Annotated in this window: 50 protein-coding genes and 1 pseudogene (2 of these 51 cut by a window edge); 23 read left to right on the top strand and 28 right to left on the bottom strand. The window is 64.9% G+C overall.

What is annotated here, in order from left to right; translation table 11 throughout:
* The 3 genes in view from ACFQGD_RS06445 to add are tightly spaced (at most 6 nt apart) and all read left to right on the top strand, a layout consistent with a single transcriptional unit that may run on beyond the window.
* On the top strand, positions 1–244 hold the end of the coding sequence (locus ACFQGD_RS06445; protein WP_345405763.1) for a TldD/PmbA family protein. 1,259 nt of this gene lie to the left of the window's left edge; 244 of the gene's 1,503 nt are visible here — the last part of the coding sequence; its start codon lies off the left edge, out of view; the stop codon is at positions 242–244.
* 6 nt (positions 245–250) lie between these two features.
* Positions 251–1,651: a metallopeptidase TldD-related protein gene (locus tag ACFQGD_RS06440; RefSeq protein ID WP_345405761.1), complete on the top strand. Its 1,401-nt coding sequence runs from the start codon at positions 251–253 to the stop codon at positions 1,649–1,651.
* The gene (gene add / locus ACFQGD_RS06435) at positions 1,651–2,730 is read left to right on the top strand and encodes an adenosine deaminase (protein ID WP_345405758.1); all 1,080 of its coding nucleotides are present in this window, start codon (positions 1,651–1,653) and stop codon (positions 2,728–2,730) included. The genes ACFQGD_RS06440 and add overlap by 1 nt, the downstream gene beginning before the upstream one ends.
* Here add and ACFQGD_RS06430 read toward each other — a convergent pair.
* The 5 genes from ACFQGD_RS06430 to ACFQGD_RS06410 are packed head-to-tail and all read right to left on the bottom strand — an operon-like array spanning position 2,673 to position 7,675.
* Positions 2,673–3,587 (bottom strand): homocysteine S-methyltransferase family protein, encoded by a 915-nt coding sequence (locus ACFQGD_RS06430; protein ID WP_345405755.1) that lies wholly within the window; start codon positions 3,585–3,587, stop codon positions 2,673–2,675. The genes add and ACFQGD_RS06430 overlap by 58 nt on opposite strands.
* On the bottom strand, positions 3,584–4,747 hold the full coding sequence (locus ACFQGD_RS06425; RefSeq protein WP_345405752.1) for a trans-sulfuration enzyme family protein: 1,164 nt from the start codon (positions 4,745–4,747) through the stop codon (positions 3,584–3,586). Before ACFQGD_RS06425 ends, ACFQGD_RS06430 begins: the two co-directional genes overlap by 4 nt.
* 4 nt (positions 4,748–4,751) lie before the next feature.
* Positions 4,752–5,612, bottom strand: a complete 861-nt coding sequence (locus tag ACFQGD_RS06420; RefSeq protein WP_345405749.1) for a class I SAM-dependent methyltransferase — start codon at positions 5,610–5,612, stop codon at positions 4,752–4,754.
* A 24-nt stretch (positions 5,613–5,636) separates the two neighbouring features.
* Positions 5,637–6,920 (bottom strand): aminotransferase class V-fold PLP-dependent enzyme, encoded by a 1,284-nt coding sequence (locus ACFQGD_RS06415; protein ID WP_345405746.1) that lies wholly within the window; start codon positions 6,918–6,920, stop codon positions 5,637–5,639.
* Positions 6,917–7,675 (bottom strand): crotonobetainyl-CoA--carnitine CoA-transferase, encoded by a 759-nt coding sequence (locus tag ACFQGD_RS06410; protein ID WP_345405743.1) that lies wholly within the window; start codon positions 7,673–7,675, stop codon positions 6,917–6,919. The genes ACFQGD_RS06415 and ACFQGD_RS06410 overlap by 4 nt, the downstream gene beginning before the upstream one ends.
* Positions 7,676–7,878: 203 nt before the next feature.
* Between ACFQGD_RS06410 and ACFQGD_RS06405 the strand changes: the two genes are divergently transcribed.
* The 4 genes from ACFQGD_RS06405 (at position 7,879) to ACFQGD_RS06390 (ending at position 13,365) form a co-directional block, all read left to right on the top strand.
* Positions 7,879–9,093 carry a DUF885 domain-containing protein gene (locus ACFQGD_RS06405; RefSeq protein ID WP_345405740.1) on the top strand — a complete coding sequence of 405 codons (1,215 nt, stop codon included), beginning with the start codon at positions 7,879–7,881 and terminating at the stop codon, positions 9,091–9,093.
* 299 nt (positions 9,094–9,392) lie between these two features.
* Entirely contained in the window at positions 9,393–11,135 is a 1,743-nt protein-coding gene (locus tag ACFQGD_RS06400; RefSeq protein ID WP_345405737.1) for a hypothetical protein, read from the top strand.
* The gene (locus ACFQGD_RS06395) at positions 11,136–12,353 is read left to right on the top strand and encodes a hypothetical protein (protein WP_345405734.1); all 1,218 of its coding nucleotides are present in this window, start codon (positions 11,136–11,138) and stop codon (positions 12,351–12,353) included.
* Between the two features lie 10 nt (positions 12,354–12,363).
* The gene (locus ACFQGD_RS06390) at positions 12,364–13,365 is read left to right on the top strand and encodes an aldo/keto reductase (protein ID WP_345405731.1); all 1,002 of its coding nucleotides are present in this window, start codon (positions 12,364–12,366) and stop codon (positions 13,363–13,365) included.
* Positions 13,366–13,381: 16 nt separating this feature from the next.
* Here the strand turns inward: ACFQGD_RS06390 and ACFQGD_RS06385 are convergent, their stop codons facing one another.
* The 3 genes from ACFQGD_RS06385 to ACFQGD_RS06375 are packed head-to-tail and all read right to left on the bottom strand — an operon-like array spanning position 13,382 to position 15,380.
* A complete protein-coding gene (locus ACFQGD_RS06385) occupies positions 13,382–14,233 on the bottom strand; it encodes a class I SAM-dependent methyltransferase (RefSeq protein ID WP_345405728.1) in 852 nt (283 codons plus the stop codon).
* Positions 14,233–14,514: a MoaD/ThiS family protein gene (locus ACFQGD_RS06380; RefSeq protein WP_345405725.1), complete on the bottom strand. Its 282-nt coding sequence runs from the start codon at positions 14,512–14,514 to the stop codon at positions 14,233–14,235. The genes ACFQGD_RS06385 and ACFQGD_RS06380 overlap by 1 nt, the downstream gene beginning before the upstream one ends.
* A gap of 2 nt (positions 14,515–14,516) precedes the next feature.
* On the bottom strand, positions 14,517–15,380 hold the full coding sequence (locus tag ACFQGD_RS06375; RefSeq protein WP_345405722.1) for a formylglycine-generating enzyme family protein: 864 nt from the start codon (positions 15,378–15,380) through the stop codon (positions 14,517–14,519).
* Positions 15,381–15,658: 278 nt separating this feature from the next.
* On the opposite strand from ACFQGD_RS06375, the gene ACFQGD_RS06370 reads away from it, so the two are divergent.
* Positions 15,659–16,372 (top strand): DUF899 family protein, encoded by a 714-nt coding sequence (locus tag ACFQGD_RS06370; RefSeq protein ID WP_345405719.1) that lies wholly within the window; start codon positions 15,659–15,661, stop codon positions 16,370–16,372.
* A gap of 35 nt (positions 16,373–16,407) precedes the next feature.
* Here ACFQGD_RS06370 and ACFQGD_RS06365 read toward each other — a convergent pair whose 3' ends face one another.
* Positions 16,408–18,036 (bottom strand): DHA2 family efflux MFS transporter permease subunit, encoded by a 1,629-nt coding sequence (locus tag ACFQGD_RS06365; RefSeq protein WP_345405716.1) that lies wholly within the window; start codon positions 18,034–18,036, stop codon positions 16,408–16,410.
* Between the two features lie 295 nt (positions 18,037–18,331).
* Here ACFQGD_RS06365 and ACFQGD_RS06360 point away from each other — a divergent pair, with 295 nt between their 5' ends.
* On the top strand, positions 18,332–18,874 hold the full coding sequence (locus ACFQGD_RS06360; RefSeq protein WP_345405713.1) for an EF-hand domain-containing protein: 543 nt from the start codon (positions 18,332–18,334) through the stop codon (positions 18,872–18,874).
* Between the two features lie 126 nt (positions 18,875–19,000).
* Here the strand turns inward: ACFQGD_RS06360 and ACFQGD_RS06355 are convergent, their stop codons facing one another.
* Both ACFQGD_RS06355 and ACFQGD_RS06350 read right to left on the bottom strand, forming a co-directional pair.
* On the bottom strand, positions 19,001–20,344 hold the full coding sequence (locus tag ACFQGD_RS06355; RefSeq protein ID WP_345405710.1) for a cytochrome P450: 1,344 nt from the start codon (positions 20,342–20,344) through the stop codon (positions 19,001–19,003).
* A gap of 31 nt (positions 20,345–20,375) precedes the next feature.
* A complete protein-coding gene (locus ACFQGD_RS06350; RefSeq protein WP_345405707.1) occupies positions 20,376–20,909 on the bottom strand; it encodes a pyridoxamine 5'-phosphate oxidase family protein in 534 nt (177 codons plus the stop codon).
* 247 nt (positions 20,910–21,156) lie between these two features.
* Here ACFQGD_RS06350 and ACFQGD_RS06345 point away from each other — a divergent pair, with 247 nt between their 5' ends.
* On the top strand, positions 21,157–22,287 hold the full coding sequence (locus tag ACFQGD_RS06345) for a nucleotide disphospho-sugar-binding domain-containing protein (protein ID WP_345405704.1): 1,131 nt from the start codon (positions 21,157–21,159) through the stop codon (positions 22,285–22,287).
* Between the two features lie 17 nt (positions 22,288–22,304).
* Here ACFQGD_RS06345 and ACFQGD_RS06340 read toward each other — a convergent pair whose 3' ends face one another.
* Positions 22,305–23,726, bottom strand: coding sequence for an NDP-hexose 2,3-dehydratase family protein (locus ACFQGD_RS06340; protein ID WP_345405701.1), 1,422 nt, complete (start codon positions 23,724–23,726; stop codon positions 22,305–22,307).
* Between the two features lie 85 nt (positions 23,727–23,811).
* Positions 23,812–25,536, bottom strand: coding sequence for an ABC transporter substrate-binding protein (locus ACFQGD_RS06335; protein WP_345405698.1), 1,725 nt, complete (start codon positions 25,534–25,536; stop codon positions 23,812–23,814).
* Positions 25,537–25,765: 229 nt separating this feature from the next.
* On the opposite strand from ACFQGD_RS06335, the gene ACFQGD_RS06330 reads away from it, so the two are divergent.
* The 6 genes and pseudogenes from ACFQGD_RS06330 (at position 25,766) to ACFQGD_RS06305 (ending at position 34,637) form a co-directional block, all read left to right on the top strand.
* Positions 25,766–27,475: an ABC transporter substrate-binding protein gene (locus ACFQGD_RS06330; protein ID WP_345405695.1), complete on the top strand. Its 1,710-nt coding sequence runs from the start codon at positions 25,766–25,768 to the stop codon at positions 27,473–27,475.
* Positions 27,476–27,642: 167 nt separating this feature from the next.
* Positions 27,643–30,155, top strand: a pseudogene (locus ACFQGD_RS06325) (ATP-dependent Clp protease ATP-binding subunit).
* Between the two features lie 239 nt (positions 30,156–30,394).
* Positions 30,395–31,597 carry a DUF6004 family protein gene (locus ACFQGD_RS06320; RefSeq protein WP_345399536.1) on the top strand — a complete coding sequence of 401 codons (1,203 nt, stop codon included), beginning with the start codon at positions 30,395–30,397 and terminating at the stop codon, positions 31,595–31,597.
* Positions 31,598–31,733: 136 nt separating this feature from the next.
* Positions 31,734–32,657, top strand: a complete 924-nt coding sequence (locus ACFQGD_RS06315; protein ID WP_345399533.1) for a 50S ribosomal protein L11 methyltransferase — start codon at positions 31,734–31,736, stop codon at positions 32,655–32,657.
* A 2-nt stretch (positions 32,658–32,659) separates the two neighbouring features.
* A complete protein-coding gene (locus tag ACFQGD_RS06310) occupies positions 32,660–33,298 on the top strand; it encodes a YncE family protein (RefSeq protein ID WP_345399530.1) in 639 nt (212 codons plus the stop codon).
* A 7-nt stretch (positions 33,299–33,305) separates the two neighbouring features.
* Positions 33,306–34,637 carry an ABC1 kinase family protein gene (locus ACFQGD_RS06305; RefSeq protein WP_345399527.1) on the top strand — a complete coding sequence of 444 codons (1,332 nt, stop codon included), beginning with the start codon at positions 33,306–33,308 and terminating at the stop codon, positions 34,635–34,637.
* A 28-nt stretch (positions 34,638–34,665) separates the two neighbouring features.
* On the opposite strand, the gene ACFQGD_RS06300 is transcribed toward ACFQGD_RS06305, so the two are convergent.
* The 3 genes from ACFQGD_RS06300 to ACFQGD_RS06290 are packed head-to-tail and all read right to left on the bottom strand — an operon-like array spanning position 34,666 to position 38,478.
* Positions 34,666–35,337, bottom strand: coding sequence for an NHL repeat-containing protein (locus ACFQGD_RS06300; protein WP_345399524.1), 672 nt, complete (start codon positions 35,335–35,337; stop codon positions 34,666–34,668).
* A gap of 52 nt (positions 35,338–35,389) precedes the next feature.
* A complete protein-coding gene (locus tag ACFQGD_RS06295; RefSeq protein WP_345399521.1) occupies positions 35,390–37,153 on the bottom strand; it encodes an ABC transporter substrate-binding protein in 1,764 nt (587 codons plus the stop codon).
* On the bottom strand, positions 37,150–38,478 hold the full coding sequence (locus ACFQGD_RS06290; protein ID WP_345399518.1) for an aminotransferase class V-fold PLP-dependent enzyme: 1,329 nt from the start codon (positions 38,476–38,478) through the stop codon (positions 37,150–37,152). The genes ACFQGD_RS06295 and ACFQGD_RS06290 overlap by 4 nt, the downstream gene beginning before the upstream one ends.
* Before the next feature lie 648 nt (positions 38,479–39,126).
* Between ACFQGD_RS06290 and ACFQGD_RS06285 the strand changes: the two genes are divergently transcribed.
* From ACFQGD_RS06285 to ACFQGD_RS06275, 3 genes are all read left to right on the top strand, one after another.
* Complete coding sequence (locus tag ACFQGD_RS06285; protein WP_345399515.1) at positions 39,127–39,777, top strand: winged helix-turn-helix transcriptional regulator; 651 nt, start codon at positions 39,127–39,129, stop codon at positions 39,775–39,777.
* A 96-nt stretch (positions 39,778–39,873) separates the two neighbouring features.
* Positions 39,874–40,377 (top strand): helix-turn-helix domain-containing protein, encoded by a 504-nt coding sequence (locus tag ACFQGD_RS06280; protein ID WP_390183701.1) that lies wholly within the window; start codon positions 39,874–39,876, stop codon positions 40,375–40,377.
* Between the two features lie 122 nt (positions 40,378–40,499).
* On the top strand, positions 40,500–41,123 hold the full coding sequence (locus ACFQGD_RS06275; protein ID WP_345399512.1) for a hypothetical protein: 624 nt from the start codon (positions 40,500–40,502) through the stop codon (positions 41,121–41,123).
* A 90-nt stretch (positions 41,124–41,213) separates the two neighbouring features.
* On the opposite strand, the gene ACFQGD_RS06270 is transcribed toward ACFQGD_RS06275, so the two are convergent.
* Together ACFQGD_RS06270 and ACFQGD_RS06265 are read right to left on the bottom strand one after the other, a co-directional pair.
* The gene (locus ACFQGD_RS06270) at positions 41,214–42,044 is read right to left on the bottom strand and encodes a helix-turn-helix transcriptional regulator (RefSeq protein WP_345399509.1); all 831 of its coding nucleotides are present in this window, start codon (positions 42,042–42,044) and stop codon (positions 41,214–41,216) included.
* Positions 42,045–42,073: 29 nt separating this feature from the next.
* Entirely contained in the window at positions 42,074–42,250 is a 177-nt protein-coding gene (locus ACFQGD_RS06265) for a hypothetical protein (RefSeq protein WP_345399539.1), read from the bottom strand.
* Positions 42,251–42,612: 362 nt separating this feature from the next.
* On the opposite strand from ACFQGD_RS06265, the gene ACFQGD_RS06260 reads away from it, so the two are divergent.
* Complete coding sequence (locus tag ACFQGD_RS06260) at positions 42,613–43,077, top strand: hypothetical protein (protein WP_345399506.1); 465 nt, start codon at positions 42,613–42,615, stop codon at positions 43,075–43,077.
* A gap of 129 nt (positions 43,078–43,206) precedes the next feature.
* Here ACFQGD_RS06260 and ACFQGD_RS06255 read toward each other — a convergent pair whose 3' ends face one another.
* The gene (locus tag ACFQGD_RS06255) at positions 43,207–44,655 is read right to left on the bottom strand and encodes a PucR family transcriptional regulator (protein WP_345399503.1); all 1,449 of its coding nucleotides are present in this window, start codon (positions 44,653–44,655) and stop codon (positions 43,207–43,209) included.
* Positions 44,656–44,731: 76 nt separating this feature from the next.
* Here ACFQGD_RS06255 and gabT point away from each other — a divergent pair, with 76 nt between their 5' ends.
* On the top strand, positions 44,732–46,057 hold the full coding sequence (gene gabT / locus ACFQGD_RS06250) for a 4-aminobutyrate--2-oxoglutarate transaminase (protein WP_345399500.1): 1,326 nt from the start codon (positions 44,732–44,734) through the stop codon (positions 46,055–46,057).
* Positions 46,054–47,481 carry an aldehyde dehydrogenase family protein gene (locus tag ACFQGD_RS06245; RefSeq protein ID WP_345399497.1) on the top strand — a complete coding sequence of 476 codons (1,428 nt, stop codon included), beginning with the start codon at positions 46,054–46,056 and terminating at the stop codon, positions 47,479–47,481. The genes gabT and ACFQGD_RS06245 overlap by 4 nt, the downstream gene beginning before the upstream one ends.
* A gap of 96 nt (positions 47,482–47,577) precedes the next feature.
* On the opposite strand, the gene ACFQGD_RS06240 is transcribed toward ACFQGD_RS06245, so the two are convergent.
* The 4 genes from ACFQGD_RS06240 to ACFQGD_RS06225 all read right to left on the bottom strand — a co-directional run bounded on the left by ACFQGD_RS06240 (position 47,578) and on the right by ACFQGD_RS06225 (position 52,122).
* Entirely contained in the window at positions 47,578–48,045 is a 468-nt protein-coding gene (locus tag ACFQGD_RS06240) for a hypothetical protein (protein WP_345399494.1), read from the bottom strand.
* The gene (locus tag ACFQGD_RS06235) at positions 48,042–48,632 is read right to left on the bottom strand and encodes an ArsR family transcriptional regulator (RefSeq protein WP_345399491.1); all 591 of its coding nucleotides are present in this window, start codon (positions 48,630–48,632) and stop codon (positions 48,042–48,044) included. Before ACFQGD_RS06235 ends, ACFQGD_RS06240 begins: the two co-directional genes overlap by 4 nt.
* Positions 48,633–49,038: 406 nt before the next feature.
* Complete coding sequence (locus ACFQGD_RS06230) at positions 49,039–49,677, bottom strand: hypothetical protein (protein WP_345399488.1); 639 nt, start codon at positions 49,675–49,677, stop codon at positions 49,039–49,041.
* Between the two features lie 465 nt (positions 49,678–50,142).
* Positions 50,143–52,122, bottom strand: a complete 1,980-nt coding sequence (locus tag ACFQGD_RS06225; RefSeq protein ID WP_345399485.1) for a PA domain-containing protein — start codon at positions 52,120–52,122, stop codon at positions 50,143–50,145.
* A gap of 258 nt (positions 52,123–52,380) precedes the next feature.
* Between ACFQGD_RS06225 and ACFQGD_RS06220 the strand changes: the two genes are divergently transcribed.
* The gene (locus tag ACFQGD_RS06220) at positions 52,381–53,871 is read left to right on the top strand and encodes a M81 family metallopeptidase (protein ID WP_345399482.1); all 1,491 of its coding nucleotides are present in this window, start codon (positions 52,381–52,383) and stop codon (positions 53,869–53,871) included.
* A gap of 109 nt (positions 53,872–53,980) precedes the next feature.
* On the opposite strand, the gene ACFQGD_RS06215 is transcribed toward ACFQGD_RS06220, so the two are convergent.
* The 5 genes from ACFQGD_RS06215 to ACFQGD_RS06195 form a co-directional block, all read right to left on the bottom strand.
* Positions 53,981–55,170, bottom strand: a protein-coding gene (locus ACFQGD_RS06215; protein WP_390221019.1) for an IS3 family transposase whose coding sequence is annotated in 2 segments (ribosomal slippage) — positions 53,981–54,918 and positions 54,918–55,170 — 1,191 coding nt in all. Because the reading frame shifts where the segments join, the coding sequence is not laid out codon by codon here.
* 62 nt (positions 55,171–55,232) lie between these two features.
* A complete protein-coding gene (locus ACFQGD_RS06210) occupies positions 55,233–55,607 on the bottom strand; it encodes an SDR family NAD(P)-dependent oxidoreductase (RefSeq protein WP_390221022.1) in 375 nt (124 codons plus the stop codon).
* Between the two features lie 100 nt (positions 55,608–55,707).
* Positions 55,708–56,897 (bottom strand): IS3 family transposase gene (locus tag ACFQGD_RS06205; protein WP_390221019.1). Its coding sequence is split into 2 segments (ribosomal slippage): positions 55,708–56,645 and positions 56,645–56,897, totalling 1,191 coding nucleotides; the frame shifts between segments, so codons are not numbered across the junction.
* Between the two features lie 62 nt (positions 56,898–56,959).
* Positions 56,960–57,409, bottom strand: a complete 450-nt coding sequence (locus tag ACFQGD_RS06200) for an SDR family NAD(P)-dependent oxidoreductase (RefSeq protein ID WP_390221021.1) — start codon at positions 57,407–57,409, stop codon at positions 56,960–56,962.
* On the bottom strand, positions 57,406–57,671 hold the 3' portion of the coding sequence (locus ACFQGD_RS06195; protein ID WP_390221020.1) for an SMP-30/gluconolactonase/LRE family protein. 529 nt of this gene lie beyond the right edge of the window; the window shows 266 of its 795 coding nt (coding positions 530–795); its start codon lies off the right edge, out of view; the stop codon is at positions 57,406–57,408. The genes ACFQGD_RS06200 and ACFQGD_RS06195 overlap by 4 nt, the downstream gene beginning before the upstream one ends.

Raw genomic sequence — 57,671 nt, 5'->3', positions numbered from 1 at the left:
GGACCGTTGCTACCGCATCCGTAACGGACGACTCACTCACCAGCTTCGCGATGTCGCGTACCAGTGGAACACCACCGACCTCTGGCGATCACTAGCCGCACTAGGGGGCGAACGAAGCTACCAGACGTTCGGCGCGGATCTCTGCGGCAAGGGACGCCCGGTGCAGATCGCCGCGGCGAGCCACGGCAGCCCTCCCGCGTTGTTTCGAAATGTTCCGATGCGCACCATCGACGGAACCAGGTAGCCCGCGATGGAGTCACAGCGAGCCGCGGCGATCGCGGCCGAGACGGCGGCGAGTGGTGAGGACGTCATCGCGATCGTCGACGACACGACGCACCACTATCTGCGCTGGTCCGCGAACGAGGTGACCGCGAACGGCGCCGCGAGCACGCGGACGCTGACGGTCATCGCGGTCAACTCGGTCGATGACGGCATCGGGAACGCGGCCATCACGCACCGGGGTCACCTCGACGAGAACACGGTCAGGAAGGTCGCGGACGCGGCACGTGCGGCGGCACTGCGCGCGGCTCCGGTCGCCTCGGCACCGTCCCTGCCAGGCGGTCACGGCACCGCCGGTAGGCCCGACATCGCGATGGAGGAGGCCCCGGCCGATGCTCCACCCGCGTACTGGAACGACCTCGCCGCCGACCTCGGCGCCGCGATGACGCGGGCGGATCGGCGGCAGCGGCTGCTGTACGGATATGCCGAGCGACAACGAAGGACAACCACCGTCAACGCGTCCACCGGACTCCATCTCACCAGCACGCAGGCGGTCGGGACCGTCGAGGCCGCCGCGTACGGCGCGGACGGGAAGGCATCGGCATGGCACGGCACGGCGATACCGGATTCCGGTGAGGCCGATGTGCCTGGAATTCACGACGAACTCGACCGCTGGCTCCACACGGCGAACCGGCGGGTCAGCCTGCCACCAGGTCGCTATGACGTGGTCCTGTCCCCAAGCTGCGTTGCCGACCTCATGGCGCGGCTTTACCGCGCCATGAGCGTCACTGAAGCGACAACGGGAGCGTCCCCGTTCGGGGACGGTGAAGGCGGCACCCGCATTGGCGAACGACTCACTCCCGCATCGCTCACGTTGCTCAGCGATCCGGCGGCACGAGGTCTTAGCTGTGACCCCTTCGTCATCACCCGCTCGCCGACACCGACGGCGTCCGTTTTCGACAACGGCTTGCCATTGCGGCGGACGCGGTGGATCAGCGACGGTGTGCTCTCCGCTCTTGTCGGCACACGGACAGCGGCCGAGTCCGCTGGCTGTCCCTTCACTCCGTGGATCGGCAACCTCGTGCTCACCGGAGCCGCCCCCGACCGCTCCCTTGACGAGATCGTCGCGGAGACGCGACGCGGGCTGCTCGTGACGTCACTGTGGTATCTCCGCGACGTGGACCCTCGGCGGCTCCTCATCACTGGACTCACCCGCGATGGTGTCTATCTCATCGAGGACGGTGAGATCGTCGCCGCGACGAATGACTTCCGTTTCAACGAAAGCCTGCTCGGCGTCCTGCGTCGGGTGACAGATGTCGGCACCACCGTGCCGACCCTGCCGCGTGAACCGGACAACGCGATGACCCGATTCGCGATGCCCCCGCTCGCGGTGCGTGACTTCACCATGTCCTCGGTGAGCGAGGCACCGTAGTGTCACCCAGCGACACCCGAGACCTTGCTGGCCTCATCGCGGCCTTACCCAAGACCGAGCTGCACCTGCACCTGGTCGGCGCCGCGAACACGGACGTGGTGAACGCACTCGCTCGGCGCCATCCCGGAACCGTCGTGCCCACCGATCCCGATGCGCTGCGGCGGCTTTGCCACGTGCCAGATTTCGACCGGTTCATCACCGTGTTCGGTGCGGTGACCCGCCTCATCACCACCCCGGCTGATGTGGTGATGCTCGTCGAGCGGCTGGCCGCCGACCTCACGGCGGGCAACGTCCGCTACGCGGAAGTCACCGTGACCCCGTTGAGTCATGTCAACGCGGGGATCGACCCCGACGCCCTCGCCGAGGCACTGACCGAGGGTAGGCGGCTCGCCGCCACCCGGCATGGCGTCGAACTCGCCTGGATCTTCGATATCTCGGGAGACGACGGCGTCGCAGCTGGCCACGCGACCGTGGACTGGGTGTTGGGCACCCAACCGGCCGGTACCGTCGCCCTCGGACTCGGTGGCCCTGAACGCGGCGTTCCGCGCGCGTGGTTCAAGGAACCATTCGCCAAGGCTCGTGCGAGCGGCCTGCGCAGCGTGCCACACGCTGGCGAGACAACGGACGCGGCTGAGGTCGCGGCCGCCATCGACGTACTCGGCGCGGATCGGATAGGTCACGGTATCCGTGCCGCCACCGATCCCGGGCTGCTCGAGCGGCTGGCGACCGAGAACATCACGCTGGAGGTGTGCCCAACGTCCAATGTGCGCACCGGCTCGGTCGACTCGCTCACGAACCACCCGCTACCCGAGCTGCGCGCCGCCGGAGTGCCGGTCGCGATCAGCACCGACGACCCAGGCATTTTCGGCACCACCCTTAACCACGAGCTCGAGGTGTGCGCCGATTGGTTCGGAATGAGCGGCGCCGAGCTCGCGGACATGGTGCGCACCGGCGTACGGGCCGCCTTCTGCTCCGAAACACGGCGTCACCAGTTGCTCCGCGAGATCGACGACATGCTCGGTCAGGACGACGCGACGGCCCGAGGCGCGGATCCGAACTCACCGACCGCCGCGATGTGATCCGGACCGCTACCACAGCAGCCACCAAGCAGACTCGCGCCATACTCGCCGTGCCATCGGCGCAGTGTCGCGGCGAAGTCGGCTGGTGAGACGGCGGCGGGGAACCCATCGCCGTCAGCCGCTCGTTCGGCGAGCCTGTCCTCGACGTTGGGATACGCGCCGAACCTGACGTCGCAGGAGTCGCTGAGCTCGGCGAGACAGGCCTCGGTCGTCTCCAGTGGCGCGCAGTTGACGAGTACCCCGTCGGCGCCGTCCCGCTCCACCGCGCGAGCCGCGTCGGCGAGAGGCTCCCCGGAGAGCAACCGAGCCCCGTCAGCACAGACGAAACTGACCCACGCTACGCCACCCGCGGCGAGTACCTGTTCCAGCGCGATCCGCGCCTCACGAATCGAGTTCATCGTTTCGATCAGCACGATGTCCACACCGGACCGCATTAGCTCCGTCGCGAGCCACTGGTGTTCCGCACGCAGTTCATCATCGTTCGGTACCAGGTCAGGCCGGTAACAGTCAGCGACAGGCGCCATCGAGCCTGCGATGACGGCGTCCGATCCCGCCGCCTGCCGCGCGGATTTCGCGACCCCTACTGCGGCGTGAACCATCCAGCCAAGCCCGGCGCCGTCAAGGCCGAGCGCGCGCAAAGAGCGCAGATTGCAGCGAAACGTGTTCGCGGTGAGTACCTGCGCGCCTCCCGCGAGAAAGCGCTGATGGATACCGCTGAGCACGGTCCTGTTCTTGTCGGTGAGCAACGCGCGCGTCGTCCACCAGGGACTTTCGACGGCGATCCCCGCGCGTTGCAACTCGGTCGCCGTCCCTCCGTCGATGCGGAGGACATCACCGTCACGTGCTGGCTCGGTCATGGTCGATCAGCTCCTTCCCTGGCGTGGCCACGCATGCCCGCACGCATCGCGGCGGACAGGTCATCAATGAGATCCGCGGGGTGTTCTATCCCGAGCGAAAGTCGAACCAGGTTGTCCGTGACACCGCGTCGCAGCAGATCGTCGCGGGGTATCGCACGGTGGCTCATGCTCGCGGGAAGCGCGAGCAGCGATCGCACCGCACCGAGGCTCACCGCGGCGCCGAACAACCTCGTACCGCCCAGCAGCGTTTCGGGGTCGCCGAGATACGCGAAACTCACCATCGCCCCGTGGCTCGACATCTGCCGTACGGCGACATCGTGCTGCGGATGGTCACTGTGCCCCGGGTAGTGCACCGCGCCCACGAACGGCGACTCTCCGAGTGACGCGGCGACGGACGCGGCGTTGGCACATTGCCTCGCGAACCGCAACGACAGCGTTTTCAGACCGCGATGCGTCAGATAGCAGTCGAGCGCTCCTGGCACGGCACCGGTAACAGACCGGTGCGCCAGCAACCGCTCGTGCAGTGCCGAGTCGCGATAGACGAGCGCGCCGCCGAGCACGTCGGAATGTCCCGCGATGAACTTCGTCGTGCTGTACAGGCTCACCTGGGCACCCAGCGCGAGCGGCTGCTGGGAGACCGGCGTCGCGAACGTGTTGTCCACGACGACGAGTGCGCCGACATCGCTGGCGCGCGCACTGATCGCGGCGATGTCGGCGATCCGCAACAGCGGGTTGGTCGGCGTCTCCACCCACACCATCGCCACATCGGGGGTGATCGCGGCGTCGCGCCGCTCCGGATCAGCCAGGTCCACGTAGTCGACTTCGATACCGAACCGACCCAGTGTTTGAAACAGCTCGTAAGTGCCGCCGTAGACGTCGTCCGACGACACGAGCTTGCTCCCCGGCGGCACCAGCGAGAGCACCGCGACGGCGGCGGCCTGTCCCGAGGAGAAGGTCAGCGCGAACGGTGCGTCCTCCAGTGCGGCGAGGCAAGACTCCAACGCTTCCCTCGTCGGGTTCTCCCCGCGCCCGTAGAACCGCGTCACCGGGTCTTGCGGCGACCGGTCGAACGTCGTGGCGACGTGGATCGGCGGCACGACATCACCGGTAACCGGCTGGGAGGACTGTCCCTCGTGCACCAACAGGGTGTCGAAACGCACCGGATCAGCTCGCGGCCTTGACGGCACGAACACACAGTGCCGTGCTCGGTAGTCGGATCGTCCCGTCGACGTCGCGGAACGGCAAGGTGGCATCGCCTACCGCGCGCCACGCCATCTCCTCGTCCTCGCCGAGCTGCTCCCGCAACAAGTCCCGCATCGGCGGCGGCGTGACCGCCTTGTTCAGCTCGATGTACTCCGCGGGGTCCGCGACGCTGAACGGCACGTCGAACTCGGTGACCGAGACGTCGACGAAGCCCGCGGTTTCGAGGTCGGCGGCGAGCGTGCCGGGATCGGAAAGGGAGAACGGTGTCGGCGCTTCTGGCGGCGGCGCTGGCATCTCCAGCCACCCGCTCAGCGCCTGGAACCCCAGTGACAGCATCGGCACCGTCTCAGCGGGTCCCCACGTCGATGCGGCGAGGACCCCACCTGGGCGCAACGCGCCCGCCAGCGAGCGCAACGCCGCGACCGTGTCGATCGCGAACATCAGTCCCCACCGGCACAGTGCCACGTCGAACTCACCGGTGGCGGCCGACTCGATATCGCCGACACGGAATTCGATGTTGTCGTACTCGGCAGCCCTGCGGCGAGCGATCGCGACCATGCCAGGCGCGAGGTCGAACCCGACGACCCTTCCCTCGGGGCCGACCACCCGCGCCGCCGTGAGCGCGGGCTCCCCGATGCCGGTCGCGGCGTCGAGCACCGTCATTCCCTCGCGAACCCCGCCCAGCTCGAGCAACTCCGCCGTCACCTCCCTCGCGCCGCGCTCGAAGGTCTCGCTGATGGCGAGCCAACCCTCGCTCGCACCATCCCAGTTGGCACGCTGCTGTTCCTTGTGCTGCACCGGGTCGAGCCGTGTCTGGGTCATGACCAGCCTTTCGTCGTCGCGGGGTCACAGGAAGCGGGTGTTGGGGTGCTCCGCGGTCCAGAACCCGGGGCGCACCGTGCGCAGCGCGGCGCGCACCCGCTCGATCTCGTCGACGGTGTTGTAGATGGCGAACGACAGCCGCACCGTGCCGACCATGTCCATGCTGTCGAGGAAGGTGCTAGCGCAATGCACGCCGCAGCGCACCGCGATGCCGTGCGCGTCGAGATGGGAGCCGACATCGTAGGGATGGATCCCATCGACGACGAGTGACACGATCCCGCATGGGTCCTTCCCCGGGTCGCCGACGACGCGAACCGCGTCGAGGTCATCAACCGCGTCAACGACCGCTCTGGTAAGCATCGCGTCGTGTGCGCGGACGCGGTCACGATCAAGGTCACGGAGAAAGTCAAAGGCCGCCGCGAGACCGATCGCGCCAGCCACGTTTGGTGTGCCCGCTTCCAACCTCGCTGGCACGCCGACGTACCGCACCGGTTCGGCGTGGCTGACGGCCTTCACCGTGCCACCGCCAACGTGATGCGGCGGGAGGTCTCCGAGCAGGTCCCACTTGCCATAGAGGACACCGATGCCCATCGGTCCGTACATCTTGTGCGCCGAGAAGGTGTAGAAGTCCACGCCGAGTGCCGTCACGTCAACCTCTCGATGCGCGACCGCTTGCGCACCATCGACTACGGTCACCACGCCGTACTCACGTGCCCGCGCGACCATGTCCGCCACCGGGTTGACCGTGCCGAGCACGTTGGACACATGGGCGATCGCGGCTATCCGCACGCGCTCGCCCATCGCGGCCGCGAAGTCAGCCTCGGCGACACGGCCATCAGCGCCGACAGGTACAACGACGAGCTCCGCGCCGGTCGTCTCACACAACCGCCGCCAGGGCAGCAGGTTGCTGTTGTGTTCCATACCGGTGATGACGACCTGGTCGCCAGGGCCAACCAACCGCCTCCCGATGGTCTCGGCGAGCAGGTTGGTCGCCGCGGTGCAGCTGGCCGCGAAGACGATCTCGTCAGCGCGCGCCGCGCCGATGGCCGCTCGAACGGTCTCGCGCGCGTCCTCATAACGGTCGGTCGCGGTGAGGCCGAGCGTGTGGTAGCCGCGCCCGACGTTGCTGTTCACCGTCGTGTAATAGGTCGTGATCGCGTCGAGTACGGCTTGCGGCTTCTGCGTGGTCGCCGCGTTGTCGAGGTATACGAGTGGGTCGCCATCACCTCGGTGAAGTATCGGGAACTGGTCCCTGATGGTCGTGGGAACGGGATCGTCCTGGAGCACCGGTTCGCGGGTGTGGGTCATGCTGACTCCTCTACGTCGAACATGCGGTGGAACGCGTCCAGATAGCGTCGTTCCAAGGCGATGATCTTCTGCTCGGGATACGGCCTCCTGTCGGGCGGCACGCGACCGTGACGGCTCGCGTACGGACCAAAGAAGAACCAGCAGATCTGACCAACGTGTTCCGCGAAGAGCACGGGATGCGCCTGTGGTGAGTACATCCGCATGTGGCAGTAGGCGGCCTTGAACTCACCGCGTGGGCCGAAGCCGTGACCGAACATCACGTGCCCGAAAATGTCATGGACGACCCGGAACACGTCGTTGTAGGTAAGGGGAACGCCACGCGCGGTGACACCGGCGGGCTCCCGCATCGGATGGTGACCGGTTACCGGCCCAGGCCCATGGCTGTCGCGCGTCAGTAACACCCGCAGCGTGCCTGAGCGCCGAACCTCGGTGTACAGCTGGCGAGAGTCGCGGTACGGCTGCCCATCTCCGTGCCACGGTTCGACGTGTATCCCGCTGTCGACGATGGCATCGTACTGGAGGCGGCTTTCCCGCTTCAGCACGTCATACCCGTTCCTGACGGTGTGCTCCGCGCTGAACGCCGGGGCACGCTCGAAGGCGGCGGCCACCTCCGTGGCGAAACCTGGGTCGAACCGGACCCGCAGCCCGGCGAGCCGGGCGATGGACAGGTCGTGGTCCAGTTCGGTGACAGCGTCGTCGAGATACCGCTGCGCGGTAGCGGCCAGCCAACGGGTCGTGATGCGCTGATGCTCCAAGTTCTCGCACTCCCACCCCTTCGCTATCGCTACATCTTATTGAAGCATACATCCTCGCGGGAACGCAGTCACTGATTCGCGAACAAGCCGGTTTCCTTGGCTATGTAAGGAGTTTTCGCAGGCTAAGACTCGGCGCCTTGCCCACCGCACCCGATTTCAGATAAGTTCATGGAGCTATAGTCGATCTTCCGGCGGGAGGGCATGTGACGGAGCAGGCGGTGCGGGATTACCTGCTGCTCGGGCTCCGCATCGGTGAACATGTGCCCGGGTTCGTCGACAGCTGGTTCGGTGATCCCGCGCTCGGCGAAACCGCGGCGACGCGGCCACGCACGCCACCCGAGCTGGTTCGGGACGCGACCGAACTACGCGAGCGGCTTGCCGATAGCGGACTCTCTCCCTCCCGCAGGCGCTACCTTGGAGCACAGGTGGTCGCGCTGGAGTGCACGGCAAGGCGGCTGGTGGGGGAGCCCATGCCGTTCACGACGGAGGCACGAGCCTACTTCGACGTCGACGTGAGCACTGGCGACGCGGACGAGTACCAGAGCGTGCACGACGAGATCCACGAGCTACTGCCTGGCACCGGCGATCTGCGTGCGAGACTGGCGGAATTCACGGCCCGCAACACCATCCCCGAACATCAGCTCCACCGAGCGGTGCGCGCCGTCTCCGACGCGCTACGCGAGCGCGTCAGCGAATTGGTACACCTACCTGACGGCGAGGGAGTGACCTACGAGCTGGTGCGGGACAAGCCATGGCACGCGTTCAACCTGTACCACGGCGGTTTCCGGTCGACCATCACGCTAAACGTCGATGCGGGCAAGAACCTCGCGGCACTCCCCTTGCTCGCCACGCACGAGGCGTATCCGGGACATCATGCCGAGCACTGCGTGAAGGAAGCCGAGCTGGTGACGCGGCGCGGCGAGGTGGAACACGTCATCTCACTCGTCAACACACCGCAATGCCTCGTGTCAGAGGGAATGGCCGAGGTCGCCCACCGCGCGCTGCTCGGCGACGGTTGGGGACGGTGGACGTCTACCGTGCTCGCCGAGTACGGCATCCACATCGAGGGCGAGATGATCGAGCGGCTACACCGGCTCTGGGCGAGGCTCCTGCCCGCACGGCAGGACGCCGCACTGCTACTGCACGACCACGGCTGGGATGCCGACGCGACCGCCGCGTATCTCGGCAGGTGGCTGCTGCTGCCCGATGACCGCGCGCACCACATGGTCCGGTTCCTGACCGACCCACTGTGGCGTGCGTACACCGTGAGCTATATCGAGGGCACGCGGCTCGTATCACGCTGGCTCGAGATAGATACCGCGGACCACGCCACCGTCAGGGACCGCTACCGGCGGTTGCTGCGCGAGCCGTTCGTGCCATCGTCCCTACGGGAGCAGCTGGCAGGCAGCGCCACCTGAACCACGCGGCGAACGCGGCGAGCGAATATTCGCAATACCTCGCCATCTTCGTAATGAATTTTCAATCAACATCCGCTGTTGGTGAACGCTCAGCATCCGGGCTTGTTGAAGATATTCGGTGTCATATCGAATAAAGCTGGACACCGTACCACCATCTCACCATGTGAATTGCGGCCGTTGACAGTTAATAAACATATAGTATGCTTCGTCGCCAGCGGCCGCCGCAGCGAAGTTCCCAACCACGACTAGAGGTCCCGGTGTATTAGCGCATCGAACCGACTGCGAACTAGGAGCTTGCCATGTCCCTCTCGGGGTCACCCAGAATTGTCAAGCGGCTGGCCGGCATAGCGGCTTCAGCGCTGCTGATCGGAACGACGAGTATCGCGAGCGCACTTCCGGCCGCTGGCGCCGGTGTGGAACGAATCCAGTCCGCTGTCACTGGATCTGACGGCAAGACCTACAGCATCACCAACCACATCACCCGGGACTGGCACGTCGGAGGAGACGGACGACGCCACGAGTGGCTGCTCGTCTGGACCGGTGATGAGGAGAGCGGCGCCGACGGCGCTCCTGACCCCGATTTCCTCGCCGTCGTGGACGCCACGCGGGGCCCCACCTACGGCAAGGTGGTCAACACCGTGACCATCGACTCGATCTTCGCCAACGAACCGCACCACATGCAGTACTCCTGGCATAAGGGCAACAAGGTGTACGCGGGTGGTCTGCTCAGTGACACCGTCTTCGTCTTCGATGTCAGCGAGCTTCCCAAGGTCACCTTGAGCGGCATCACATTGCCGCATGACACCCCATGCGGCACCGCGCCTGATGCCTTCGCCGTGCTCAACGACGGCACGGCGTACGGAACATGGATGGGTGGCCCCGACGTCGCGGGCCCATGCACGTACACCGACGGCCAGACTCGGGTCGGCAACGGACCGGCCGGTTCCCCTGGCGAGGTCGTCCGGCTGAGCGACGACGGCACCGTCCTCAGCGAGGCACCAGCCGCCAAGGCGGGCGGCGAGGATCCTCGGCATTGCCCGAACGAACCCGCCCTACCAGAACCCACTTGCGCCAACCCGCACGGTATCGCGGTCCGCGAGGACCTCGACCGGATGATCACGAGCGACTTCGTGGAGGTGCGCCATGTCGTGAGCGGTCAGGTACCTGACCCCAACATTCAGCGGAAGACGGTCCGGATCTTCGACATCAGCGACCGCGCACGGCCGAAGCTGCTGAATGTGAGCTACCTGCCGGACGGCCCGCGTCAGGACAACCCCTACACGCGCGAGGGCCTGCTCGCGATGGAGCCCGCCGTCACCCACCAGCCGCACCACAGGGGTGCCTTCGCGGCGACTGGCATGGGCGCGGTCTACTACACGCCGGACATCATGGTGGACGATCCAGAGTGGCGAGAGGTCTTCGACGATGCCACCGCGTTCAAGTCGATCTACCCGGAGAACACCCCGACCAGCGCCGCCGACGGCGGCAGCTGGCTCGCGCTGAGCCGCGACGACCGGTTCCTCTTCCACACCGTCATGTTCCCCGGCCAAGGCTCGCCCGAACCCAACACCCACGCCGGCATGATCTATACACTCGACGTTCAAGCGTTGCTCGCGTCCGGCGCGGACCCTCGCTGCCACATCGATCAGATCAGGGAGACGACAGAGGGCGGCGACGAGTCGGACTGCCCGAGCCTTGTCAACGCGGTGCCCATCATCGACAGGACGACCGGCGGACCGCACTGGGCGGCGCTAGACAACTTCCGCAAGGGCAAACACGGGTACTACCGCGAGTCGGACCGTGGCAGGCGGATCGTGTCGACGAACTTCTTCGTCTCGGCGACCCCGCTCAGCGGGAACAACCGGGTCTGCATGACCAACGTGAGCGGTTCGGGCAGGCTCAGCCCTGACACCTCGTTCCGCGACGAGCACACCGGGGAACGCTGCCTCAACTTCAACCGAACCCAGTGGCCGCACGGCGCTACGGGCGCGGCACTCCCGCACGGCGTGCTGTTCGCGGTCGCGGACAAAGACGTACGCTAAATGACCAGTGTGGCGCACGGCTTGGTCCCGTCGAGCACGGGAAATGGTGCCGTGCTCGCGGTCGCCATCGCGCTCGGCTGCGCCGTCGTCGCCCTGGGAGTGCTTGTGCCGCGCGGCCGAGCTCGGCGTCACCGGCGCTCTCCCAGCATGGTGGCCCTGACGCTCACCGCGGCCATGCTCACGGGTGTCGCTACCTATCTTGTCGGTAGCGACACCCACGCCCCGGAGCCCGGTGTTCCCTACGGCACCCAGATCAGCCTGGGTGGCGAGCGGGTCGGCGTCGTGATCGCTCCCCACCGGCCCGGTGTGAACCTCGTGCATATCTCACGGAAAGGAGTCCTGATCGGACTGGACCGGGAGCGGTTGCGGGCCACGACGTCCCGGCCGGGCGCGGGCTACGGGTGGGCGACCGTGCGACTGCGCAAGGACACGGAGACCCTATGGCTCAGCCGTGGCGATGACATCGTGGAAGTTCCCATTTCACCCGGCGATACCGCGCCCGCCGATGTCGGCTTCGCCGGGCCGGACGGACCGGAGTGCCTCAGCCTCGCGCATGGCGCGTTGCTCGCGGACAAAACGCCACCGAACCAGTGTCCCAGCGGACGGCTCGGCGACGCGGACGCCGCGGCGCTGCGCGAGGCGATGCGGTTCATCTCGGACAGAGGGCATGAGATGGTCAGGCTGGTCGGGGACGACTCGCCCCGATCAGCCGCTGCCGAGGACATAGTGCGCTCGGCGAGCGAACGCCACGGCATCCGCGTCTGCGCCGGACTGCTGTCGAAGCGGAGCGGGTGCCCGGCGCGACCGATTCCCGCCGTCGTCGTGGCGGGGTGGGAGGCGGCGGATGCCGCGGTCAACGACCTCGCCACCGGAACGTTGCGTTCCCACGGCACCTACTTGGCACCGTGGTTGCTCACCCCAGGACTACTCACGCCGCCGGCCGGACAGGTCATCCCGCTGCGTTACCCTGCGATGGACAAACCGGCGTTGCGCTACCTGACGGCGGCGGGAACCGACGGCTTCGCCGTTCCGCCATCCACGGGCGGCTACCTCGCCTGGCGCGAGGATCGCGACGATCCAGCCGAGGAGACGGTCAGGATGTACGCGTCGGCGAGCCTGACACAGCCATTCGAGCACCACACCCATCACGCGAGCTGGTTGCCTGGCGGCTCCGTTGTCCCCATCAGCAACCCGCTCCAGGACACATCATCGCGATGAGGAGTAGTGGATGACGCAGCCTACGGGTTCGCTCACCAAGCTGGGACGTACCGGTCTCACCGTCAGCAGGCTCTGCCTCGGCACCGTCAACTTCGGCGGCAGGGTGGACGAGCCTGATGCCAGGCGGCTGCTCGACTATGCCATCGAGCGTGGCATCAACATCGTCGACACGGCGAACATGTACGGCTGGCGCGTCCACAAAGGGTTCACCGAGGAGCTGATCGGCCGGTGGCTCGCCGACCGGCCGTCGATGCGAGACGAGATCGTGCTCGCCACCAAGGTCGGCAACCCGGTCACCGACGGGCCGAACGACCAGGGGCTTTCCGCGCGGCACATCATCGCCGCGTGCGACGCGTCGTTGCGGCGGCTCGGCACCGATTGGATCGACCTCTACCAGATGCACCGCGCCGACGACGCCGCGAGCTGGGACGAGATATGGCAGGCGATGGACACCTTGGTCGCGCAGGGCAAGATCCGTTACGTCGGTTCCTCGAACTTCGCGGGATGGCGTATCGCCGCGGCGCAGGAAGCCGCACACCGCAGGCAGGCACTCGGCATCGTTTCCGAGCAGTGCCTGTACAACCTCGTCACCCGGCACGCCGAGCTCGAGGTGATTCCCGCGGCGGAGGCATACGGTGTGGGAGTCTTCGCCTGGTCGCCGCTGCACGGCGGCCTGCTCGGTGGTGTCATAGGAAAGCTCGCCGCTGGCACGGCCGTGAAGTCAGCACAGGGCAGGGCGGTCCCCGCGCTCGAGATCCACCACGATGCGATCGAACGCTACGAAGCACACTGCGCGAACATCGGCAGGTCCCCCGCCGAGGTTGGTCTCGCCTGGACGCTGGCACGGCAGGGGGTGACCGGCGTCGTAATCGGCCCACGGACCACGGACCACATCGACGACGCCTTGCGCGCGCTGGCGAACCCACTCGACGAGGCGACCACCACGACCCTCGAATCATTGTTCCCCCCGGTCGGCGCGGGTGGTCAAGGGCCGCACGCGTGGCTGAGCTGAACGACGCGTTGCCCTGTCACCGCTCGCGTTCGGCGTTCCGCACCGGGTCGTCACCCTTACCCCTGACCGCGAGCAGCTGCCAGTAGCGCGCCATGCGGACGAACGGCTCCCGCTCGCACAGCGCCAGTTCGAGCCGCTCCAGTTCGGCGAAGAACGCTGGATCGCGCTTGCGCTCGTCATCCGCGATCAGATCGGTGACGCAGCGGATGCCAAAGCGGTGGGTCACGACGCATGCCGACGCGGCGAGGGCCCGCGCGACATCGTCGGCGTCGACCCGTAGCATGTCCCGCTCGAACGTCACCGAACGAACCGTTTCCGCGTCAAGCAGGTCCGCCGCATTGGCCGGGTCGCATCGACGCACGGCCGTCGTGAGGACGTCCATCGCGGGATTTGGCGAGAGCAGTGACACCACGCCACCCGGACGCGCCGCGCGCACCACGGTGTTCACCGTACCGGCGAGATCGGGACGGTACTGCAACACGTTATGACACAGCACGAGGTCGTAGCCTGCCCCGACGTCGCGCATCGCGACGAGCGGTTCACGCCCTGCCAACTCGTCCAGGTCCGCACGCACCGTGCGGACACGCCCGGCAAGCCTTCCTCCCGTTCGCTCGGCCGCGCGCGCCAGCAGCTCTTCCGACTTGTCGAGGACCGTCACGTCGTGGCCGTGTGCCGCGAGCGGCACGCTGTCGGCACCGTCCCCACCGCCGATGTCGAGTACCCGGCACCGTGCCCCCAGACCGCGGAGAGCATAACTGAGGGTGTGGCTCACCAGCCGGTAGCGCAGCCGCCCCCACGGCGCTTCCTGCCACTCAACCCAGGCGTCGATATGTCGCTTCTCGGGTGCTAGCCAAGCCGCATCACGCATCAGCCACCAGCCAGCGGCGGCACGATGGTGACCGTGCTGCCGGGAGACACCACCGCGCCCGACCGTTCGCTCGCCCGCACCAGCTGGTCGTCGACGAACACGTTGAAGTAGCCGAACGGCTCGCCGTCGTGATCAAGCAACCGGTACCGGTATTGCGGATGAGCCGCCGCGAAGCCCTTGATGACGTCGGTCAGGCTGCCGGACTCACTGGCGAACTCGGTTCGCCCACCCTGTGTCCACGCAGAGGACAGCACGATCTTTGTCACACCGTTGCCCTCCATGGTCAGGCATCCTTCGCGCACCGAAAGCCGACGGCGAAGTTCGACCAGCCGTCGGGATCACCGTACATCCGTTCGCTACAGCGAACCTGGTACCTGAAGTTCATCCACGAGCCTCCCCTGATGACGCGGTAACGTCCCATGATCGTGCGCAATGTCGCGTCGCATGTGGACTCATCGTCGTACAACGTGGCGAGCGTGGCGTTCCACTCGTACACGTTGCCCGCCATGTCGGCACAGCCGAACACCGAATCGCCCCTGACCGCGAAACTGCCGACCGGTAGGGTTTGCGGCATCGGCCCATGGTGTGACAGCACCGATTTCCACCAGTCACGCCACTGTCCGAGCGAGTACAGCGAACCCGCGTGCAGCTCAGCGGTGTTCGCGTTACCGGCGTTCCAGGTATCACCCCACGGCCAGATGCGGAATTCCTTACCCCGGGCCGCGTACTCCCACTCACTCTCCGTCGGCAGGCGCTTCCCCGCCCATCTGGCGTACGCGTTGGCGTCCCGCCACGAGATATGCACGACAGGATGATCCTCGTAGCCTTCGATGCCGCTTCCGATTCCCGCTGGCCGGTACCAGCAGGCCCCGCTGGCTTCCTCCCAGTAACGCCGATACACGATTCCATGGCCCGCGTGCTCGGCATCCGTCCGGTAACCGGTGCTGTCGACGAACGCACCGAACTCGGCGACCGTTACCGGATGACGGTCCATCCAAAACCCTCGCACGGACACTTCCCGCTGCGGCATCTCATCGCCGAACCACTCCGGCGGGAACGCCTGCCCTTCCTCGGCGAGCCAGGAAAGCATCCACGGGGGCGACCCCTGCGAGAACGTTCCCCCAGGGACGAACACCATCTCACCCATCGGCAGCAACCCATCACCGCAGGGACGTCAAACTCACTATAAGAGTATATACGTAAAATCCCGGAAACGAACTGCGTCGACAGGGTGGTATGACCCTGGAACTTCGATGGTTTCCCGCGTCGGTTTCCGGCCCATCGCCTGAGTCGGCACGGCACCCGACCAGGGAACCTCACTTGCTTTTCGACAAGCGGACCGCATGTCCGCTTGCGTCGTGCCACCCGCGAATCTAGCTTGCGACGGTACCCAGGACCCACAACCGCGAAGGAGGCTATACCGCCATGGACGAGATGGACGCGGCCAACATGGAGCCGATGTGGCCGGCGGCGGCGAGCGCGGAGTACATCGACGCCCGGATCGAGCTTGGTAAAGCGGAGCGTCGGCTCCGCGACCAGATCGAGGAAGTCGCGGCGCTGCGAAGGAAACTACCCCAGGGCACCTCGCTGCCCGACTACACCTTCGCCGAAGGTCACCGTGACCTTGGCAGGCCAGAGCCGACGACAACGACGAACCTCAGCGAGCTCTTCGGCGAGTACGAAACGCTCGTCATCTATCACTTGATGTTCCATCCCGACGACGATGAGGCGTGTCCCATGTGCTCGTTGTGGGTTGACGGCTTCCATGGCGTGGCGCACCACATCGCGCAGCACGTCTCCTTCGCCGTCGTAGGCAAGGCACCGTTACCCAAGCTCCGGGCATGGGCGCTGCGGCGTGGCTGGCATGGGCTTCGGATTCTGTCCAGCCACGACACCAGCTTCAACGCCGACCTCAACGTCGAGCGCGCCCACGGCGGGCAGCGACCCGTCATCAGCGTGTTCACGAAGGATGGCGATGGCGTCCGCCACTTCTACAGTCAGCCAGCGAACTTCCTCGACAACGACGAGCGTGGCATCGACCTGTTGTCTCCCGTGTGGAACCTGCTCGACCTGCTGCCATCCGGCAGGGGGGACTGGTACGCGGCGAACTCCTACGCGGGCGCACAACGGGCGCACTGAGGCCGCGCCACCGACGGCCAGCCGGGGCAGCCAGGTCAGCCAGTCGACGAGGCCGTCGTCGTCTCGTCATCGCTGGCTTCGTCATCGCCGGCTGCCGTCGTCGGCTTGACCAGCAGGATCAACGGAAGGCACACGACAACCAACACGATCGCGACCAGCGACGTCGATGTCAGGCCGTCCGTGAACGCGGCTCGGGCCTGCTCCGCGATGACGGAGCCGGTCGAGTCGGGCGTTCCAGGCGGAACCGCGACCGCACCCTGAGCGATGCCGTCGGCGTCAGCCAACACCCGGTCCACCGTTCCGGGGGACACCCCGGCGGCGGCGAGCCCTTCCGCCAGGTCGTCCCTGACGAAGAATGTCACGATCGTGCCGAGTGTTGCCACCCCTAGCGCGGGACCAAGGCTGCCCATCGTCTCGCCGAAGCCAGACGCCACGCCAGCCAACCGCTTCGGCGCGCTCGCGATGATCGCCTCGGTGGCGATGGGCACGATGAAGCTGACACTGATGCCGAGCGCGATCAGATACGGCCAGATGGAATGGTAGCCAGCGTCCGGCGAGATCCGAGACAGGCCGTACAAGCCAAGAACGAACAGCAACGCTCCGGCCAGCAGCGGTGGCCTCGGACCCACCTTCTGATTCAGCGCCCCGCCGATCGGTGCGGCCAGCACGCCAACCGCGGCGATGGGCAGCAGTTTGAGCCCCGTGAGCAACGGTCCAGCGCCCTGCACGTTCTGCAGGAAGATCGACAGGTGGAACCAGAAACCGAACATCAGTCCGGCGCCGACAAGCAGCAGCAAGTTGCCAGTGACGAAGGTCCGCGAGCGGAACAGTCGCAGTGGGATCAACGGTTCAGGGGTGCGGCGCTCGTGGACAATAAACCCGGCGACGAACACCAGCGCGATCGCGAAACACACCAACGGAACCGTGCCGAACCAGCCCGCCGCTGGTGCCTGGTTGATGCCAAGCACCAGCCCGAGCAGCGCGACGGCGATCAACACCATGCCGCCGATATCAAGCCCGCGACGGGCATCATGCGGCGAAATTCGAGGGATAAGCAACGCGACCAGCACGAGAGTGATCGCACCACCGATGACATTGATGAAGAACGCCCAGCGCCAGTCGGCATACTCCACGACAACCCCACCAACGAATGGCCCGCCCGCCGACGAGAGCGCGAAGACGCCGGTGAAAATGCCGACAGCCACCTTGAGCTTGTTCTCGGGGAAGATCAGCCTGATGATGGCCAGCCCGCTCGCCAGCATCGCGGCCCCGCACGCACCCTGCACGACCCGCCACGCGATCAGTAGATCGATGGAGCCGGCAAGACCCGCCATCGCCGAGCTGATCATGAAGCCAACCATGCCAGCGACGAATACCCGTCGCTGGCCGTACCGATCACCCAGCTTGCCCGCCGTGATCAGCATCGCGGCGTAGGCCAGCAAGTACCCGGCCGTCACCCAGTGTAGTCCCGCGAGGCCGGCGTCCAAGTCCTCGCTGATCGTCGGTATGGCGACGATGACGACCAGCGCATCGACGCCGTGCATCGTCGCGGACAACGCCAGCGCGAGCAGCCCGAGCCACAGTTTGCCCGATGACGATCCAGTTCCCTCGTCAACCGAGCTCGCCGTTCCCGATGCGGTCTCGCCGGAGGCGTGCTCATCCATAACCTAGGTTCCCCCTCATGCGCTCAGCTCGTCCGCGACACATGGACCATGGCAGCTAACTACACGAACCTATACACAGTCGATCATGACGATGTCAACAGGACGCTCGCGGCGACGGAGTGAAACGCGGCATGACCTCGAATCGACGGCGTCGATGTGCGCGCATCGAACCTGATCAATCTCACTAAATTATGATATAGTTTCATCCGGATTGTCGGTAGTAAGCGCGCGTAGCGCACTACCGATGGCGCGATCCGCACGACAGCACCGATTCGCTCCGAGAGGAAACCGCACGATGTCGACGGACCTGCTCCAACGGAAGCTCGCGAAAGTGTTCGCCTCCTTTGACGTTGACCAAGACGGTGTGATTGACGAGCTGGACATCACCGCTATGGCGCAGATTTGGTGTGACGTATACGAGGTGGCACCAAACTCGGCTGAGTGGCGACAGATTCACGGCCGAGCACACGCGATGTGGCGCGAGATGCGGGGATCGACCGGCGCGGACGGCATCAAACGTGTCACGCTCAGCGAATGGGTCGAGTGGGGCACCAAACCAGATTTCCCCGACTTCGTCGAGAACGCCGCGATCCCATTCAGCCTGGCGGTGTTCGACGTCGCCGACAAGGATCGCGACGGTAAGATCACCATGCCGGAGATGATGGCGGCGCAGAGCAAGTCGGGCATGTCCCCGGAAGAAACTCAATCGGCGTTCGACACCCTCGATACAGACCGCGACGGCTACGTCACAGGGGAGCAGTACGCACAAGCGGCGCGGGAATTCTATCTCAGCGACGACCCGAACGCGCCTGGCAACCTCATCGCCGGCGATCTGTAGCGAAGCGGCTCATGCCGAGCGCGGCGTGGTGGACCATAGCTCAGGCTTCGAGGTCCACCACGCCGCGCACCAGACGTGCCTCGACGACGCCACCGACGCGGGATATCCTCCCGCGATCGCGATCGATCAGGACACGCGCCGATGCGCGATCATGGGGAGCGAGTCAACCGGCATCGTGATGGCCAGCTTCGGCTGGGGCACGTGACCAGGAACGGACGTCAATCGCCACCGGGTCGCGATCGTGGCCAACGTGATGACCATTTCCGTCCATGCGAGCTGGTCACCGATGCAGCCGTGGGTGCCGATGCTGAATGGCATGAAGGCGCCGCGTGGAATCGACTTCGCGCGTTCCGGCTCCCACCGGTCCGGGTCGAACTGGCCTGGACGCGGATGAATAGCCGGATTGTGATTGAGGGCATGGAAACTGTAGAGCACCGTCGCGCCCTCGGGAATGGCGTACCCACCGATCTCGGTGTCCAAGGCCGTCACCCTGCTCAGGAACAGCCCTTGGGTACGGTACCGGAGCGTCTCGGTGATCACACGCCTCGTGTATGTCAGGTTCGCGAGATCATCGTGTGCCGCGGGCCTGCCCCCGAGGACCTCGTCAACCTCGGCGTGCATGGCACGCTCGACATCGGGATGGGTGGCGATCTCGTGACAGGCCCACGCCAACGTATTGCTGATGGTGTTGCTGCCCGCGATGAAGAACGTCATCACTTCGTCATGCAACTGCTGATCGCTCATCGCCGGTTCGCCGGATTCGTCGCGCGCGAACATCATCATCGACAGCAAGTCGCCGTGGTCGACATCAGCGGCTCGGTACGCGCTGATCACATCATGGATGGTGCGCCGCAGGTACTCCTCGGACCTCCGGTAACGACGGTTGGCCGGGGTGGGTAGCGCGGTGATCAGGCCGGTCGAGTCCGCGACCCGCTGAAAGAGCCCGCCAAGCACAGTCGAGACGGCCGACATGAACCGTGTCTGGTCGATACCGGTGTCCGCCGAGAACATCACCCGGATCACGTTGGCGAGCGCGAGACTGTCCATCTCCTCGTCGACGGCGACACGTTCGCCGTCACGCCAGCGTTTGGTGTAGTCGTCGGCGATCTCACTGGAGATTCCCGCATACTCGATGATCTTGTTGCGATGAAACGCCGGCTGGATGATGGCCCGCTGACGGCGGTGGAACTCACCCTCTGAGATACCGAGGCCGTTTCCGAACATCGCGCGGAACCGTTCCGTGACGGGGCCACCCCTGATGAACGTCTCGGTATCGCGCAACGCCTGCCGGATGAGTTCGGGGTCGTTGAGCACATACGCCGTCTCGCGACCAAGCTGGATCATCGAGACGGCATCGCCGTTCTGCAGCGAGAGCAGGAAGTCTCCAGGAGCTCGCTTCATCCGCAACCCATGTCCCAGCAGCGGCAGCCGACCATCGGCCATCACCGGCTCGCGAAGCGTGTTCGTCACTTTCGTACGCCGCCTCTCCAGTAATCGACAATCAAACGGACGTGACCGTGGACGTGCCAGGGGCATGCCAGACCCGAGACGAGCTGATCGTCTTTCCGTTGGCCAGGTCGGGCAGCGTGATCTGGATGCGCCACGGTTCGAGCCGCAATACCTGGAACTGAGGATCGACGTGCCCTTCCGGCCATACGTCGTACGCGTCGAACCCACGCTCCGCGGCTTCCGTGGCTACAAGCTCCCACACGTGATGCTTCCCGGCGTCGTCGTCGACCCAGGACGCACGGCAGTCCGCGAAGACCGCGTTATGCGTGGCACTCCAGTAACCGCAGGACAGATACGGATTATGGGCAAGATGTGCGGTCTTGATGGGGGACTTCGACGTGCTCACCCATCCGATCGGCAGGCCGTCGCTGATCTCCCACGACACGTGCAACACTCTGCTCCTCGGTCGGCCATGTCTGTCCACAGTGGCCGCCGTGCACCAACCGATCTCCGCTGTCAACCGCAGAAAGTCCTCACGAAGCTCGGCGAACCGGACACTGGTGCTGAAGCCGGTAGTCGTCGTCATGGTCGCCAAGTGTAGTACGCGATCCCGCTATATGACTACATGTTCTATTACTGACTATGCTGATACTCGAAGTTGATAACCGGTCAGTACGGGGCATACATCTATCTTGAGCTGGCATTTTATCGATCACGACGATCGGATAGCGCTCAATCGTACGAACCAGAGCTTCATATTTCTATGCTAGCCTCAGCGGAGCTAACAGGCCGACATCGCGAAGCGACTACGTCCTCGACCTGAGGAGCTACCCATGCGCATCCTGTTCATGCCTGCCCCCGCGATCGGACACGCGTTTCCACTCGTGCCACTCGCGTGGGCTTTCCGCAACGCTGGCCATGACGTCGTGTTCGTGACCGGCGCGGACGCGGTCTCCGTCGCACAAGCCGGGCTGCCCGTTTATGACGCGCTACCTGGCTTTGGCTCCGCCGAGCTCGAAGCCCAGTTCGCCACGGCGGTTCCCGAGATTTTCGCGCCAATCCAGGCCTCGTCCACCGAGGAGCATCTGGCCGCGATGAATGAGCGCAAACCGCTCATCCTCGCGGCGTGGGACCCGGTTGTCGATCAACATGTGGCCCTCGCCGAACGGCTCGCACCCGACTTGGTCGTCTACGACCCCATCTTTGGAGTAGGCCCGATCGTCGCCGCTTTGTGTGGGGTCCCCGCTGTCGCGCACGGTATCGGCATCTTCCGCTACACACCGGACATGCTGCGCGAGCTACCGGCGGCCGTCGCGCTCCAGCGGCATGGCGTCACCGTGCCGGACGGCATCACGACGATTGACGTAGCTCCGCCCAGTCTCGCGGAGGGCCCCGCTTCTCCCGTCGCGATGCGCTACACACCGTACAGCGGCGGTGGTGTGCTTCCCGACTGGCTGCTCACCCCGCCGGAACGACCACGCATCGCCGTCACCGTCGGTTCCCTCGTACCACGAACACAGGGATTCGCCTACGTCGAACGCATCGCCGCCGCGGCGAAGAAGGTCGACGCTGAGTTCGTGGTCACGCTCGGCGACTCCTGGGAAGAGCAACCACACTGGCTTCCGCCGAACATTCGCACCACCGGCTGGGTGCCATTGAGTGCCCTGCTCCGCACCTGCGCGGCGGTCATCCACCACGGCGGCGACGGCACGGTACTGACGAGTTGCGCGATGGGTGTTCCTCAGTTGGTACTGCCCAACGGTCCTGATCGACTGGTCAACGCCGAAGTACTCCGCGCTCGGGGCGCCGCGCACGTGGTACGCGACGACGAGCTCGACCACACCGTGATCGACCAGCTACTCGCGGACGGCGACCTGCATGGCGTCGCGAGCGAGCTGCGCGAGGAGATCGCATCGTTGCCAGGTCCCGCGGCTATCGCTAGCGACCTTCTTGGCCAGCGCTGACCCTCGCGTCCTAGTACCTACGGCGCCGTCATCGTCAAGAACCCGTTGGCATCCCGCCGCGTGTGCACGGAGCCATGCAACGCGGCGATGAGGGTGCGCGCTTGCACGTTCACCTGGTACCCGCGGGCGATGAGTGCGGTCGCATCGGCCAGCGAAACCCAGACGTAGCCGTCATGCGGGGTTGGCTCGAAGGCCGGCTCTGCCTCGACAACCATATAGCGGGTACGCGCGTGGTAGAACCGTCCGCCTTCCTCGGACTGCACCGCGTCGTAGCGTATCCGACCTTCCTCGGCGGTGAGCACGTAGTCGAGAAACGGCGGCGGCCGGTGACCATAATCGACGGGCAGGCACTGCACTGTCGGTGCCAGCTCGGCGATATCGATCAGGCCTGCTTCCACCCTCGCCTGCATCAGCAATTTGGTCTCGCCACCCAGCTCCTTGACGACCATCGCCGCTACGCCGACCCCAACTGGCTTGACCAGCGGCTGCGTCCAGGATCCGACTTCCCTGCTCGCCGCGTCCACCCGCACCGCGATTACGGTGAAGTGGCGCCTCCGCACGTGAAAGATCTCATCGTAGGTACGCCGCCATCGCGTGAGCGCGTGACACGGGACCGTCTGCTGTACCAGTTCGCGGCGAGACCGCACGTCCGTGAGCCAATGCGAGATCCACCGTGACGGCGAGCACGGATCACCCGGCGCGACGGTCCAGGCCGGATTCTCGTTGACCGTGGTCCTGCGGAAGGGAATGCACGCGAGGACCGTCCGCGCGTCCATGTTGACGATGTCGTCCTGGTTGAGTAATCGCATGATCTGTCCGAGCGTCAACCAGCGAAAGTCATCGTAACCTTCGGCATCACCTCGGGCGAACGCGATCATGTTTCGGTTGCGCTTACGCAAGAACCAAGAACCATGCTCGGACTGCAACGTATCGACGAGAACGCCGCTCGGCTCGGTGAACCAGTCGAGGAAGTGCGGCCTGCGCCCACCATGAACCTGGGTGTAGTTGCTTCTCGTCGCCTGCACGGTCGGCGCCAGCTGCACGGCGTTGACACACCCCGGCTCCATCTTGGCCTGCATCAAGAAATGCAGCACCCCGTCGAACTCCTTGACCGCTATGCCAAGTATTCCGATCTCCGGTTGGTTGATGATGGGTTGCGACCACACCTGTGTATCGGTTCGCACATGCAAGCCCTGAATAGTGAAGAACCTGCCGCTGTCATGGCCGAGATTCCCGGTTTCTGGGGCGAAACTCCACGACGACAGTTCGGCGAAGGGGATCCGTGTCACCTCGAAGGCATACGCCTGCCTTCGCCGGACCAGCCACTCGTCGAGCTGGTCGTTCGGCATCAGTGGACTGTCCTCCGTAGCGGCCGATACGGCGAACATCCGGTCAAGTACTTCTGGGTCGATCGGGTCGTCACCAACCGCCGTACCCACTAACCTGCGGCCTCCCGTCGCGTGTTGCCGGTACCGCGTCATGACCCACCCCGTCCGTAAAGTCACTTTTAAAAAGTATAGCTATTCATAGCGGGTGCAGCCACAGATTCGTCAGATCGCCGTTGAGGACCGGGTACGGCAACCAGTTGCGCACCCGGGTCGAGTGAAACCAATACTGATGCGCGAACAAGATCGGCACGATCGCCGCGTCCGCGAGCACGGTCTCCTCGACCTGCCGGAAAAGCTCACCGGCGTGCGCTTCGTCAGCCGAGGTCAGCGCCTGGGCGAGCAGCTGGTTCACCCGTTCACTGTGATAACGCCCGAAGTTCGAGCCCCAGTCACCGTTCTCCGCGACAGCGCGGCTGTCGAACAACGGCTGGAGATAAGTGCGAGCGTTGTTGCCGTACCAGTCCGGTTCCCAGCCGGTCAGCGCGAGGTCCCACTCCTTCTCATGCCGTGGTGCCGCTGACGAGAAGTAGTCGGTGAACAGCTCGTTGATCGACACCCCGACCAGCTCGAGCGTAATGCCCGCTCGCGCCATCGCACGCTGGACGGCCACGGCGGTCTCCGGGTGGATGTCCCGGTTCCGGTAGACCAGCTTGAGGGTAACCCCGTCCTGATATCCAGCCTCCGCGAGCAAACGCCGCGCCCGCTCGGGGTCACCGCGCCCGCCCTCGGTGCCGTAAGGCCGCTTCAACCGGTGCGATGTGCACAATGGCGGCAGGATCTGATCGGCGATGTCGTTCAACTCGGGCCCGCCCCACACGTGGGATACGGCGACCTTGTCGACCGCGTACTGCAACGCTTGCCGCACGCGCAGCCGTGACACCGCCTCGTTCCTGCTCGCGAAGTTGACCACGATATACGGGCTGAACAGCCCCGCGGGGTATACTTCAAGCCGCTCGTCCTTCGCCTCGAGCAATGCGGGTAGTCGTTCGGTGAGTGGCTGGATATCCCAGAGCATGTCGGCGTCACCGGCCGCGACCGCCTCATGAGCCTCGGTCTCCGGCACGCCTTCGCGCACCTCGATACCGTCGAGGTACGCCGCACGCAGGTCGTCGGTCGCCGACCGCCACGCCGGATTGCGCGCCAGCACGATCTTCTCCCCTGGCACGTACCGGGTCACCTCATACGGCCCGTTGGAGATAAGGGCCTGCTGCAGCTCCTCGCTGCCAGGCACGAAATCCAGATACTCCTCGGGCGCCGGTGTCACGAATGGCAACGCCAGCATGTTCAAGAAGTCCGGCATTGGGTGCCGCGTGACGAAAACGACGTCGACGTCGCTGACCGCGCGAGCCCCGCGCAGTTCCGTGTGCTCCATCCCGTGAGCGATGGCAGCGGGCTCCCGCTCGGCCGCGAGCGCGTCGCGGAACTCGGCCATCCCGTCGATCGAGCTGAGGTAGTAGGCGAGGCCGGGGCTGCTGGCGAGCGGATGCGCCAGCCGCTTCACCCCCCGCACGACGTCATGGGCCGTCACCGGCCTGATGCCGGATGGGGCGTTCCACATCACCCCATCCTTGATCGTGAAGCGATAGCGAGTACCGCCGTCGGCGATGCGACCGTTGTCGGTCGTGGGGACCTCCGTAGCCATGTCCGCGACGATCCGACCCGCTTCCGCTCGATCACGACTGGCGACATAGCCGACAAGCTGACGAGTGTAGGCTCGCACGATTCCCCTGGTAACCGTGTGATACGCCAGCGCGGGATCGAGGTAGTCGACATCGCCCGCGCCGACCATGGTCAGTGTGCCGCCCTCGCGCGGTGTCCTACCGTCCTCCCGCTCCCACTGATGGCCCGCGGAACGCGTCATCGTCTGCCTCCTGGTCCGCTTCGGCGAGGACATACCGGACGTGCCAGAACGGGGAAGCGACGCGGCGCGGTACGACTGGCAGCCCTAAGCCATTATCACAGTCTATTAATTAACTAACATCCTGTTGATCTGCTAGTCAACACCATATTTGACGATAAGTAAGTACTGAAAAGTATGGTAGATTCGGCGCGACTTGCCTAACCGCACCGACTCCAGGGAGATGGAACGGATGAGCAGCGACCAGCCGCGCCACGGTGGCATCCTGCGGCTCTACGGCCCCGGCAGCATGGACTACGTCGACCCGGCATGCTCCTACTACATGCTCTCCGGACAGATCATCCGATTGTTCACTCGGCAGCTGTTCACCTATCACTCCGTGCGAAATCTCCGCGACTGGCGGCAGGTCACCCCGGTACCCGACCTGGCGGAGTCGATCCCCACCGTCGAGAACGGTGGACTCAGCGAGGACCACCTGACTTACACCATCACGGTGCGCCCCGGCGTCTATTGGGACACTGACCCACGGCGGGAAGTCACCGCGTATGACGTCGTTCGCGGCTTCAAGCGGATGTGCAACCCGGTCATCCGATCCGGTGCGATCCACTACTTCACCAGCACCATCAAAGGAATGCGGGAGTTCTGCGACGGCTTCACCGAGGCCGTATCGCAGCACGACCCGACCGCGGCCGAACTCGCCCATTACCAGAACTCGACGGAAATACCTGGAGTCAGGGCCGAAAGCGACCGCGTACTGACGATCGAACTCATCCGGCCCGCGCTCGACTTCCTCCACATCCTCGCGACGACCTTCCCGTCACCCGCGCCGGTCGAGTACGACGCCTTTCTCCCTGACAGTCCCGAGTTCCGGCAGAACGTCCGATCAATCGGCCCCTACCGATTCACCGAGTACGTGCACGGCGAGCGGCTGCGCATGGAGCCCAACCCCGCTTGGCGGCAAGAGACCGATCAGGTCCGGCACCAGTACCTCGACGGGATCGAGGTGGTGATGGAGACGGCGACCCCTGAGCAGGTTGGCGATCGGATCAGATCGGGCAAGGCGGACCTGTCGTGGGCGTCTCCGGTAACCGAGCCATACGACTCGAATCCCACCGACCCGGGAAACAACCTCGGGTACGCCCTCAACCCCTACCTCGTCTTCAATACGGTCAGCCCCAACGAGGGTGGCGCCATACGCGACAGGAAAGTGCGCCAGGCCATCGCCTTCGCGGTAAACAAGGCCGCCATGGTGGACATCTTCGACAACCTCAGCGTCGGCACGGTGATGTGGCCCGCACGCTCGGCGATCCCGCCAGGCAACTATGGCTACCGGGAGTACGACCTCTACCCCACCCCGAACGACGAGGGTGACCCGGACACCGCTCGCGCCCTGCTCGAGGAAGCGGGATACGGCGATGGCTTCACCGTGACGATCCTGCATCGCAATGTGGATGCCAACCCCGAGGTCGCCCAGTCACTCAGCGAGGACCTCGCCAAGATCGGGATCAGCTGCCGCTTCGTCTCCAAGGGCCACGCGGACTACTACCCGCACCTGCAGGACCCAGCCAACGCGAGAGCGGGAACATGGGATATCTCCGCACCAGCGTGGACGCCGGACTGGTTCGGCAACAACGGCCGCGCCTTCTTGCAGCCCATGTTCCAGACCAACAACGTGCGCGGTACTGGCAACTACGGGTGTTACAGCAACGCCAGGGTGGACCAGTTGATCGACGAGGCACTCGCGGCGACGGACCCCGATCAAGCCAGCGCGCTCTGGCACGAAGTCGACCTCCAGGTGATGCGCGACGTCGCGATCGTGCCAATCCTCGTTCACGCACCGACTATCCCGCACATCAAAGGAGCGAGGGTGCGCAACGCCATCCCCATGCCGACTATCGACCGGTGGTTCGACCTGGCCAACCTCTGGCTGGAGGAGGCCTGAACCCCATCCCTGTCGCCGTAGGCCGAGGGTGAAACGGGAGAACATTGACCCTCAGCAGACCGCTATATATTCTAGTAGTGTCTTTGTAGGGTTGTGGCGGTTGCCCGTTCGGCGAACGTCGACGTCGCCACTCAGCGAGACCGCCGAGCAGCAGTCAGGGAGTGGAGATGTTCGAGAGGTTCACCGACCGTGCGAGGCGGGTGGTTGTGCTTGCTCAAGAAGAGGCGAGGATGCTCAACCACAATTACATCGGCACTGAGCACATCCTGCTTGGGCTGATTCATGAGGGTGAGGGTGTCGCGGCGAAGGCGCTCGAATCGCTTGGCATCGCGCTGGAGGGTGTCCGTCAGCAGGTCGAGGAGATCATCGGGCAGGGGCAGCAGGCGCCGAGCGGGCATATTCCGTTCACCCCGCGGGCGAAGAAGGTGCTCGAGTTGTCGCTGCGGGAGGCGCTGCAGCTTGGCCATAACTACATCGGCACGGAGCACATCCTGCTCGGGTTGATCCGTGAGGGTGAGGGTGTGGCGGCGCAGGTGCTGGTCAAGCTCGGCGCGGACCTGAACCGGGTGCGGCAGCAGGTGTTGCAGCTGCTGTCGGGCTATCAGGGCAAGGAGCCGCAGGAGGCGGGCAGCGGTGGCCGCGAGGGCACGCCGTCGTCGTCGCTGGTGCTTGACCAGTTCGGCCGCAACCTGACCGCGTCGGCGCGGGAGGGCAAGCTCGACCCGGTGATTGGTCGGGAGAAGGAAATCGAGCGGGTCATGCAGGTGCTGTCGCGGCGCACGAAGAACAACCCGGTGCTCATCGGTGAGCCCGGTGTCGGTAAGACCGCGGTCGTCGAAGGGTTGGCGCAGTCCATCGTTAAGGGTGAGGTGCCCGAGACGTTGAAGGACAAGCAGCTCTACACCCTCGACCTCGGCTCGCTGGTCGCTGGGTCGCGCTACCGGGGTGATTTCGAAGAGCGCTTGAAGAAGGTGCTCAAGGAGATCAAGACCCGTGGCGACATCATCTTGTTCATCGACGAGTTGCACACGCTGGTCGGTGCCGGTGCGGCGGAGGGCGCGATCGATGCCGCGTCGATTTTGAAGCCGATGCTGGCCCGCGGTGAGTTGCAGACTATTGGTGCGACCACGCTGGATGAGTACAAAAAGCATGTGGAGAAGGATGCGGCGTTGGAGCGTCGGTTCCAGCCGATCCAGGTGGGTGAGCCGTCGTTGGAGCACACCATCGAGATCCTGAAAGGGCTGCGGGATCGCTACGAGGCGCACCACCGGGTTTCGATCACCGACTCGGCGTTGGTGGCGGCGTCGACGCTGGCGGATCGCTACATCAACGACCGGTACCTGCCGGACAAGGCGATCGATTTGATCGACGAGGCCGGTGCCCGGATGCGCATCCGCCGCATGACCGCCCCACCGGACCTGCGCGAGTTCGACGAGAAAATCGCCGACGTCCGCAGGGACAAGGAATCCGCGATCGACGCGCAGGACTTCGAGCGCGCCGCGCGGCTGCGTGACGAGGAGAAGACCCTGCTCGGTCAGAAGGCGGAGCGGGAGAAGCAGTGGAAGGACGGCGACCTCGACGTCGTCGCCGAGGTGGACGACGAGCAGATCGCGGAGGTGCTGGCCAACTGGACCGGTATCCCGGTGTTCAAGCTCACCGAGGAAGAGACCACCCGGCTGCTGCGTATGGAGGATGAGCTGCACAAGCGGATCATCGGTCAGGAGGACGCCGTCAAGGCGGTCTCGCAGGCGATCCGGCGTACCCGCGCTGGCCTGAAGGACCCGAAGCGCCCGTCCGGGTCGTTCATCTTCGCCGGCCCGTCCGGTGTCGGCAAGACGGAGCTGTCGAAGGCGCTGGCGAACTTCCTGTTCGGTGAGGATGACGCGCTCATCCAGATCGATATGGGTGAGTTCCATGACCGCTACACCGCGTCGCGGCTGTTCGGGGCGCCCCGGGTTATGTCGGCTACGAGGAGGGCGGCCAGCTCACCGAGAAGGTGCGGCGTAAGCCGTTCAGTGTGGTGTTGTTCGACGAGATCGAGAAGGCGCATCAGGAGATCTACAACACGCTGTTGCAGGTGCTCGAGGATGGGCGTCTCACCGACGGTCAGGGTCGCACGGTTGATTTCAAGAACACCGTGTTGATCTTCACCTCGAACCTCGGCACGCAGGACATCTCCAAGTCGGTGACCCTCGGCTTCGCTTCGACCAGCGACGAAGGCTCGCGCTACGAGAAGATGAAGCAGAAGGTCAACGAGGAAATGAAGAAGCATTTCCGGCCGGAGTTCCTCAACCGTATCGATGACATCATCGTGTTCCACCAGCTCACCGAGGACCAGATCGTGGAGATGGTGGACTTGATGACCAGCCGTGTCGAGGAACAGTTGAAGAACAAGGACATGGCCCTCGAACTCACCACCAAGGCGAAGAAACTACTCGCCAAGCGCGGCTTCGACCCCGTGCTGGGTGCCCGGCCACTACGCCGCACCATCCAACGCGAGATCGAGGACCAACTCTCCGAGAAAATCCTGTTCGGCGAAGTCGAAACCGGCCAAATCATCATCGTCGACGTCGAAAACTGGGACGAAGAAACCAGCCCCGACGACCAAGCCCGCTTCGTCTTCCGCGGCGAAGGCAAACCGGTCGACCTACCCGACACCCCGCCGGTCGCAACCTTTTAATTAACTAGGTCCCGCTCCGTCTCGAGCGGGGACCTCCGCTGGTTCTAGTCACCTTTTTAGACCATGGTATTGCCGTTTGCCCTGTTAGAAAACTGGATGCGGCATTCGAGTGAAGTTGCGAGCACAGCCAAAGCGGCACCCGGCAACCCCTGGCAACTCACTATATAAAGATATAGTCTTCTAGGTGGGTGTGAACCCGTCATCACGTACTAGTTAGACAGACGCTGGAGGTGTCTGGAGTGAGCGCTCTCAATGAGACCTATGAGTCTCTGAACCTCGAACCAAAGCCGATTCGGCCGCACATCCTCGCGGCCGCGACCGTGGTCTTTGGTGACGATTACTACGCGGGCAGGAGGGAAACGATCAACCTGTCCGGCTTCGTACAGCTCAACAAGTGGCCGATGCCGGGCTTCGAGCACCGCGTCGACGAGAAAGGCCACGCTGAGTTCGACCTTGAGCTGATCAGCGCGCCCGAGGTCGGCATCAAGGGCTTCAGCTACGAGCTGGACGACCGTATCCAGGTGCTGTCCAACCCGTTCCTGCCGAACACCGGTCACGTGCGCCAGATCGTGCCTGGGAAGAACTTCCCCGCGGAGTTCTACATCCGCCGGTTCGGCATTCTCGAGACGAGCACGATGCGGCTGGCACACCGCAATGTCATCGACATCTACGGTGTGGTCGACAACGTGCCGCCGTTCAAGAAGCCGCTCACCGGCCCGTACCTGGGCCACCCACGCGGTGACGGCCCGTTCGACGTCGTGCAGGCACCGAACGTGGTACGCGGCACGACGCTGCCCGAGGCGTGGTACCCCGCCAACGACGAGAACGAGCCGGTCGGCATCGAGCCGTCGGTCTTCTTCGCCGCGAGCGCGGGACCATGCATGTCCATGCTGGTCGACCCCTCCATGATCATGCAGGTCTCGCTGGAAGGCCAGGTCGAGGTCGAGGTCAACGGCAGGACGCTGCGCATTGACCTCGAAGGCGACTACAAGAAGGCAGCGGGCGCGGAGATCCTGCTGTTCGGCCCGGAGAAGCACAACGAGGGCACCGGCGTGCTGGCGCAGATGGCCCGCGTGGCCGTTGTCGGGCACTGTGAGGAGCTCGGTGGCAGGGTCATGCTGCGGGCGAGCTGGCCACGGGTGTCGGGCGGCACGCTCGGCGAGGGCACAGAGGACAGCCTGAGCCGAGTGAAGTACCCGAGTGAGATGCACGTTGACGCCGAGTTCGAGCTGGTCACGCCGCGCGAGACGCTGTACGCGACGAGCCCGGTCCACGTCAACGGCAAGCTCAAGGACATGGACGCGACCGGCACCGAGCTGCGGATGGACGGTGCCGACACGGCGCTGGTCACGACCGAGGACGAGGTCAAGGCCCGGCTGACCGGTGTCACGCTGGCGATGCGGGACGCCTTCGTCGGCGAGCACTCCGCCGTCAACGTGTGATCAACCGGCTGACGCCCGGTTGACGCATTGACACCCAGCAATGTCAGTACAACTATAAATAGTGACATTGGGATGGAGTGAAGCGTCCCTCCCGACTTCCGTTGGGAGGGACGCTTTCTCGGCACAAGGAGTGGACGTGGACCAGCGCCTGTTACTCATGCATCAGGTGATGCTCGCCGATGCGCCTCGTCTGCGCGCGTACGACGCCGCCCTCGAGGCGGCGGTACAGCCGGACGACGTCGTCATCGACGTGGGTGCTGGAACGCTTGTCCTGTCGATGATGGCGCTACGACACGGCGCACGGCACGTCTACGCCATCGAGGCCGACCCGACCATGGCGGCGGTAGCTGAGCGCATCGCCGCGGACAACGACCTCAAAGGCAAGCTCACCCTGGTGCAGGGAGACGCACGTGCCGCGAACCTGCCGGAGAAGGCCGACGTCATCGTCTCGGAGATGATGGGCAATCTCGGCCCCGAGGAAGAGATGGCCACAGTGGTGAGTTCGGTCGCGAGACGCAACCTGCGCCACGGCGGCAGGATCGTGCCGCGGCGGCTGGTCACCGAGCTTGCCGCCATCGAGTTCGATAACGAAGGCTGGGGACTGTGGCGAGACGCCACGCCGGACGACCCGATCGGCGGCGTGCTGTCGTATCGGCTCGACGCGCTACAGGAGTTCGCGGAGCCGGGAGCCCAACTGCACTTCTTTCAACGCGAGCCGACCTTTCTGAGCTCTCCCGAGCCGATATCCGACGACATCATCACGACCGAACGGCCGCGCAAACGAGCCCCGTCAACAACCAAGCTCACGATCAACCGGCCTGGCACGCTGCAGGCGATCATGGGCTACTTCACCGCAGAACTCACCGACGGCGTCTCGTTGTCCAACTATCCCTCGTACCCAGGATGCAACTGGGCGGTATGGGTCTGGCCATTGCGCCACGGCGCCGTGCGAGAGGGCGATGAGGTAGTTGTCGACGTGCTACCGCCCTCCCGGCGCACGCAGGCACGAGAACCGACCGACTGGCGGCTCGACTGCCGCGTCGTTCGAGCAAGGAGGTAACGATGCCGCTGGCTGCAGGCACGGTGCGAGACGTGCCCGTCCGCGCGCTCAAGATGTGTGGTCTGACCTGGTCAGGTCAGTTCCTGTGGTTCTCGGAAGCGGTGTCGAACGAGATTATCGCGATCGACACGTGCGACGGCACGGTCCTGCACCGCGTTCCTTGCCCCGAGGTACGCACCGACCTGACCACCCTACGAGGCAACCTCATGCAGATCGCGGGCGGCGACCGCGCGCTAAGGGTGATCGATCCCAACTCGGCCGCCGTCGTCGCCGAGGTGCCCAATCCCAGGCCGGGACACGTGCTGTGTGGGCTGGAGGCGACCAGCCACGGCATCTGGCTCGGTTATGAAGACCTCGGCATCATCGATCTCCGCAGTCAGGAGGACTTCCACCTCATCGACTCGATCCACGTCGGGGGCAGCGTCGCCGGTGTGACCGTGTCAGACAGTTTCCTGGTCTACGCGGACTACCGAGCGGCCACGATCAACCTCGTCGACCTCGATGAGCGGCGAGAACTGGCCGCCTACTCCGTCGCGGGCAACCCAACCGGCCTCACCTGGGACGGCAGCAAGATCTGGTATTGCGATCACACGACGTTGCAACTGCGCGCGATCACCGTTCCCGGACTCGACAAGAGTTGATCGCACGATGACGACTCATTCCGTGCGCGCGCATGCCACGGCAGGCGACAACGCACCACTGGGAGTGCTGGCCCTCGGCAAGCGAGCCGCGCGTGTCACCGCCATCGTGCTCCTCACGCTTGTCCCGGCCTGCGCTAGCGGCCTCGCACGAGCGATAGTCAGCGGTAAGCACGCGGGCTGGACCCATCTGTACCGCCGCGTCGCTGACCTGCTCATGATGCTCGGTCCCACGTTCGTCAAGGCTGGACAGGTGCTCGGCACGCGAAGGGACGTCGTTCCCGCGGGGCTGTGCGATGCGCTGGAGACGTTGCAGGAGTCGGTGACGCCGCTGAGCGCATCGCGGTCCCGTGCCGAGCTAACCGAGGTCTACGGTGACGACCTCACCCTGTTGTTCGAGCACATCGACTACGACCCCATCGCGTGCGGCAGCATCGCATGCGTCTACCGAGCCCGGTCGAGCTCCGGCAAGGAACTGGCATTGAAGCTGCGGCGACCGGGCATCGTCCGGGTCATGCGCCTCGATCTCGCGCTGATCCGGCGCGGGGCGACACTCGTCGGCAAGTTGCCGCTTTTCCGGGACGTGCCCGTCGATGACGTCGTCAGCAACATGTGTGAGGCCGTATACGGCCAGTTGGACTTCGGCCGCGAGGCGGACAGTCTCGTCGAGTTGCGGGAGAACCTATCCGTCGTGCCGCGAGTGTGGATTCCCGCGACCTATCGCGAACTGTCAAGGCCGCGCTGCATCGTCATGGAATACATTCCCGGTCTGTCGGTCGACGTACCGAACCAGTGCTCGCTCGCTGCCCGCAAGCGTTTCGCCGCATCGGGCCTCGCCGCCATCTACCAGATGCTCTTCGTGGACGGTTTCGTGCACTGCGACATGCATCCGGGCAACCTGTACTTCACCAAACAGGCACAGGTGGTCGTCCTTGACGCGGGATTCAGCATCCAACTGTCGGACAAACTGCGTCGCCTGTTCGCCGAGTTCTTCATGAACATGTCGATCGGCAATGGTGAGCGGTGCGCCGCCATCGTCATCGACAGTGCCGCGGGTGTCGGCGAGGACGCCGACCTCGACGGTTTCGCCACGCGCATGGCGGATCTGGTGCACCGCACCCACGGCTTGCCCGCCAAGGAATTCAGCCTGATCGCGTTCGCGACGGAGATGTTCGAGCTGCAACGCGACCACGGCATTCACGCGGCGCCGGAGCTGATCTTCCCACTGCTGTCATTGCTTGTCATCGAGGGAACGATCCGCGACCTCGATCCAGACGTGGATTTCCAGGGCACCGCGCGGCCCGTGCTGATGCGGGGCCTGTTCGGCACGCGCACCCGCTGAGAACCGCTCAGGATTCGCGACAGCTCGATTAGGATGATGCCGATCGACGTCGCGAGTTCACGACATCTTCCAACCGGATCGCCTTGAAGCTCCGAGCCGCGAAGTCGCAGTACCACAGGCTGTAGCCGTCCCACGTCATCCCAGTCGGGCGTCCTTCGACGGCCACTTCGCCGAGCAGCGCTTCGGTCTCCGTGCTGACGGCGCGCACGAGCCCCGTCTCGAACTCGGAGTACACGACAGTGCCGTTGACCCAGGTCAGGCCGGAGGGTGCCCCCTCGACGGGAAACTCACGCCGCACCGTCATCGTCTCGAAGTCCCTGAGCTGCACCACGGACGGCGACCGAAGGCACATCCACATGCCTTCGTGGCACATCTCGATACCGCACAGCCTTCCGCTCGCGGGCAGCACCTCGCGTTCCCCCACCACGGCGCCGGCTGCTGGGTCGACCAGCACGATCCGCTTCGGCTTGCCGCCCACCTGGCAGAGCATGCCTTCGTGGAAGGAGAGGTCGGCGCGCACCCTGCCGCAGCCCAGTTCGCGCGTCACGGCGCCTCGGCCTGGCTCGATCGCCCAGATCTTTCCCTCGTCCTGGTCGGAATGCCATAGCTGACCGTCGGCCCAGGTGAGTCCACACATGTAGCTCCCTGGCCCCGGCAGTGAACGCAGGACAGGGGTCGTCGATGTCACGTCAGCGGTCACGTACTACCTCCACGAGTTGCGATGGCCAATGCTTGCTGGTGACCAGGACGGGCTACGGCGACATCCGGGCCGCCACCGCCTCGACGGGCTCCCCCACCGGCGGCACGGTGTCGGCGAGCCAGAGCTGAGACAGGGAAACCGTGTAGTCCCATGCGGGTATCGCCATGGCGCCACGAACTGAATCACCGACCAGCGTGCGCGCCGCTGGCGTCTCGGCGACGAGCGGCAGCAACGCCGCGTCGTCCAGTGCCACCCGCTCGGCCTCCTGCCAGGCCGACCGCGACTCAGTGGGGTCGGCCGCCATATCAAGCGCACGCTGGATCAGTTGGTCAACCCGCGGATTGTGGTACTGGCCCACGTTGCCCAGTCCCCTTTTCGGACCGGACTGCAGGGGTGACTGCACGAACACTCTCGCGTTCTGGTGGTACCACTCGGGCACAAGAGACAGCAGTGTAATGTCCCACCTGCCTGACCGCGCGTTGCGCGGATCAGCGAGCATCGCGTGGTACTCGGCTGGTGCCAGCCCTTCGAGCCGTACCGTGATGCCTGCCTCGCGGAGGTTATCCGCGCAGGACCGCGCGACCACGGGATCGACGTCGCTGTCGCGATACACCATGGTGAGCGTGAGTCCGCGAGGGTAACCACCGATGGCGAGCAGTTGCCCGGATCGTTCCGGATCGCCCCTACCATTGAGGGCGGGAAACGGCGTGAGCTCCTGGTGGGCGTCATGCCCCTCGGGGATGAGCGAATGCGCGGCACGATACGCGGATGCGCTGTCCTCACTAGCGTACAGCTTCGCCAGCGCGGCCTTATCAATCGCGTAGCACGCCGCCATCCTGATGTCCCGCCTCGCGAGCGCGCCCCCGGCGTTCGGACTGACGACATTGAACGCGAGGCACGAGCGGAGTACGTCGCCGAGGTGTTCAGCCCGCGGGGAACCGTCCGCCTCATCCGTGGTGATCCTTGTTCCCCACGGCAGGTCGGCGTCACCCGCACGGACGGCCTCGGCGACCTGCCGCCTGCTGACGGCGGCGGAGGTCACCGTAATCTCGGGAACATGCTGCCGCCCGACGGGATCGGAGTCCGGCTGCCAGGACGGGTTCGGAGCGAGCCTGATCTCCCGGCCGCGCACGTGTCTACTCACCCGGTACGGCCCGTTTGATACCACGTGCCGAGGGAAATCGGCTTCCCCAGGAACAAGATCGTCATATTCGGCTGGGACCGGGGAGGCGCACGGTAGCGCGAGAATGTTCACGAAATCCAGCGCGGGCCGCACCAGTTCGAATACCAGTGTCTCGTCATCGAGCGCGAACACGCCAGGTATGTCGTGCTCGTTCTGGTACTCGGCGAGCAATGCCGCACTCGGATGTGTGTCGCTGAACGCCGAGGCATAGCCATCGCAGAACTCGGCGAGTCCCCTGATGGTGCTGGTGAAGTACGGCAGCGCGGCCGGCCGTGACACCGGGTTGCACAACCGTTTGACGCCTCGGATGACATCCGCCGTGGTGACCACTCTCGGTGGCGTCGTGTCCCACAGCACTCCCGGACGCAGGTGCACCACATAAGTGAGGTGGCTGGCGCCGACCCCGGCGTTGTACATCGAAGGAACCGCCGTCGCGATGTCCGGCACGGGCTCGATCGCACGCCACTGGCGGAGATCCGCCATCGGCTCATACGTGAAAAGTTGTCGATGGAACAGCCTGATCAGCTGTGTGGCCGACGCTCTGGAAGCACAGGACGGATCGAGATGATCGAGATCGTCGTTGCCGTAGAGCCGTAGGGCACCGCCGTGCGATGGTTCCGCACCCGCCGTCACGACATCTCTCCCGCCAGCCGTGCCATCGTGTCCACCGCGATGTCTATGTCGTCGCGGTTATTGAACAGATGCGTGCAGATGCGAGCCGCGTAATGCTGATGGGGCGAGCCAGGCACATCGAATTCGGTCCAGCGAACCCAGATTCGATGCTCCTCCTCTAGCCTGCTGACGAACGCACTGATCTTTTTGATGTTCCACGCGTCTTCTGGATCCCGGAACGGGTGGAACGCGATGAGCGGCGATCGCAGCCGGGTGTCTTCATGCGGCGAATAAAGGGACTTCTCGCCGAACGCCGTCGCGATCCGCTCCCGCGCGTAGTCGCCGAGTTCCATGATCCTGCGTTCGATGCGGTCCCGACCGATCTCGTCCCAAATCTCGCACGCCTTCGCCAGCGCCGCTCCCCTCGCGATGCTCGCGCTTCCCGCACTTTGGAGATAGTCGCCCATATTGTCGCTCTCGACCGAGGTCATCGTGCGTGGCGGCGGACTACCCATCATCGGGTACCAGGTCGAGATGATCGGCCAAAACGTCGGCAATGGCAGCGGGTTGTACTCCGGGTAGATCTTGTTGCGCGCGTACAGCAGACCGGTGCCCAGCGGACCGCATTGAAACTTCGACCCGGAACACGACATGAAGTCGACGCCGAGTGCACGCAGATCGCAGTCGAGCATCCCTGGCAGCAAGGCGCCATCGACCACCGTAATGAGCCCGTGCCGCTGGGCCAGCTCACACAGTTGCCGCATCGGCATCATGGTTCCGGTGAACAGCGTGACCGCCGCGAACGCGAGCACCTTGGTGCGTTCGGTGATCGCGTCCTCGAATAACGCGACGATGTCCTCGGCGCGCACATCGGGACCGCTCGGCAACGTCACGGTCTTCATGCTGATGCCGTGCCGGTTGCGTACCAGGTTGAAGTTGGACAACACCGAGTAGCATTCGTGCGTCGTCGTGACGACCTCATCGCCCTCATGTAGATCGAGGCCATGGACGATGCGAGCCATGCCTTCCGTGGCGTTGTGGCAGATCACCATCTCGTCTTGGTCGACGCCGAAGGCGCGCCCAATGGCCTCCCGATGCTCTGTATACATACTGGGCGGATAGATATCCATCAGGCCGCCGGTCCACTCTCGGGTCACCCGGTCGACCGTATCGAGAACCTCGTGCGGCATCGCACCGATCGTTCCGGTGTTGAGATGGATGGCACCGGGCGTCAGCGCGAACAGTTCCCTGATGCGTTCCCATGACGCGTGGCGCAGGTCGCGTTTACCCTGCTGAACTGGAAAGGGTATGTCGTCGACGTCGGTGGTATGCGCTACTTGACTCACGGACGAACCTCCGAGCACGGGCCTCCGAACACCACGACGCTACCATATATTTATGAAGTAAGTGTAGTTGCGATCGCTAGCTACTCTTCCTCGTGCGCGACTCCGCTCGGTCACACGAATAGCGGTTTACCAGCATGCTAAGGCCGCAACATTGTCGAGCTACCCCTAGCCTTGCATGCCGTGCCAAACATCGTTAAGCTTAAATTTTCGCTAGTCTTAGGTAGTTCGGTAGACCGCGAGCCAGATAGGTGCCACGCGAATGAACGATGCCGCGCCACGCTCCGACCAGCATGACTGCCAGTGCCACCGGCGCCAAGGACCATCGGATCCCGTCAGCGACAACACTGTTCAGATCCTGTTCGGTGACGACACGCTCTCCACCACCGCGGTGCTGCGCGGCACGAATGTTGTCGAGCGACGACGTTCTCGCTAGTCCCAAGCACCGCGCGTCCCCGGGAGGCCGCTAGCGCAACCGGTAGCGAGTCGAGCCCGATCAGCCCGGTGGCGCCACACCGTCGCGGCCACGCACATCGGGCGCGACCCCACTTCGACGACCTGCTGTCGCCGACACCAACCCTCACCGCCAGGTCAACGTGCCGGGCGTCCCACCGCCTGTTACTATGTGTACTGGCAGTGAAAGGCAAGGGCATGGCAGGTAAACGCGACTACGGACAATTTTGCGGGCTCGCCGCGGCGATGAACGTGCTCGGTGAACGATGGACGATTCTCATCATCCGCGAGCTGCTCATCGGCCCCGCCCGGTTCAACGAGCTAGCGGAGAACCTGCCGGGAATCGGCCCGAACCTGCTCACGGAGCGGCTCCGGTCGTTGCTCGAAGCCGAAGTCATCGAGCAGTCACAGGTTGCCTGGGATGGTCGCGCGAAGCTGTACCAGCTCACCGAACGGGGCAGGGAACTTCGCGAGCCGGTACTGGCGCTGGCGCACTGGGGGATGAGTCTGCTTGATGAGGAAGACAGAAACGGTGCGGTTCGTGCCGAGTGGGGCTTTCTGGCCGTTCAGTCGATGATCGAGAAGGCCGAGATACCCGACGTCGACGAGACCTATCAGTTCGAGGTCGGAGACGAGCAGTTCTCAATAGAGGTCCGCGGCGGTTCCGTCAACTTCCACCGCGATGGTGTCGAGAATCCCGACCTCATCCTGGAGTGTGACGCCGATACCTTCGTGCGGGTCGGAGCGCGACTCCTTACACCGTTCGAGGCCATCGCGACCGGCGCGGTACGCATCAAGGGCGAGCCCGAGCGCATCCATCGGTGCAGCCGGATGCTCGGCCTGACATAGCTCGTCGTATTGTCGAGAATCGACACAGCGACATGCTCCTCGCGCCGAAGCTTGCGGACGCGTTTCGCTGTGTAAACTGCGGACCATAGTCGCGCGATGCTCGGCTCTCGAAAGTGGATAAGCGCCAGCGTTAACGGGATAGGAAGGCGCCCATTCGAGTCATACGGTTGCTCTCATCGCAGGGGGCCTCGGTATCGAGTGGAGCATGCCATGGTCGATCAAAGTTCGCCAACCGGATTAGCATATTCAACTCCCGCTCGGCCGGCTGACGGCCACGCGCGACACCGGCCCGCGCACCAAACGGCCGCCGCCGAACCAATCGGAGCGTTGATACGACGTAGACGTCGCGCTCTCGGGCTATCGCAACTCCAGCTCGCGGAACGCCTATGCCAACGATCCGAGGCCAGTTGTATCGGTCAAGCGCGCATCTCGGATTACGAGCGTGGTCGCCACATCCCTCGCCACTGGCTGTTACCGATAAGCGCCGTATTGGAGATACGGTGGGACGAACTGGAGACCGCCGTACTCCGCGCCCACTTACTCAAGCGCCGCGACAACATCCGCCGCGCTGCTCCCTTCGTGTCAATCACACAAAAGTGATATTCCGGGCGCACATCGGCGAATGGTTCACTCAGCGGCACTGACAAGGCACGATTCAACGACCTACCAGAATACGCGCCTTCGCCAGCATCACATATGGACTACCAAGAAAGTGGTGCGGTATGAAACGCCTTATTGCGCTCATGTGCTCACTTCTTCTCATCACCTGGTTCGCCACTGGGACGGGATTCGCCGATGGCGGCGAGAGCACCACTCAGCGCACCAGCCTTACTTCCGCCGACGTCTTCGAATTACTGTCCGCGGTACCCAGCGCGGTTAGCTCCGACCTCACGGCCGCGGACGAACCGTCTGACGCACTTCGAGCGATCAGCACGCTGCGCTTTCACGAGATCGACCTGGCGGCGATCGATGCTCCCCTGCGAGAGAACGCGCGCGAATGGAATCGCGTCGTGTCCGCCGGTCTCGTCGTTCCCAGCTACGACCAGCTGACCTACCTGTACGAGACGGACACCGAATTCACACAGGCGGTAGACTCACTTACGGATACTGTCTCGGCGTGCGCGGACACAATCATCTTCGTCATCATCATCGCTGTGTTCTTCTGGCCGTTTCTCGTCCTCAGCATCGTCACCTGGTGCGATTCCTACCTGCCTTCGATATCGGCCTGGTTCAGTTGCACCACGGATAGGACGCAGACAGTCATCACGGCCGTCTTCGCCGGGCTTGGCCTCATCATCGATGCCTGCTTCCCCGCAGCGAGCAAATCGATAATCAGACCGGCATAAGCAGAACAACATCCTGTGGTGTGTGCTGGCGGTGAATCCGACAGCACACACCGGCGCGTCACGGTACGCGACAACCAGATGTTCAACGATTCAGCGGATCACGCCTGCCCGCCGACATTCGGTGATCAACGCGAGCCGATTGTGCACCCCGGTCTTGCGCATAGCCGTCTTGAGATACGACTTGACAGTGGCAGGGGCGAGCCCGAGCCGATCCGCGACGTCGGCGTTCGACAGCCCCGCCGCGACCTGCACCACGACGTCCAGCTCCCGCGGAGTGAGTCGGTACTCCACCGCTGGTTCCTGCCCCTCGCTCGGCATACCACCGGCGCGCACGGACAGCGCTTCGATCTTGGCCCGCAGCTCCGGGTCGGTGACCTGCTCGGCCAACACCCGTGCCTCGGCATGGATCGCCCTCAGTTGTTCCCGCATCCGCGCCGATTCCCGCTCGGTCGCGGCGGCATCGAGCTCGTCCAACCTGCGGGCGACTTCGTCGTCGATGCGGAGATCGAATCGGTATTCCTTGATCAGGCGATACGCGATATCGAGCCGCCGATCACTAATCGGATTCGCACTCCGCAGCGCGCCATACAGCATCGCGCGCGGCACGTCGTCCACCACGACGGGAATCGCCAGAATAGAGCGCATTCCCGACTCCGCGACGGGTTGGTCGAAGTCGTGGGTAATGGTGTCGGCGCGCTGGTAATCGGTCACCGACATCGGCCTGCGGAGCAGCATCGCCTTACCACCGATACCAGCTCCCGCCGGGACGGTGAGCCCGTCCAGCGGGCGCATGTGCTCGTCGGACACCCGGTTGATCAGGTAACGGTCACTATGGGGTGCGATTTCGGCACCGAAGGCCCCATCGAGTCCGGCAGCGTTCCGGACCCGAGCGACAAGATCCGCCAACGACGCTCGAGACACCTGGCAAGTCTGGCACATGTAACCGCTGATCAGCGAGCCGCGGCCAGGATATCGACGGCTTGCTCACGCATATCGACTTTGCGTACTTTACCCGTCACCGTCATCGGGAATTCGTCGACGACGTGCACGTCCACGATGTCACCGAGCAACGGGACGTTCGACGTACCCGATGCGTAGTTTGGCGTGCGCGGCGTGGCAGCTGACATCGACCCTCCGCTCGTGGTGATGGCCCGGCTCACACGGCGGAAGTAGCGCACCACCGATGCGTCGAGTTCAACAAGGCACGTCCGAAAGTGGGTGGTGGGTGGCGCGTCGCTTTGGAGTTGATCACGTCTGCTCGCGCTATTGCGCAAAAGTGTCCGTTTTGCCCGCTTATCCGAACAACGGCGAGAGTAGGTGTGATCAACACTGAGCGCAAACCCAGGCCGCGCTGGCAACAACTCAGCCCAGGACGTCTACCCCATATAGATACTGAATATCTAGCCCGGACAGACTGCGCAGGCGTGTCACCTGGTGTCGTCCGCGAGACGATCAAGAGTTTGAGCTGCCTGCCGAAGGGGTGGTTGCAGTGACCAAGTACACCGTTACAGCCAAGCGCTGGGCGCGCGGCTGGGAGCTGCACATTGATGGCGTCGGCGTGACGCAGTCGCGTTCACTCGCCGGGGCGGAAAGCATGGCGCGGGAGTACATCGCGTTCGCGCTCGACATCGACGCTGAGAACTCCTTCGACGTCGATGTAGTGCCGGAACTCGACGCCGAGCTGGCGCAGGAGATTCGCGCCGCGCGGGAGCAGGTGAGGGTTGCGGCGCGACAGCAGCAGGAAGCCGCCGCTCAGCAGCGGGACGTCGCGAAGAAGCTCAGCGGCACCGGGCTGACCGGCCGTGAGATCGCGGCCGTGCTCGGCATGTCTCCGCAGCGGGTGAGTCAGCTACTCAGCGATACGCAGGGCCACAAAGCAGTCGCGAGCAGGAAAGCCGCTCTGTCCGCATCGGCAAAGGTGGCCGAAATGCAGAACGCGTCCGTGCGTCGGTGACGAACTGCCAGCGCCACTAGCCCAGCAGTTCGACGTCGCACGTGAGACCGGGCGCGTTGCTGAGCCGCTTGTCCCTGGTCAGTAACGGCAGCTCAAGGCGCGTCGCCAACGAGGTTGCGCCGACCGCGTTCACACTTCCGCGTGCAGGGCCAGCCACAGCTCCGCGCGGACACCGGGGCTGTCAAGGTCACGGCCGGTCAGGTGCGCCACCTTCGCCAGCCGGTTGCGCAAGGTGTGGCGGTGCACCCCGAGCTGGGTGGCCGCACGGTCCCAGTGGCCGTTGTGCTCCAGCCAGCACCGCAATGACGTCACCAGGTCGCCGCGTCCCGTCGTGTCGTGCTCACGCAACGGGGCGAGCATCTGATCCGCGAACGCCCGCGCCACCTCCGGTGCCAGCAACCCGAGCAACCCACCCGCGGTGTGCTCGTCATAGCGCACGACCGGCTTGCCCGCCGCGCGTGCCGCATTCGCCGCTTGTCGCGCCTGCCGGTGCCCAACTTCTATGTCCGATGTGGATGGACAAATTCCAGTGTGGAGCCCTGGAACTCGCTCGACGACCTCGGACACGTCGTCACCCAGCACAAGCAACCTGTCGTCGTGCTCAGCGAAGAACACCTGCGGCAGCTCGGTCTCAAGCACGTCCATCGCCGCCGCCCGCGCCCGCACGCCGCCTAGCACCACAACCACCTGCCACGGCGGTCCGGGCACCGGTCCGAACACCGTGCCTATCACGTCCAGAGCCAGCTCTGAATGCCCGCCGAACAGCAACTCGGCCAAGCCCGACCGGAGTCCGCGCAGACTTTCGCCGTGCGCACGGTCCCGTTCCAGCGACAGCGACAGCAGCGACGCCGCCGTTGTCACGATGTGCCGGTCAGCGGCGTCCAGACCCGCAGGCGCTCCAACCGCGAGGAACCCGCGTCCCCTCGTACCCAGCGCGTGCAGTAGCACCTCGTCGCCGTCTACCGTCGCCAGCCGCGAGCCCGCCCGCGCCTGCCGCAGCTCCGCCCGCAGCGCCTCGGCATGTGTCCGTGCGGACGTCGGCGCGGCCTCGCGCACCTCGCCAGAACCGTCGAGCAGCAACACCCAGGCATCCACCAGCCGCGCGAGCTTACGTACCAGCGCGCCGGCCCCACGCCTGCTCAGCGCGGTTCGGGTCAACTCCTGCTGTCCCTTACCGGTTCGCACGACAGCGGCGTACTCGTCGGCGGCGACCGCCGCGGAGACGGCCTTGGTGATCGCGATGAACGGTGTCCCGTGCGGCACGTCCAGCAGTGGCAGCCTCTGGTCAGCCGCGGCGTCGACGAGCGCTTGCGGCACCTCGGCATGGCTGAGCCCGCTGCCGAAACCGACGCCAGTAACCCCGGCGGCGACCAAGCGCCGCACGTAGTCGGGCACCGAGACGTCGTCGATGGTGAGTCCGGTGGTGAGCAGCAACTCGCCGCCGTCGAGGAACTCGGTCGGGTCGGCTAGTTCGGTCGGGTGCACCCACGCGATCTTCCGATCGAGCGCATGCTCGCCAGCGAGAACCCGCAGGTCAAGCGACCTCTGTGCCACGAGGTCGCGCAACGTAAGTGCCATGATGTCGAATTCTAGCCGTCAACATCGACAGTTTGTCCCCCTGACGAGCCAGTCGTCGTAGCGCACGCTGGAGCGCATGACGGCTACGACTTCCTCCCGGCTCCGTACCGAGGTCCCCGGCCCCGAGTCGCGCGCGCTGCACCTGCGGCGCACCAGCGCGGTGGCCGCCGGGGTTGGCTCGGTGCTGCCGGCGTACGTGACGTCCGCGAGCGGTGGACTGCTCACCGACGCCGACGGCAACACCCTCATCGACCTGGGCTCCGGCATCGCGGTGACCAACGTCGGCCACGCCGCGCCCGCCGTCGTCGACCGAGTGCGCGAGCAGGCCGAGCGGTTCACCCACACGTGCTTCATGATCACGCCCTACGAGGGCTACGTCGAGGTGTGCGAGACGCTGAACCAGCTCACCCCAGGCGACCACGAGAAGCGCTCGGTGCTGTTCAACTCCGGCGCAGAAGCGGTGGAGAACGCCGTCAAGATCGCCCGCGTCGCGACAGGACGGCAGGCCGTCGTGGTGTTCGACCACGCCTACCACGGCCGCACGAACCTCACGATGGCGCTGACCGCGAAGTCCGTGCCGTACAAGCACGGCTTCGGCCCATTCGCGCCAGAGGTGTACCGGGTGCCGGGGTCCTACCCGTGCCACGACGGCCTGACCGGCGAGGACGCTGCCGCCGCCGCGATCGACCGGATCGAGAAGCAGCTAGGACCTGGTTCGGTCGCCGCCATCGTGATCGAGCCGATCCAGGGTGAGGGCGGATTCATCGAGCCCGCGCCGGGCTTTCTACCCGCGCTGTCGCGCTGGTGCGAGGCCAACGGCGCGGTGTTCGTCGCAGACGAGGTGCAGACCGGCTTCTGCCGCACCGGCGCATGGTTCGCCAGCGAGCACGAAGACGTCGTGCCGGACATGATCGCCACCGCGAAGGGCATCGCGGGCGGGCTACCGCTGGCGGCCGTCACCGGACGCGCCGAGCTGATGGACGCCGTCCCGCCGGGCGGCCTCGGCGGCACCTACGGCGGCAATCCGATCGCGTGCGCGGCCGCGCTCGGTGCGATCGAGACCATGCGCACGGAGAACCTCGCCGACGCCGCGAAATCGATCGGTGACACGGTGCTGCCTCGACTGCGGGCGGTGGCCCAACAGACCGGCGTCATCGGCGACGTCCGGGGGCGCGGCGCGATGCTCGCGGTGGAGTTCGTGCGACCCGGCACTCCCGAGCCCGACCCAGATCTCACCAAGCGAGTCGCCGCGGCATGTCACGCGGCCGGTGTCGTGGTGTTGACCTGCGGCACGTACGGCAACGTGGTGCGGCTGCTGCCGCCGCTGACCATGCCCGCCGACCTGCTGGACGAGGGCCTGTCCGTACTGGAGACGTCAATTCGAGAGGAAGCGAGCAGATGAGCACCCCATTCTGGATCGCGGGCAAGCCGGTGACCAGTGTCGAAACCGCCACGGTGTACCACTCCTACGACGGCAGCGAAGCGGGTGTCCACTCCGTACCTTCCGCATCGGACGTCGAGACGGCGCTGCAAGCCGCGCATGACGCCCGTGCCGAGACCGCGGCGCTACCCGCGCACACCAGGGCAGCCGCTCTGGACCACATCTCACGCACACTGGCCGAGCGCGCCGAGGAGTTCGCGCGGCTGATCACCGCTGAGTCAGCCAAGCCGATCACCTGGGCGCGAGCCGAGGTCGGCCGCGCGGTGTCGACGTTCCGCTGGGCCGCCGAGGAGGCCCGCCGGTTCTCGGGCGAGTTGCAGCGTCTCGACACCGATCCCGGTGCGACCGGGCGGATCGCGCTGGTGCGGCGGGTGCCACGCGGTCCCGTTCTCGGCATCACTCCATTCAACTTCCCGCTCAACTTGGTGGCGCACAAGGTCGCGCCCGCATTGGCCGTGGGTGCGCCGATCGTGCTCAAGCCCGCGCCAGCGACGCCGCTGACCGCGCTGGCACTCGGCGAGCTGCTCGCCGAGACGGACCTGCCCGCCGGTAGCTGGTCGGTACTGCCGGTCGGCAACGACGTCGCGGCCGAGTTGGTCACCGACCCCCGGCTGCCGATCGTGTCGTTCACCGGCTCCGTGCCGGTGGGCTGGCGCATCAGGGACGCGGTGCCTCGCAAGCACGTCGCGCTGGAACTGGGTGGAAACGCGGCCACGGTTGTATGTCCTGATTGGTCTGATCTGGACTTCGCCGCTAAGCGGATCGCGACGTTCGCGATGTACCAGGCCGGGCAGTCGTGCATCGCGGTGCAGCGCGTTTACGCGCACGCCGACGTCTTCGATGACCTCGCCGAGCGGGTTGTCCAGCAGGTTGGCACCCTCGGTACCGGCGATCCCCGCTCGCCGCACACCCAGGTCGGGCCGCTGATCGACGTCGCAGCCGCCGAACGCGTTGAGTCCTGGGTGGACGAGGCCATCGCGGCGGGTGCCCAACGCCGTCTTGGTGGCAGGCGCGATGGTGCGACGGTGGAGCCAACCGTGCTGACCGACGTGCCGGAAGATGCGTCGGTGATGGCGGACGAGGTGTTCGGCCCTGTGGTGTGCGTGAACCCGGTGGACTCCGTCGATGACGCCTTCCGACTGGTCAACGACTCGCGGTTCGGGCTGCAGACCGGCGTGTTCACTCGCGACCTGCCAACGGCGTTCCAGGCGTCGGCGACCCTCGACGTCGGGGGTGTCGTCGTCGGCGACGTCCCGAGCTTCCGGGCCGACCAGATGCCCTACGGCGGCGTGAAGGACTCCGGCGTAGGCCGCGAGGGACCGGCCGCGGCGATGGCCGACTTCACCGAGGAACGCGTCACCGTCCTCACCGGACTCCAGCTGTAACGAGGTGGCGGGTGTGCTGGCTGGCTTCGCCGGAGTCGCGGCGCGCAGAAACCTGGCATAAGCCAGCCAGGCACCTTGCCATAGCCACATCCACCGCTAGGGCACGAAGACCGTCATGTGACCGACCGCCTTGAGAGACGCGTCGACGATGGCTCGTGCCTTGCTCAGGTCGGCGTCGACCGATTCAGCGTCGATGTGCACTTCCTCGTCGAGGTACTCCACGGCATGTCGGGTGGCGCGGATCCGGTCGACCGGGCGCAACAGCTTGCCCATCGACGCACCGAACTGCGCCTTAACGGCATGTTGAACGGCTAGGTGGCCGCCCGCGGTTGTCGGCCGTAGCCCCTGCGCTTGCAGCAACGCGGTCAATGATTTGCGGATCGCGTCGTAGAGCGCGGCGTATCCCATCTCCGGGTCGTCCAAGCGAAGGGCGGCTGCGCTTTCGAGATGCCGCTGTGCCGATGTGACAAGGCGTCTGGCCAGGTCCAGGTCGGCAACAACGCGGGTAAGCTCCCCACGTTCGATCATGCCTACGATCTCAGCGTGCCTTCGTTCCCAGCTCACGAACCATCCCTGCCCGCGGGGATGACAGGGACGCGCGGGCGCGACCGGAGCTCCATGATGAATCCCTCCTCGGCGGCATCCCAGCGCGACTCGGAGATGACGACCGGGTTAACCGGACGGTTGAGTCGGCGCGAGGCTTCTTGCGTCGCATCGTAGAGATCATCCCTGTCAGGATTGCCCACTACGAGCAAGTCGATATCCGCCGGGTCTCTACCAGGCTCCCCTCGGTAGCGCGCCGCCCACGACCCGAAGATGTCGGCCAAGACGATTCCATCGCAAGCCGACAAATACTCGGCGAGGACCGTTGCCGGACCAAGGACTACTGTGATCAAGTCACGTAACGGTTCATAGAACGGCGCGGTCTTGTTGACCCGAACCAGCTTGTTTCTGCCGACACGGCGGCTGGATACGATGCCAGCTCGCTCGAGACGAGCGAGCTCGCGTGCAGTGTTTCCCGGATCCTCAGCGATCGCGGAAGCCAGCTCGGCGACGGACTCCTCCCCACCGCCCAATGCGACCCGAGCCAGAATCCGCGCCTGTAACTCGGACCGAAACAGCGGAAACAGCGCAGGCGGCCCCGTCTTCATTCCGCCTCCTTCACAAGAAGACATATGCAATAACTACATGATATCATGTAAATATTGCACATGAGGAATGGCATGCTCTATCGGTTGCTGAACCTGTACGGCCTCCCGTGATACGGCCGCTCTGTGAGGGCGGCGAACCGTCGTCGCGTGGCTAGGTCGGCGTTGACGAGTGCGGTGTCCAGGATCGCCTGCATATCGGGGCGGGGCACCGTCTCGGCGCCGAGCTGCGCCCAACGGGATACCGCACGCGCGGATATCCCCAAATAGTCAGCGAAACCACGTACGCTCATCCGCACCGCGCACCGGAGTGCGTCGGCTTCCCGCCCCGTCCATTGCCGAACAACGACGATGTCGTCACCGTCGCGACCGGATCGGCTGTGGTGACCGGCCGGTCGTGGTGCGGCGTTCATCGGTCCTGCCGGGCGGGTTGGTTGTCGACGACGAGGACGGCTTCCCTCAGCGCACGGCCGAGTTGTTCGGCTTCGTCGCGAGTGAGCTCGTATGGACCGCCCTCCGTGAGGTATTCGGGCGCGATCACCACCCGTGGCGCGTATTCGCGGTAACGCTGGCGCAAAGAGATCTCCAGCTCCGTGACGGTGTTGATCCGGACCGCGCCGTCGGATTGTTCGCTGCGGGCGGCTTCAGCCAGCGAAGGGTAGATCGTCTTCTCGAACCCATGCAGCGACAAGCAGTCACGATCACTGCTGTAGTCGCCGTCTTCATGTGGTTTCCGGCACCAGTGGGGATGGTCGCGGTCGGGGTGCCACCAGTAGGGAAGGTGGGTCTGATCGCTGTCAGCGCACGGGATGGGCTGCCCGTCGATCACCATGACGGCCTCGAGCGCCGCCGTACCGAGTTGGTAGGCCTCGTCGCGGGTGAAGTCGTAGCGGGTACCGCTCCAGACGGGCTCAGGAGCCACGACGACGCGTGGCCCGCATTCGCGGAAACGGTGACGTAGGGAGATGACGAGCTTGACGGGATGGTAATTGAGCTCGTCGGTGTTCGCGTTTCTGCTGCGCGCGGCGTCGGGGAGAGTGAGCAGCACCGATCGGCACCAACCGGACCGGCAGTCGCGATCAACGTCATCGCCCCGGTGCCCCACCTCGCACCACGCCGGATGGCCGTACTGATGGCACCACCAATACGGATGCGCCGAGGACCGTCCGGGCTCCGTTCGCTCGCTATCGGTCTTCGTGCTGGTCGCTTGCACGGTCGCCTCCGTTCTTCGTATTCACGCACGGCTCTTGAGCACCGGGCGGACACGCACTGTCATCTCAGTGGGCAACTTCGTGTCGGAGAGCGCCTGTCTTTACAGGTATGTTCAGCGAAAGTTCGACACCGATCACGTTGTGTCGACGGAAGTTCTCGACCGGGCCGCGAAAGCAAGCGCCGCGAACGCGCTGATCTCACCGCGCTCGCCGACGCCCACGACACGACGGCGGGCCGGGAACGCCATGCGCTCCCGGCCCGCGGTTATGAAGTTGTCCCGGCCGAATACTCCGGCTGACCGTTACGGCGTGGCACCAGCACCGGGTGTGAGGCCCTCACCGGCGTCGCCGCCGAGACTGGGCTTGAGCACGACCAGACCGTTGTTGCGGTCGCTGCCGAGGACGTAGACCTCGCCGTCGATGACGGTCGGGTACACGCCCCAGAAGTTGGTCGCGGCGGCCTGGGCGTTGCCGTTGCTGTCCAACGTCGGCGTGCAGTCGGACTGGCCGTAGCAGCCGATCCACTGGCCGGTCCAGTCCAGGTTGGTCGGATCGGACGCGTCGAGCGCGATCATCCCGTCGGAGTACCACGAGATGAACGCGGTGTCGGCGAACTCAGTGCCCTGCGGGCCCATCACGATGTTGTGCATCGTGTAGTCACCCGGCAGCGGCGGCTCCTCGAACACCCGAGGCGTGGCGAACGAGCTGACCTCGGTGAACTTGCCGTCCCCGTCGCCATCACGGGTGTCGATGACTCGCAAGTAGCCCCAGCCGTCGAACAGGTTCTCGACGTTGAACGTCGTAGCACCCGAGGCGACCGCGTTCTCCATGGCGACGCCATCGCTGTTACCGACGAAGAAGCCGAAGAAGTCATCGATCCCGGTACCGCCCATCAGCACCAGCGAGTCGCCAGCGTTGTTGTAAACGACCATGCCGATGGCGCCCTGCGCCTTGGCGTTCTCGGCCTTGAGCTGGAACGTGCAGCTACCCCGCGAAATCAGAGCGACCTTGCCGGTCATGTCGACGCCGTTCCGCGAGCACAGCTCGCCGCCAGCGCTGACCATCTCCTCGGGCAGCGGGTTCGGGTCGAAGTCCGACAGCGGAGTGGTGAACGCACCCTCGGCCGCCTGCACCTCAACCGGGTCACCGGACGCCGGGTCGTAGGTCGCGACCGAGCGGTACGGCGAGAAGTCCTCGTCGCCCATCAGCACGTAACGGCCGTCCTCGGCGGGTGCGGGCACGGCGACGTGGCTGTTGCCTTCCTCGCCGGTCGCAGCGCCCTCGGGGCCGGTGGTGTCGTAGTCGCTGTCGCCCAGGAACACCGGGTTCGCCGGGTCCGTGAGGTCGAGCAGGATCAGGCCGGCGTCCCAGTAGGACAGATAGCCGATGGTCTTGCCGTCGTGCTCCTCCACCCAGATGTCATGGATGAACGTCGCCGCGAACGAGCCGAGCCCGCTGGCGCCTTGCGGGTCGGACGTCTGGTCCAGCCAGTCCGGCCAGCCGACCGCCGCCACCTCGACCGGGTTGGTCGGCTTGGTGACATCCAGGATGTGGAAGTCACGGACGTTGTCGTCGTCGACAAGGCCAAGGTAGGTGCGGCCGTCGGACTCCCAGAAGTACGTGTTGTGTACGCCGAAGTTGCCATCGGTGCCGGAACGACCCTTGATGTAGGCCTTCTTCAACAGCTCGGGCTTGGCCGGGTCGGAGACGTCGTAGAGGACGACACCACCCTTGTTCTCCTTGCTGCCGCCGTCACCGCGTGTCTCGAAGCACGGTTCCTGCGTCGCGGCCAGAATGTCGCCGCTGAAGTGCTTGCTGTCCATCGACGTCACCTTGACGTCGTTGACCCTTGTGTTGGGCATGGACTCGAGATTGCCGACATACCGCGGGTTCGCCGGGTCGTTGACGTCGACGATGCGAGTTCCGAACCGGGAGCAGTCCGGCTCATAGAAGGTACCGACGTAGGCGTAACCGTTGTGTTCCCACACGTCGGTGACCGAGCCGATCCCGGTGTCGACCTCGCCGTCGCCGTCCTCGTCGAAGGTGTACGTCGAGATGTGCTCGAAGCCGACGGCGCGGGCATCCGGACCCGACTCGGCGGGCTCGGCGGTCTCGTGCCCTGACAGATTGTGTCGCGTGTAGACGTCGGCGGCACCGTACAACGCGCCGCCATCACCCTGGATGCTGTCGTCGTGCGCCGAAGCCGGGATTGCCAGCGGTAGCGCGACGACGAGTGCGGCTACGGGTGGTAGCCACCATCGCTTCGCGGAACTAGCTTTCATGCCCTCGCTCTCCTCTTGTCGATAGGCCACCGGGGTCTGTTCACCCGGCGGCCCATAAGTTGATCCGGTCACTGTGACGACCAACACCGCCATTTGGACTAAAGCGAGCGACTTTCGGATGCGAACCGCGCCGCGACAGGAAGCGGGCATCGCGACCAGCCGTGTGTTGCCTGCCCCTTGTTTGACACAAGCCACAAATAGCTGAAACATCTGTTTTATTGCTGGGGGCACAGTCGGTAGTGACAGAAGGCTTCGTCTATGCGGATCGCGACCCTCGGCCTGTTCCACGAGGCCAACACCTTCTCCCCGATCAAGGCTGATCGCGATCTGTATGCGCATGGCGGCGTGCTGCACGGCGAGGAGATCGTGCTGGAACACGGCGACGCGAGCACCACCATGGGCGGGTTCCTCGCGGCCGGTACCACTCCCGACGTCGAGGTCGTGCCGTTGCTGTTCGCCTACATCAACCCGATCGGCCCGATCGTCGCCGACGTCTTCGAGGACCTCCTCGGTGAGATGCTCGACGACCTCGACAAGTACGGACCATGGGACGCCGTGCTGTTGGCGCTGCACGGCGCGGCCGTCGCAGAGCACACTCCCGACGCCGATGGCGAGATCGCCGCGCGGGTGCGCCAGCGTCTTGGACGGGACGTCGTCATCGGCGCCACGTTCGACTTGCACGCCAACCTGTCGACCCGGCTGATCGACGCCCTCGACGTCGCGACCGTCTACCAGACCAACCCGCACGTCGACGCTCACGAGCGGGCGCGGAAATGCGCCGATCTCGTGATCAGCGCCGCGCGCGGCGAGATCCGACCACGACCCGCCCTCGTGCCGCTGCCGCTCGTCGTCAACATCACCCGCCAGGACACCTCAGAAGAGCCAATGGCGGGCCTCATGGCCACGGCGTCCGCGATCGCGAACCGTCCCGGCATGCTCGACGCCAGCCTCATCCAGGGATTTCCCTATGCCGACGTGCCCCACATGGGCATGTCCGCCATGGCGATCCACGACGGCGACGACGTCGCGGCGAGACAGGCCGCCACCGAACTGGCCGACGCCATCTGGGCGGTGCGTACCGACCTGCAAGCCCGCGGCCTCACCCCCGACGAAGCCCTCGACATCGCTGGTCGCGCCCCTGTCGGCCCCGTCGTGCTCCTGGACGTCGGTGACAACATCGGCGGCGGCGCACCCGGTGACTCCACCGTGCTGCTCGCCGCGGCGCAACACAGGGGCATCGGCTCCTTCCTCCAGGCACTGTGCGATCCCGAGGCCGTGACGACCTGCATGGCGGCAGGCACCGGAGCGACGGTGCGCACCACCGTTGGCGCGCGGCAGCCGCACTCACCAGGGCACCCAGTCAGGGTCGAAGGCACCGTCCGGCTCATCTCGGACGGCCGTTACGAGGACGGGACACCGACACATGGCGGTTTCCGGTTCTTCGACATGGGCCGCACGGTGGTGCTGGACACCACGGACGGCCACACCCTCGTGCTGACGTCCAAGCAGGTCCTGTGCTCCAGCCTGCAGCAGCACCGCAGCCTCGGCATCGAGCCCACCGACTACCACGTCGTCGTCGCCAAGGGCGTCAACTCGCCCCGAGCCGCCTACGGCCGCATCGCCAGACGGATGCTCACCGTGGACACCGAAGGCATCACCGCCATGGGCATCGAACGGTTCGACTACCAGCACCGCAGAACACCGCTCTATCCGTTCGAGGACGCCGAGTTCGGGGGTGGAAACCGATGAGCGAGACGTCCGTGCTTGGGCTGTCGGCGTCGGTGGTGAGTGGGTCGGTGGCTGAGTTGGGTGAGTTGAGCGGCCTCGATCTTTCCGGACAGCTGTTTAGTGGGTCAATTCATGCCGCTTGCTGCCGGTTCAGGTACTCGTTGTAGACCTCATTTGGGGCCTTATAGTCGAGTCCCGAATGGAGACGTCGACTATTATATCTAAGTTCGATATAGGCAGCAATATCTGTCCTGGCCCTCTTTCGGGTGGAGTAGATCACTCGGTGAACCCGCTCGTTCTTCAGGGCACCAAAAAACGATTCGGCCATCGAATTGTCATAGCATATTCCCGTGCGTCCGACCGATTGCCTGATGCCCAATGATCGGAGCGTGCTGGCAAACTGGGCGGAAGTGTAATTGCTGCCACGGTCGGAGTGGAATATCGCCCCGCGTGCGATAGGATAGTTGCGTACGGCCATGCGAATCGCCTTCTCGATGAGAGGCGTCTGGTAATTATCGTCCATCGCCCACCCGATAACGCCCTTCGTATGACAGTCGATGACCGTCGCGAGATAAACCCAGCCCTCCCACGTAGGGATATAGGTAATATCGCCAACCATCTTCTCGCCGGGCGCGGATGCGGCGAAGTCGCGGCCAACGAGGTCGGGCAGCAAGCTGGCAGACGGCTCAGTCAGGCCGAGTCGCCACGGACGGGGCTGGCAAGGCTCGAGCCCCAGCTCACGCATGATGCTGCGGATCAGCTCAGGGGTGCACCGCTCACCCTGGCGCTGCAGCTGGGCGTGGACGCGCCGGTGACCGTAGGTCTCATCCGAATCGTCGAAAACCTTCGTGATCAACGGAGCCAGGTAGGCGCGACGCTGCGCCGTCGCGCACTTGGGCCGACAACGCCATTCATAGAATCCCGACTTCGACACACCCAACCATTCGCACATTTTGGTCACTGTGTACTTTTTCTCGCCAGTATCGGTCACTGCGCCCTTCTCCACCTCGATGAACTCGTACCTCTCGTTCACCGATACTCGCTCGCGAAGAAGGCTGCGGCTTTTCCCAGGAACTCCTTCTCCATCCGTAGCTCACGGACTTCCTTCTCCAGCTCACGCAGCCGCGCGCGCTCCGACACGGTCAATGGTGGCTCGTCCGCAGCATGAGCCTTCCGGTAGTCGTTCACCCAGTTACGAAGCGTTTGCTCGTTCAGCCCGTTCTCCCGCGCGACCGACGCCACCGGGCGGCCCGTCTCGACCACCATTTTCGCCGCCTCCTCCTTGAACTCAGGAGTAAACGACCGACGATTCTTTGACACTGGCTTCCTCTCTTCCGAACAAAAACCCTAGTGGGTTCGCTGTCCGGAAGATCAACAGCCCCTCATTGTCCGGTGATGAAGGCGCTGTCGGGGCTGAGGAGGAAGCTGACGACGTTGGCGATGTCGTTGGCCTGGCCGCGGCGTCGCAGGATTTGTTTGTCGAAGACGGTGGCTTGTACGGCGTCTTGGTCCGGGAACGCTTCGAGTTCTTCCTCGGTTTGGATGGCGCCGGGCAGTACGCAGTTCACGCGGATCCCTCGGTCGCCGAGTTCCTGGGCCAGGGATCGGGTGAAGCCGAGCAGACCTGCTTTGGTGGTGGCGTAGTGCAGCGCGTTGGGCGCGCCGAGCCGGGCGAGGACGCTGCTGATGGTGACGATGCCACCGGACGTGCCACCGGCCGTGCCGTGTGCGCTGCCACCCGCGCTGCCACCGGACATCGGGGTGTTGGACGTCGAGCCGCGGGACGCGTCACCGGTCGTCGTGGTGGTGCCGAATGAGCGGCCTCGATCTTTCCGGACAGCTGTTTAGTGGGTCAATTCATGCCGCTTGCTGCCGGTTCAGGTACTCGTTGTAGACCTCATTTGGGGCCTTATAGTCGAGTCCCGAATGGAGACGTCGACTATTATATCTAAGTTCGATATAGGCAGCAATATCTGTCCTGGCCCTCTTTCGGGTGGAGTAGATCACTCGGTGAACCCGCTCGTTCTTCAGGGCACCAAAAAACGATTCGGCCATCGAATTGTCATAGCATATTCCCGTGCGTCCGACCGATTGCCTGATGCCCAATGATCGGAGCGTGCTGGCAAACTGGGCGGAAGTGTAATTGCTGCCACGGTCGGAGTGGAATATCGCCCCGCGTGCGATAGGATAGTTGCGTACGGCCATGCGAATCGCCTTCTCGATGAGAGGCGTCTGGTAATTATCGTCCATCGCCCACCCGATAACGCCCTTCGTATGACAGTCGATGACCGTCGCGAGATAAACCCAGCCCTCCCACGTAGGGATATAGGTAATATCGCCAACCATCTTCTCGCCGGGCGCGGATGCGGCGAAGTCGCGGCCAACGAGGTCGGGCAGCAAGCTGGCAGACGGCTCAGTCAGGCCGAGTCGCCACGGACGGGGCTGGCAAGGCTCGAGCCCCAGCTCACGCATGATGCTGCGGATCAGCTCAGGGGTGCACCGCTCACCCTGGCGCTGCAGCTGGGCGTGGACGCGCCGGTGACCGTAGGTCTCATCCGAATCGTCGAAAACCTTCGTGATCAACGGAGCCAGGTAGGCGCGACGCTGCGCCGTCGCGCACTTGGGCCGACAACGCCATTCATAGAATCCCGACTTCGACACACCCAACCATTCGCACATTTTGGTCACTGTGTACTTTTTCTCGCCAGTATCGGTCACTGCGCCCTTCTCCACCTCGATGAACTCGTACCTCTCGTTCACCGATACTCGCTCGCGAAGAAGGCTGCGGCTTTTCCCAGGAACTCCTTCTCCATCCGTAGCTCACGGACTTCCTTCTCCAGCTCACGCAGCCGCGCGCGCTCCGACACGGTCAATGGTGGCTCGTCCGCAGCATGAGCCTTCCGGTAGTCGTTCACCCAGTTACGAAGCGTTTGCTCGTTCAGCCCGTTCTCCCGCGCGACCGACGCCACCGGGCGGCCCGTCTCGACCACCATTTTCGCCGCCTCCTCCTTGAACTCAGGAGTAAACGACCGACGATTCTTTGACACTGGCTTCCTCTCTTCCGAACAAAAACCCTAGTGGGTTCGCTGTCCGGAAGATCAACAGCCCCTCAGAAGGCCCTGCGGGTACAGAGGAAGGCGCCTTTGAGGTTGACGTTGGTGATGTGGTCCCAGGTCGCTTCGGTGATGTCGGTCCACGGCTCGCGTGCGGTCGCGGCGGCGTTGAGCACCAGCGCGGTGACACGCCCCAGGTCGTGCTCGCAGCGGGTGAACAACTCGTCGACCGCGCTCGCGTCGCTGATATCGGCGGGATACACGGCCGCGTGGCCACCGGCGTGCTCGATCTCGGCGGCGACATGCTTGGCGGCCGAGAGCATGGCCTCGTCCGGGTAGCTGTTGATCGCGACCGCCATGCCATCGGCGGCGAGCCTGCGCGCGGTGGCGGCACCGATCCCGCGCGACGCGCCGGTCACCAGCGCCACACCAGCAGGCCACCGCCCGCGCACCGCGTCCTGCCCGTTCGCCGTGCTCGGTCCGCGCGTCGTGTCTCGGCCGTTCATCGCGGGTCTCCGGTGAAGCGGTGCGGTAGGCGGCCTCGCGCGGGGACGTCAACGGCATACACCAGGCCGCCGCCGGGTGCGTTGTCGTGGGCGGCACTGGTGATGTACAGCGTCGACAGGTCGTCACCGCCGAACACGCAGCTGGTCGGATACCGGGTCGGCACCCGCACGATCCCGGTCGTCTCCCCGGTGCCGGGGTCGATCCGCCAGACCTCGCCACGCCCCCAGATCGCGAGCCAAATGTCACCATCGGCGTCGACCG

Origin of the sequence: Haloechinothrix salitolerans (genome assembly GCF_042662605.1) — a bacterium.
Taxonomy (GTDB): Bacteria; Actinomycetota; Actinomycetes; order Mycobacteriales; family Pseudonocardiaceae; genus Haloechinothrix_A; species Haloechinothrix_A salitolerans.
Note: the sequence above shows the minus strand (reverse complement) of the source record. Positions and strands in the feature narration are given on the sequence as shown.

Coding starts and splice junctions, on each gene's coding strand:
- ACFQGD_RS06440 (WP_345405761.1), top strand. CDS start 251: ATGGAGTCACAGCGAGCCGCGGCGATCGCGGCCGAGACGGCGGCGAGT.
- ACFQGD_RS06430 (WP_345405755.1), bottom strand. CDS start 3,587: ATGACCGAGCCAGCACGTGACGGTGATGTCCTCCGCATCGACGGAGGG.
- ACFQGD_RS06420 (WP_345405749.1), bottom strand. CDS start 5,612: ATGACCCAGACACGGCTCGACCCGGTGCAGCACAAGGAACAGCAGCGT.
- ACFQGD_RS06415 (WP_345405746.1), bottom strand. CDS start 6,920: ATGACCCACACCCGCGAACCGGTGCTCCAGGACGATCCCGTTCCCACG.
- ACFQGD_RS06400 (WP_345405737.1), top strand. CDS start 9,393: ATGTCCCTCTCGGGGTCACCCAGAATTGTCAAGCGGCTGGCCGGCATA.
- ACFQGD_RS06395 (WP_345405734.1), top strand. CDS start 11,136: ATGACCAGTGTGGCGCACGGCTTGGTCCCGTCGAGCACGGGAAATGGT.
- ACFQGD_RS06390 (WP_345405731.1), top strand. CDS start 12,364: ATGACGCAGCCTACGGGTTCGCTCACCAAGCTGGGACGTACCGGTCTC.
- ACFQGD_RS06385 (WP_345405728.1), bottom strand. CDS start 14,233: ATGCGTGATGCGGCTTGGCTAGCACCCGAGAAGCGACATATCGACGCC.
- ACFQGD_RS06380 (WP_345405725.1), bottom strand. CDS start 14,514: ATGGAGGGCAACGGTGTGACAAAGATCGTGCTGTCCTCTGCGTGGACA.
- ACFQGD_RS06375 (WP_345405722.1), bottom strand. CDS start 15,380: ATGGGTGAGATGGTGTTCGTCCCTGGGGGAACGTTCTCGCAGGGGTCG.
- ACFQGD_RS06370 (WP_345405719.1), top strand. CDS start 15,659: ATGGACGAGATGGACGCGGCCAACATGGAGCCGATGTGGCCGGCGGCG.
- ACFQGD_RS06365 (WP_345405716.1), bottom strand. CDS start 18,036: ATGGATGAGCACGCCTCCGGCGAGACCGCATCGGGAACGGCGAGCTCG.
- ACFQGD_RS06360 (WP_345405713.1), top strand. CDS start 18,332: ATGTCGACGGACCTGCTCCAACGGAAGCTCGCGAAAGTGTTCGCCTCC.
- ACFQGD_RS06350 (WP_345405707.1), bottom strand. CDS start 20,909: ATGACGACGACTACCGGCTTCAGCACCAGTGTCCGGTTCGCCGAGCTT.
- ACFQGD_RS06345 (WP_345405704.1), top strand. CDS start 21,157: ATGCGCATCCTGTTCATGCCTGCCCCCGCGATCGGACACGCGTTTCCA.
- ACFQGD_RS06335 (WP_345405698.1), bottom strand. CDS start 25,536: ATGACGCGTTCCGCGGGCCATCAGTGGGAGCGGGAGGACGGTAGGACA.
- ACFQGD_RS06330 (WP_345405695.1), top strand. CDS start 25,766: ATGAGCAGCGACCAGCCGCGCCACGGTGGCATCCTGCGGCTCTACGGC.
- ACFQGD_RS06310 (WP_345399530.1), top strand. CDS start 32,660: ATGCCGCTGGCTGCAGGCACGGTGCGAGACGTGCCCGTCCGCGCGCTC.
- ACFQGD_RS06305 (WP_345399527.1), top strand. CDS start 33,306: ATGACGACTCATTCCGTGCGCGCGCATGCCACGGCAGGCGACAACGCA.
- ACFQGD_RS06285 (WP_345399515.1), top strand. CDS start 39,127: ATGGCAGGTAAACGCGACTACGGACAATTTTGCGGGCTCGCCGCGGCG.
- ACFQGD_RS06280 (WP_390183701.1), top strand. CDS start 39,874: ATGCTCGGCTCTCGAAAGTGGATAAGCGCCAGCGTTAACGGGATAGGA.
- ACFQGD_RS06275 (WP_345399512.1), top strand. CDS start 40,500: ATGAAACGCCTTATTGCGCTCATGTGCTCACTTCTTCTCATCACCTGG.
- ACFQGD_RS06265 (WP_345399539.1), bottom strand. CDS start 42,250: ATGTCAGCTGCCACGCCGCGCACGCCAAACTACGCATCGGGTACGTCG.
- ACFQGD_RS06255 (WP_345399503.1), bottom strand. CDS start 44,655: ATGGCACTTACGTTGCGCGACCTCGTGGCACAGAGGTCGCTTGACCTG.
- gabT (WP_345399500.1), top strand. CDS start 44,732: ATGACGGCTACGACTTCCTCCCGGCTCCGTACCGAGGTCCCCGGCCCC.
- ACFQGD_RS06245 (WP_345399497.1), top strand. CDS start 46,054: ATGAGCACCCCATTCTGGATCGCGGGCAAGCCGGTGACCAGTGTCGAA.
- ACFQGD_RS06235 (WP_345399491.1), bottom strand. CDS start 48,632: ATGAAGACGGGGCCGCCTGCGCTGTTTCCGCTGTTTCGGTCCGAGTTA.
- ACFQGD_RS06225 (WP_345399485.1), bottom strand. CDS start 52,122: ATGAAAGCTAGTTCCGCGAAGCGATGGTGGCTACCACCCGTAGCCGCA.
- ACFQGD_RS06220 (WP_345399482.1), top strand. CDS start 52,381: ATGCGGATCGCGACCCTCGGCCTGTTCCACGAGGCCAACACCTTCTCC.
- ACFQGD_RS06210 (WP_390221022.1), bottom strand. CDS start 55,607: ATGTCCGGTGGCAGCGCGGGTGGCAGCGCACACGGCACGGCCGGTGGC.
- ACFQGD_RS06200 (WP_390221021.1), bottom strand. CDS start 57,409: ATGAACGGCCGAGACACGACGCGCGGACCGAGCACGGCGAACGGGCAG.